Below are 45,478 nucleotides of genomic sequence, written 5' to 3' on the forward strand. Positions count from 1 at the left end.
CTGAAACCTAGTTATTCCAAAGCCTTAGCATGGCTGTCCTGAAGTAAAAAAGTTGAAATTGCTATACAATAAAAAAGAAGTGCAACTTTTGTAAGTTACACTTCTAAGTTTTTACTTTATTATATTCCTTTTTCTTTTAACTTTTCAAGCATATGAGCTGTCATTTTATCTAAATCATACTCAGCTTTAAAGCCCCATTCTTCTTTTGCAGCAGTTGGGTCTATTGAATCTGGCCAAGTATTTGCAATTCCTTGTCTTACTGGATCTGGATTGTAGCTAATTTCAAACTCAGGAATGTGCTTTCTGATTGCAGCAGCTATTTGTTCTGGTTCAAAGCTCATAGCTGTTATATTGAAAGCATTTCTATGTTTTAATTTAGCTGGATCAGCTTCCATTAAATCTATAATTGCTTGAATAGCATCTGGCATATACATCATATCCATGTATGTTCCTTTATCTATGTAAGAAGTATATTTGCCATTTTTTAAAGCTTCGTAGTAAATATCTACTGCATAGTCAGTAGTTCCGCCTCCTGGAGGAGCTACGTAAGAAATGAGACCTGGGAATCTTACTCCTCTTGTATCTACACCGAATTTAGTGTAGTAGTAATCACATAATAATTCTCCTGAAACCTTTGTTACTCCATACATAGTTTTTGGTCTTTGAATAGTATCTTGTGGAGTGTTGTTTTTTGGAGTATCTGGTCCAAATGCCCCAATAGAACTTGGAGTAAAGAACGCACAATTTAATTCTCTTGCTGCTTCTAAAGCGTTAACTAATCCACCCATATTTATATCCCAAGCTAGTTGTGGCTTTGCTTCTGCCACAGCTGATAGAAGTGCTGCAAGATGCATTATTGTATCTACATTATGCTTTCTAGCAACTTCTAAAAATGCCTTTGGATCCGTTACATCTAGTATTTCAAATATTCCACCTTCAACAATTGGATTTCCTTCTGGCTTTCTAATATCAGAAGCCACAACATTATCTACACCATAAACTTCTCTAAGCTTAGTAACTAACTCTGTACCGATTTGTCCAAGACAACCCGTAACTAATATTCTTTTCATATTATTCTCCTCCGTTAAAAACTATTTAGTAATTAACTTATTAAAAATGAACAAGCTCATTTTTAATAAGTTAATTTTTATTAAATTTTTTTAAACTAATATTATAATTATTGATTATAAAATCCACTTTTCAAAACTGGGTCTAAAATTATTTTATTATTCCCATTTCTTGGCCTACTTTTTTGTATATAGCGATAGCTTCATCTAACATTTCTTTAGTATGAGCTGCTGATGGCATGTTTCTTACTCTTGCAGTTCCCATTGGAACTGTTGGGAATACTATAGCCTTAGCATAAACACCCTCTTCGAATAATCTCTTGCTAAATTGTTGAGCTTTTGCAGCCTCACCTATGATACATGGAGTTATAGGTGTTTCACTATCTCCTATATCAAAGCCTAAGTCTTTTAAGCCTTTCTTTAAGTAGTTTCCATTTTCCCAAAGTTTGTCATGAAGCTCAGTGCTTTCAGTTAAAATGTTGATAGCTTCTATACAAGCACCTGCAGCTCCTGGAGTTAAAGAAGTTGAGAATAAGAATGGTCTACCTCTAACCATCAACCAATCAATTAGATCTTGTGTACCAGCCACATATCCACCAACTACACCAATTGCTTTAGAAAGGGTTCCTATTTGGAAATCTATTTTATGTGATAACCCAAAGTGATGAACCGTTCCAGCGCCTTTTCCAAGAACTCCTGAACCATGTGCGTCATCAACATAGGTAATTAAATCAAATTCTTCAGCAATTTCAACTATTTCAGGTAGTTTTGCAATATCTCCATCCATAGAGAAAACACCATCTGTGATAACCATAACTTTTTCATATAATCCTGAATCTTTAGCTTCTTTAGCCTTTGCTCTTAAATCTTCCATATCTGAATGCTCGAATCTTATGATTTTTGCACCAGATAATCTGCAACCATCTATTATTGAAGCATGGTTTAGTGCATCTGAAAGGATTGCATCTTTTTTGCTCATAACTGCTGAAATTGCAGCCATGTTACAGTTAAATCCAGATTGGAAAGCCACAGCAGCTTCTGTGTGTTTGAACTGTGCTAATTTTTTTTCTAACTCAATGTGAATGTCTAAAGTTCCATTAATTGTTCTAACTGCACCAGCTCCTACTCCATACTTTTCAGTTGCTTTCAAAGCTGCTTCTACCATTCTTGGGTGAGTAGCTAAACCTAAATAGTTATTAGAAGAAAGATTTACAAGGTTTTTTCCTCCAATATTAATTCTAGGGCCATTTGCACCAGTAATTACATTGATTACATTATAAAGTCCTTTACTTTTAAGATCCTCTAAATTTTCTTTAAGGTATTTTTCTAATGATTTACTTCCCATTGCTTTACCTCCAAAATTATTAATAATTTATGCAAAATATTTTAACTGCATTAAAATTTAAGAAAAACCTTTTAATGAAACTCTTTACATATTAATAAATATTCTACATATTTTGCAAAATTCCTTTTAAATAACAAAATTTATTTTCACTTTTAAAAATTTTGCAAATTCTCTTGCGATGGTTTATTTATATTTTAATTTAAATAATTTATATCATCCATTTTATTTATTTCCTTTTTACTAATATTTTATTATACATATATTAATTATAATTTTAAAGTATCCCCTATATTTTAATTGCATTATTAATGCAAAATTTACAAATATTAATTTATTGAATAATCTATTTAACTTTAATGCAAAATACTTTGCTTTAAAGTGATTTATTTGCATAACTTTAATAAAGCAATGAACTACTTTGAAACTTCAACATATATAATATAACTTCTCCAATAATTTACTTAAATTAAAATAATGATAAAAGGAGCTAAGAAAGTATGTTATCTTAAGCTCCTCAAAATGTTCATATTAAATTATAATTTTTATCCCTTTACAACTTCTTCTGAGTTAAGGTATTCCGAGTAAACTCCTCTGTATTTTTCAGGTAGTACTTTTGCTATACTACACATAATTTCTCTCATAGCTCTATCACTATAGTCGGTTTTATCCTCATTTTCTATCTTCTTAGGAACTCCCATGGGTTCACCAAAATTTATAGTTATGTCTGCGTGATGAAATTCTTCATCAGCCATGTCATTATCATTAATTGGCATAAACTTCTCGGTACCCCACATTCCTATTGGAACTATGGTAGCCTTTGACATTTTTGCGATAAGCAGTAATCCTTTTTTACCTTCAATCATGCCACCATTTCTACTTCTTGTTCCCTCTGGAAACATCATAATGTTTTTTCCTGCTTTAAGAACCTCTATAATTTTACCAATGGCCTCTTTATCTGCACTATTAGGCTTTATTTGAATTGTTTTTATAAATTTAAATCCATTTTTAGTAAATTCATTAGCGGTTAACTTAACTCCAGCAATAAAAACTGGATCCTTTTCTTTTAGAACTTCATTTAATATTATTCCATCAGAATTACTTAAATGATTACAAATAAATATAATTGGACCTTCTAATTCTTTTATACGATTCCATCCATTAATTTTCATATTTGCATACTTCTTTATGCTCTTTTTTACATAACTATGTATTAACTTGCTTGAGATATTATCTGGTAATTTACTCATTAACTTTAGTAATAGTACTTTATCCATAAAGATCCCCTTTCTAAAAATTAACTTTTTTCTTTCTTAAAAAGTTTATCATAATATTCTTTAACATAAGGAGAATTTATACTTTCTTCAATATTATCTTTATCTTCCTTATGTTCATTATAATAATTTATAAGTGCATTCCTACTTAATATATTTTTACCTCGCCACCCACAAGAGTGTTTTTTGAATTTTTCATTAAAATCACTGTTGCTTAAAAAAATTAAATCTTTTAAGTTGACCTCTTCCATATATTCTTTAGGAATAAATCCCTCGATATTCGAGTTTAGAGCATTTTTATTGTAAGGACATACGGTTTGACAAGTATCACAACCAAAAATTCTTCCACCTAACTTATCTAACCATATATCATCAATATGCTTTTTTTGTGTAATATAAGATAAGCATAAGTTGCTATCCTTACTATTTCTATTTTTTATTATAGCATGGGTTGGGCAAGATTTCATGCATAACTCACAATCTCCACAGGTATTATCTATGGGCTTATCTTCTCGTATTTCCAAATCTGTTATTATTTCAGCTAAAAACACATAGGATCCGTAATCTTTCGTTATTAGATTATTATTTTTCCCTATGAATCCAACCCCACTTAAATAAGCTATATACCTTTCTGGTAATGGGTTATTGTCTACAAAAGGTAATGCTTTGCCGCCTAATCCCTCAATGAATACACAGATACTATCTAGGTAGTTTCGAACAACCCGATGATAATCGAGGCCAAGTGTATACTTTGAAAAACTATATTTATTATTGTCATTCCCCTCATACTTATATGGGAATGCTATGGATATGATAGTTTTACCTTCCTTCATTAAAAAAAACGGATTAATTCTTTTTTCTACGTCCTTTTCTTCAAATTCATTTTCTAAACCTGCTTCTTTTCTTTTTACTAAATATGGCGTTAGTTCATCGAACACTCTACATTTAGTAAATCCTACATTAGTAATTCCTAAGTCATTGCAATACCTGAGGATCTCATCCCTAATCTCCATGATTTTTGTTATTTTCCTTTATTGTATTGTTAATATTCTCTATAAATCTTGCAGCAGCCTGCCCTGCTATTTTCCCTTGCATAGCTACATTTTCTATTACATCATAACCTTTCAAAACTGTTCCACATGCAAAAAAACCTTTTATAGAAGTTTCCATATTTTCATCAACAACTAATTCGCTTTTCTCTTCATCCACTTCCATCCCAATCTTAACACCTAGTAAGTTTTCTGGATAAAGATTTATAGATAATACTAAGGTATCACAAGTTATATATCTTTCTGTTCCTTGCACTGTGTTTCTATATATATCTACTTCTACAACCTTTACGCCTTCTACCCTTGCTTCTCCATAGACTTCAATAACTCTATGATTATATAGAATAGGAATATTGAAATCACTTAAATATTTTTTTGATTCTTCACGTAATGCATGAATTTCCGAACTGCTTTCAATAATGCTTTTCACCTTTGCTCCTTCTAAAATTAAGGTTCTAGCTGTTAAAATTGCTGTATCACCAGAGCCTAAAATTAGGTATTCTCTTCCTGGCATTATCCCTCTTTTGTTTATGTATTTTAGTACAGATATAGATGTAATTATTCCAGCGCTTCTATGACCTAAAATATTCTTATATCCTATTGGTTTTTCCCTACACCCTGTAGCTAGGATTATAACTTTTCCATGAATTTCAAATACTCCATCATAATTATTTACTGCTATTAAGGTTTTATCCCTACTTAAATTCAAAACAGTGGAGTTTAATTTTACAATTACACCCATTTCCATAACCTTATCTGCCAAGAGTTGTATATACTCTGAAGCAGTTAGATTTTCTTTACAATTGTCAAAGCTAAACCCGCTATGTATACAATTACTTAAAGCTCCACCAAGTTCTTTTTCTCTATCTAAAATTATAACTTTTTCAACACCATTTTTCTTAGCTTCAATGGCAGAAATCAGTCCGCTAGGACCTCCTCCAATTATTATAAGATCATAATTTTCCATATAATCCTCCAAATTAAAATTCCTTAAAATAATTTATATTATATCATGCAAATATCACGTGTAAGTATATATCTAGTATAAGTATCTTATAAAAACTTAATCATATATACATTATACTACTTTATGTTACTCACTGCTTAATAAATTCTTAACTTAACTGCTTTTTATAATCACTAGCTACATCCAACATTTTGTAACTTATTTTCTTCTTTAATCCTTTTTAAAATAAAAACAATGAATTTTTACCCCCTTTTTATTCCGAAAAATGGAACCAAAGGCATCATTATCTGAGATAATTTTTGAAATAAAGAGAATACTAATTTTGTATAGGTTGCAACATATACAAAATAAATTTATAGAGGTGATTATCATGAGAATTAAAGATGGTGTGATTCCAACAGTATTAGGAACAGTTGTTACAGCTGGCGCTGCTACTTTAAGAGCAAAGGACATGAAAGGTATGAAGATGAATAAAAGAAATATGATTCCTATGGCCGAAACTGCATTACTAGGATTTGGCTTAGCTCATGTTGTTCTAGGAGCCATAGATTTAATGAATAATGACTAACTCAACTTCCCATTAAATATTTACAATTTAATTAAGCCTGCAAATTCATGAGATTTGCAGGCTTAAAATAATATATTTAATAATCCAATTAGCTTTTATCACACCCAGGTAATTTTTTTCCTTCTAGAACATCTTTTAGCTTTCTTAAAAAATACCCTGACACAACTGGAGCAACTCCAATGAACAACAAGTATATTTTAAGAACTTCTGCATCCTTAAAAGACAAAAGAAGTCCAAGCAATATGATGGAACTAATCACTCTTCCTCCATTAATTGCAATGTCCTTATTAATCATATATTCAATTCTCATATCTTCATCATGAATTTTATTAATTACATTAAAGGTAGATGATGAAAGCTGTATAATAAAAAATGGAAGTATAAATGAATCAAATATCATAAATATAAATAAAGTTATGTAATTTACTCTAAATACTATGCTCAGTACGGCTAAGAATGATCCTATTGTTCCTATAAGAATAGATAGCCTTCTATTAGGTGGTTTGATTATTTTTTGTACAATTATATACGCCGCTGAGGATGCTAAAGCTCCCATAAAAGTTAATTTTCCCAAGGAAAGCTCGCTATTTGTTGTTTCTATTATCAATATATTTACCACAAAAGCTATTATTACATCTCTAAACCCCCAAAACATAGTGGACTTTCTTATAACACTCCAGTCCTCACAATTTCTCGAGAAGGCTTTTTTAAAATCTAGCTTTTTACCGTAATTATTACATTTAAGTAATATACTTATTAGGAGAAGAACTATAAACATAGTGAGAGTAATAGCAAATACTATATTGTATCCCTTATTCCCAATATATCTAGTTATAATATATCCTGAAGTTATAGGCGCAATAGCCGCTGCTATTCCTGCACAACTCCCATTGAATCCGTTAAAAGTATCTCTATTGGTGGTACATGTAAAATCAAAACTTAATGTATTGAAAGCTAACCAATAAAAACCTGCAGCGAAGCCGTACACTATACCTAGTATATAGATATATATACCACCCTTATTACCTATAAATAATATCAATGCATAAAAAAGGCCATATAAAATTAATCCTAACCTTAAAGACCATATACCATTTTTCTTTTTTGATAATATTCCTCCTATTATAAAGCCAAAAGGCATAGTTATGTAATGTATTAAGTTATAAATAACTATTACTATAAAATTACTGGTTTGTTTCCAAAAAAATATATTTACAAATATACCTGACAACCCCATAGCTAAGGTAAATATCGCACTAATTAAAAGTAAAATCTTAGCTTCTTTGCACATAGTTTCCTCCTCATCGATATGATTACTACTATACTATTATGTGCAAAATATCTTATTATATATTTATGGTAAATTATTCAACATTTCCTTCCCTTTTGATTGCATTTTTCATATAGCTTCCCATGGCTTCACATATGTAGACCCTTTGTACACTGGATATACTATTTTCCTTACTTGAAATTTAAAACACTGAAAAAGTATTTATATACTATCACTGTGATTTTTTTATAATTCTTAAACATATTTATATGTACTTTAAACCATGGTTGTTTCTATAATTATATGTGAATAAAAAGCTACATAATGCTAAAGCTAAATTTGAAGGGAGTGTTTATTATGGCTAATAAACATGCAGTTACAAGAAAGCAAATGGCAAACTTAGGACTCACTAAAACGCCTCAAGGAGATTATACTTATATCGATCCTACTGAAAAAGATAGGTCAAAATATACGCCTATAAAAAAAGTGCCTCAAAAATAATTGAGGCACTTTTTATTACTTATATTACATATTAGTATCTAAACCCTTGTTTCCACTCTTTCCATTTTTAGATTTTTTAGGTTTTGATTCTGGGTTAAGTTCATAATCTATAGCTTCAAGATTATCATCCCAAAGATATTTCTTAGTTTCACTAACTATAACACCATTTAGTGCAAGTAATGAGATAAGGTTTGGAACTGCCATTAATCCATTTGCTAGGTCTGACATGTTCCATACTAAATCTAAACTGAACACACTACCTACAAATACCATTGCTACATATATAACTCTATAAGGTGTTATTGACCTCTTTCCAAATAGGTATTCTACTGCTTTCTCAGCATAGTATGACCAACCTAATATGGTTGAGAATACGAAGGTTAGAAGTCCAACAGTTAGTACAATTGGTCCAACTACTGGTATTATCGCAAATGCAGCTTTAGTAAGTTCTCCACCTGCTAAGCCTTGATTCCAAACTCCTGTATTAACTACTACGAGACCAGTCATTGCACAAACTACTACTGTATCCCAGAAGGTTCCTGTAGCTGAAACAAGAGCTTGTTTTACAGGGTTTCTTGTTTGAGCAGCAGCAGCAACTATTGGTGCACTACCAAGACCAGATTCATTAGAGAATAGCCCTCTTGCAATACCAAATCTCATCGCCATCATCATACCAGCACCAGCAGCTCCACCACCTACAGCTTTAGCTGAAAATGCACTTTTTACTATTAATGCTATAGTAGCAGGTATTGTGCTCCAAGTCATAATTAATATTATTAAACATCCTATAACATAAAATCCAGCCATGAATGGTACAAGAATGTCACAAACTCTTGCTATACTCTTTATCCCACCTATTATAACTACTGCAGTAAGAATTGCCATTACTAAACCTGATATCCAGGTTGGTATACTAAAAGTACTAGCTAATAATGTAGAAATAGAGTTAGCTTGTACAGCAGAACCTATTCCTAAAGCAGCTAAGCTTGTAAAGGCAGCAAATAACACAGCTAACCATTTTTTCCCCATAGCTTTTTCCATAACATACATTGGTCCACCAGCCATGGTACCATCTGCAGTTTTAACTCTGTATTTAACTGATAAAAGTGCTTCTGAATATTTTGTAGCTATCCCAAATACCCCTGTAAGCCAACACCAAAGTACTGCTCCAGGACCCCCTAGTGACACAGCTGTAGCAACCCCAACAATATTACCAGTTCCTATTGTTGCTGCTAATGCAGTACAAAGAGCACTAAACTGACTTACATCTCCTTCTGCGAAATCATCCTTAGTTACAGAAAGCTTTATTGCCTTTCCTATATATCTTTGGATGAATCTTAGTCTAAAAGTTAAGTATAAGTGCGTTCCAAATAAAAGAATGATTAAAGGATACCCCCAAACAAATGATGCAGCTTTACTAATAAATTCAGCAAACATAAACATATTCCCCCTTTTATTGTATTAAGTTGTAAACATATTATACCAAATATTTTCACAATTTTAACAATTGTTAAAATTCTCTCATTATTTTGTTTCGTTAATATCCGACATTATTTTTTGTAACTTTTTGAAACTTTAAGATTCTCATAGAATCTTTTATAATATTCTATAAACCCCCTTTAATTTTATAAATACATTTATAAATTATCAAATTTATTAAGTTTACATTAAAAACTTTTTGTATATTTATTTACTAAAAATTCACTTTATATTTCTCTATTATAAAATTCAATGCCAAATATAGTTTAAATAAAAATATTCTGTATTTGATTGTTAAAAATTATACAATTCCACTTTAAGTTGTTATAACTTATATAATTATTTTATGATAAAAAAGGTACCTCAAACTTTGAAGTACCTTTCACTATTTATTTAACCATTAAGTTCTTGATCTATTTCTTCGAGATTATCATCCCATAAATATTTTTTAGTTTCACTAACTATAACACCACTAAGAGCAAGTAAGCATATTAAGTTTGGAATCGCCATTAAACCATTTGCTAAATCTGATAAATTCCATACTAAGTCTAAACTAAATACGCTTCCTACAAATACCATTGCTACATACACAATTCTATATGGAGTTATTGATTTCTTGCCAAATAAATACTCTACCGCTTTTTCAGCATAATATGACCAACCAAGTATTGTTGAAAATACGAAGGTTAAAAGTCCAACTGTTAATACTATCGGTCCAACAACAGGAATCATAGCAAAAGCTGCTTTGGTAAGCTCTCCACCAGATAATCCTTGATTCCAAACTCCTGTGTTAACTACTACAAGACCAGTCATTGCACAAACTACTACTGTATCCCAGAAGGTTCCAGTTGATGCTACAAGCGCTTGCTTAACTGGATTTCTTGTTTGAGCAGCAGCTGCAACTATTGGTGCACTACCGAGACCAGATTCGTTAGAGAATAATCCTCTTGCAATACCATATCTCATAGCCATCATAATACCAGCTCCAGCTAATCCACCGCCTATAGCCTTAGGTGCAAATGCGCATTTAACTATTAAAGCTATAGTTGCTGGAATTGTGCTCCAAGTCATAATTAATATTATTAAACATCCAGCTACATAGAATACAGCCATAAATGGGACTAAAATGTCACAAACTCTTGCTATACTCTTAATACCACCTATTACTACTACAGCAGTGCAAATAGCCATTACCACCCCTGAAATCCAAGTTGGTATATTAAAGGTACTTTGTAACAGTGTAGAAATAGAGTTAGCTTGAACAGCAGAACCAATTCCTAAAGCTGCTATACATGTAAAAGTTGCAAATAAAATTGCTAGCCATTTCTTACCCATAGCTCTTTCCATAACATACATTGGTCCTCCAGCCATGGTACCATCTTCAGTTTTAATTCTGTATTTAACTGATAAAAGTGCTTCTGAGTATTTTGTAGCAATACCAAATACCCCTGTTAGCCACGTCCAAAGAACAGCTCCAGGTCCCCCAAGAGAAACTGCTGTAGCAACTCCAACAATATTACCTGTTCCTATTGTTGCAGCTAATGCCGTGCAAAGAGCGCTAAATTGGCTAACATCTCCTTTAGCAAAATCGTCCTTTGTTACAGATAATTTTATGGCTTTTCCAATGTACCTTTGAATAAATCTTAGTTTAAAAGTCAAGTATAAATGAGTCCCAAATAGAAGAATGATTAAAGGATACCCCCAAACGAATGTAGCCGCCTTACTGATAAATTCAGCAAACATTATATAAAATCCCCCTTTAAATTAATTGTTAATTAATAATATTCATTAAATCTAGACATTATTCTTAGTTCATTTACAATTTTGCAAGTTAATAAGTTAACATATTCATTATTACCTTACTTTGATTTTTATAATAAAAAATATTACTTAAAAACAACAGTTAGCTCATATTTCTATTATTCCTAAAAGTCCTATTGTAAAATTTCAAAAAGCATGTTATACTACTTATGAACCTTTAATCAGATCCAGAGAGACTGTAAGGAGAATAATAATATAGTGAAGTATAACCCTTATTGGGTACTATATTAGACTTCTTACGTTGTAAGAAGTCTTTTTTATTTTTATAGTCCTGTGATTTTCGTTAAGGTTACTTTTAATTTAGTCCAGCGAGGCTAAAAAGGGAGCGCAGGCTCCCCCAATAAATTTTAAAGGGGGATTTAAAATGGAAAAAGCAGTATCAAATGAAAAAATCGTTAATTTAGTTGAGGAATCATCCGTAATTGATGTACAGGATAAAGTTCCTTTAAGAAAAGCAATACCACTAAGCTTACAGCATTTATTTGCAATGTTTGGTGCCTCAGTACTTGTTCCAATATTATTTAACTTAGACCCTGCAATTGTATTATTTTTTAACGGTATCGGAACTTTACTTTATGCCTTTATAACAAAAGGAAAAATACCTGCCTTTTTAGGTTCAAGCTTTGCTTTTATAGCACCAGTATTATTGCTTCAACAACAAGGATATAGTTTTCAATATATACAAGGTGGCTTTGTAGTTTCAGGTTTAGTTTTCTCAGCAGTAGCAATAACCGTTGGCTTCACAGGTATCGGATGGGTTAAAAAACTTTTCCCACCAGCAGCCATGGGTGCCATAGTTACTATAATAGGACTTGAACTTGCTCCAGTAGCAGCTGATATGGCTGGGTTCCCTGTAGGACTTTCTAACTCTCCAGAGTTAAACATAGCTTGGGTTACTGTTTCCATGATAACACTTGGAACACTGATTTTAGGTTCGGTATTATTAAAAGGATTCCTAAAAATAATTCCTATACTTATCGCAGTTGTAGTTGGGTATATCTCAGCTTACTTAATGGGTTTAGTAAACTTTCAAGCAGTAAAAGAAGCAAGTGCAATAGTTATTCCTAACATGTCCTTTGCAAAATTCGATACTACAGCTATACTAACCATCTTACCAGCAACCTTCGTAGTTATCGCAGAGCATATTGGACACCTTTCAGTTACTAGTAATGTTGTAGGAAAAGACTTATCTGTAGACCCTGGTCTTCATAGATCACTTTTAGGAGACGGATTATCTACAATGCTTTCAGGATTCTTCGGTTCAGTGCCAACTACAACATATGGTGAAAACGTAGGTGTTATGGCCATAACAAAAGTATATAGTGTATATGTAATATGTGGAGCAGGACTCCTTTCTATAGTGTTAGGTTTTTCAGGTACTCTAGCATCTCTAATTAGAACTATACCAACTCCAGTTATTGGTGGTATATCTTTACTTCTCTTCGGTACTATAGCCACCTCAGGGTTAAGAACTTTTATAGAAGAAAAAGTAGATTACTCTAAGTCTAGAAATCTTATGCTAACTTCTGTAATACTTATAATAGGACTAAGTGGAATAAAGATACATCTAGGTGCAATTGAAATCGGTGGAATGGGCCTTGCAACAATAGTCGCAATAGTATTAAACCTAGCATTCATAATCTTTGATAAGTTAAATATTATGAATGAAAAATAAATAAATAAATAACTTAAAAACCAGCAAAGTTTCCCTTTGCTGGTTTTTCTATTCCTATATTTTATTTATTATCTTAAACCTCCGCTTTTATTAAAGTAATACCACTTTGCGGAAATCTGCTTCCATCCAGTAACCATGGCTCCACTTTTATCTAGGTAATACCAGGTTCCACCTAATTGTCTCCAACCTGTGCCCATAGCTCCACTATTGTCCATGTAATACCATATGCCTCCTAGTTGCCTCCAACCTGTGGCCATTGCCCCACTGCTGTCCATGTAATACCATAGTCCCCCTAGTTGTCTCCAACCCGTTGCCATAACTCCACTTTCATCTAAGTAGTACCATACTCCACCTAACAGTCTCCATCCCCTTTGCATTACTCCTTGGTTATTGAAATAATACCACTTTCCATCTATAAGGTTCCAAGCTATCTGTGCTTTTCCCTCCTTGTAAAAATAACGGTTATTATCTTTATATACCCAACCAACTAGTACCGCTTCTTTAGGTTCTTCTTGTGTCTTAGGTTCCTCAGTTGGTGTTGGTATGGGGTTCTCTTCTTCTGGTAATGGTTCTGGGATTGTTCTTGGTATTTCTCCTGCTACTACAGCAGCAATAGTATTTCCTGCATCTACTATAGCTGCAGTAGATATTTTCCCCTGTAACTGTGATAGTTTAGTTCCCGTAGCCAATATATATTCTCTAATATTAGCTGGTGTTAAATTTGGATTTTCACTCAATGCTAAGGCTGCTATTCCTGTTACATGTGGAGCCGCCATTGATGTTCCATCATAATAACCGTATCCTTTTGGCATTGTGCTTAGTATATAACTCCCTGGAGCAACTATATCAACTGATTTTAATCCATAATTTGAAAAACTAGATAGGTTTCCTAGTTTATCAATTGCACCCACGGAAATAATATTAGGCAAATCATAATTAGCTGGATAATTATCAATATAATCCGTGTTCACTCCCTCATTCCCTGATGCAGAAATAAACAAGGCATTAGCATTTTTCATGGTATCATACTCTGACTGTGAAAAATCTACACCACTAAAGGAACAATTAAAAATCCTTACACCCTTACTTAATCCATAGTTTATAGCGTCAATTACTTCATCCTTATATAAATTACCATACTTATCCGCTACTTTTAGAGCCATTACCTTAACCATAGGTGCAACTCCAATGACACCGATACCGTTATTTTCTGCAGCTATAGTTCCGCTAATATGAGTTCCATGCCCATTATCATCATATGGATCAGAATCATTATTGATAAAATCCCACCCATAATAGTCATCCACATATCCATTGTTATCGTCATCAACGTCATTATCAGGTACTTCATTTGTGTTTGTCCATATATTTTTACTTAAATCTTCATGATTATAATCTATTCCTGTATCAACTACTCCCACAACAACATCTGAGTTCATAGTAATCTTATCCCATGCAGCCTCAACATTAATATCAACAGATGTAGTAGTATTATTTAAGCCCCATAACTTATTAAAATACGGCTCATTTCCCCCACTATATTGCAATTGCACTGCATAATTTGGTTCTGCATACTCAACATTAAAATCATTGTTTAATATACTTAACATTTGATCTATTTTGTGTTTATTATCATCAAAGGATAGTGCATAAACCCCACTTTCAAATGTTTTTTTTAATTTTAAATCATAATTTTTTTCTAATGATTTTAAAAGAATTGCATGATTTTCACCTTTTAATTTAACCAAAACTTCATTACTTTTATAATTTTTATTTTCTTTATTTCCTTCAAAGGTTAACATAATCTTTTCTTTTATATCAGATGTACTATTTAAATCCTTTTGAATAGTATATTGTAAGGTATCATCAATATTTTTTATATCCATAGCTTGTACACTAGTGAAGTAGCAGTTAAAGGATACTAATAGTGCTAATATTGAACTGATAATTTTTCTGTTCATACTTAATCACTCACCTTTTACAATATTATGTTTGTTTTAGCTATATTAGCAAATAATTTTATTATTACCTAAAAGCTTACCATCATCAAAAATGAATAAGTCTCTTGTTTGAATAAGAGTTAAACTTACGTCAAAGTTTAGATAGATATATTATACTATATAAATATATCTATCTAATACTAGAAAATATATGAAATTACTTTAATTCTACTGAGGCTTTACCCATTTTAATTTTCTCTATTTTCATATTGATGCCTTTTTATTTATGATTAAAATAGTTACTAGTTAATTTAAACTTTTTACTTGCCAATTCTCTTTTTTTATGATATTATATTTTTTGTTAGTAATAAAACACATAGGGGTATAGCTCAATTGGTAGAGTAGCGGTCTCCAAAACCGTTGGTTACGGGTTCAAGTCCTGTTGCCCCTGCCAAAAAGCCTTAGAAATGTAAATTTCTAAGGCTTTTTATTTTTTTAGTTTTGTTTGTCCACTATTTTAACTTGTTTTAAGGCTTACCTTGTAAATAACGAGCTTTTCAAGTAATCTATTACCCTCTATTTCATAGTAGGTTTATTCTTCTATAATAGTAGCTGATAAACTACCATTACTTAATCTTTTTACTACCTCGGCAGCCTTTTCTTTTGATAAATATTGAGTTTCAAAATAAAACATATCATTTTTTTCAAGGACATAAATTCTATCAATATCAGAGAAATACTTGCTGATTAAACCTTTTATCTCTATACCATAGGAACCTTTTGCCACATCTCCAGTTCTCACATAATATTTCTTATTCTCAGAGCGCTTAATTGATATTCCTAAATAATTTAGGATTCCATAAGCAATAGCTTTCCCCATTTTCTCTTGTTCTGGAATTGTATCATATAAGGTTCTGTCTCCACTATCAATAAAACCACATTCAACGATTACTGCGTCCATTTTTGTTTCCCTAATTACTGCATAGTAATCCTTGCCATCCGATCCTTTTCTACTATAGGTTGCTCTAGGTCGAAGATTTTGTCCTGTTTCCTTATTAATAGCTGAGACTATAGCCTTTGCTAGTACTTCTCCCTTCCCCCCATAAATTGAATGGATTACTTCAGTTCCATCACCACCACCAGCATTGTAGTGAATAGATACAAAATATTCAGCACCCCAAGTGTTGGCCATTTTAGCCCTTTCACTTAATCCAATGGCTCTATCATCTAATCTTGATGCCTTGATTTCAACACCATGCTCTTCTAATATTTTTTTACATTCCAACCCTGTCACAAGAGTCATATTCTTTTCAACTAATCCATTAGACGTTGCACCTGAATCATTACCGCCATGTCCAAAATCTAAGAAAATTTTCATATTATCAACCCCTTAATTATAAATATGCAACTTCTTATATATTTGATATTGTTTATCATCTAATGTTCTGATTTATTGTATCTTTGTACCCTCATACTTAAAAATTTATTGATACATCCATATTATTAGTTCCTAAGTAATTTAATCACAATTTATTAGTAAGTATAAAAACTTATCCACATTTTATTACACTTTTTAAGATTCTTGTATATTATATATTTTTTTACAATAGAATCAACTGAATTATGGTCCTTTAAAACTATTCTTTGCTCCATATACTTTTATAAAATTAATCTGTATTTGAAAAGGCAATTGGTAGAAACCTCCTTTATTGTCTAAGAATAAAAAACCTATATTAATAATGCAACCACTGAAAATTTCAGTATGCTTATAATTAATATAGGTTTAAATTTATTTTTAAGCTTCCAAGATTTGTTTTTCTAATTCATTCATCAATTCCGGAACAGTTACAATTTTATCTACTCTATGGGCATTTTCTCCACAGAATAAAAGTCCTTCATCTATTTTCCCTGTCACCGCGTTTATCAATGCTTTAGTTATACAATATGGTGTTGTTTTTGGGTCACAGTGAGATATACATCTATAGCACTTTGTAACCTTACACCCATGATCATTAACCTCATCAATAAATGAGTTTCTTATGGCACGCCCTGGCATACCTACAGGACTTTGAACTATCATAATATCATCAAGTTTTGAATTTATATAAGCATTTTTATAATTTATATGAGCATCACATTCTTCTGTAGCTACAAATCTTGTAGACATTTGAACTCCTGCGGCACCAAGCTTTAAATACTTAGCTATATCATAACCATCATATACACCACCTGCTACAACCACTGGGATATGCTTATTATACTTTTCTTCATAAGTTTTCACTTCATTAATGATATCAATTATCACCTTATCATAGTCCATAGTAGGTTCTTCAAGTTCTTCCTTCTTAAACCCAAGGTGACCACCAGCTTTAGGTCCCTCAATAACTACTAGATCTGGAGTACACTTATCATGTCTATCCCACATCTTCAATATAACTTTAGCAGCTTTTAACGATGAAACTATTGGCGCTAATTTTATTGATGAGTCTTTTGCTATCTTTGGTAGGGCAGATGGTAATCCTGCTCCAGATATAATTAAGTCTGCTCCAGCTTCTATAGAAGCTTTAACATACTTTTCATAGTGCTCCATAGCAACCATGATATTTACACCAATAATTCCCTTCATTGCTTTTTCCTTGGCTAATTCTATATGTCTTTTTAAAGCCCTAACATTGGCTTCCAAAGGATTTACTTCAAAATCTTCCTCATCATATCCAATTTGAGCTGCTGAAATTACTCCTATACCACCTGCTTTAGTTACTGCAGCTGCTAGTTTTGATAGTGAAACCCCTATTCCCATTCCACCTTGAATAATAGGTAATCTAGCTACTAAATTTCCTATTTTTAATGGACTTATATTCATATATATTTCATCTCCTCTAACACATATTTTGACTTTCAAATATTTTGATTATCAAAGTAATTATTTTAATTATATACTATCCTCTACCAAAATTCAATAAACATACTGTAAACACAAATGTTACCTTGTAAATTGTACCATTAAAGACATAGCAAGTTTCATAGATCTAAAAGCTTTGGAAAGGTATTGAGCCTGCCACTTATAGAAATTGTCAGACTTGAGCCTTCGAATTGTTGTTAAATCCTGATTATCTATAAATTAATTACCCCTATATTATTGAAATATAGGGGTAATTTTATACAAGTTGTGCTTTAAATAATGCATAAAATAATTAATAAATGTAGCTAGTAGAATTTTCACAAATACTTACATTTAGTGCTTTATCATTTACTAATTTTTTATAGGAAACTAAAAATTCATTAAGCTCATTGTCTGTTAAGTCAATATGTTTTTCACTTTTAAGCACTATATTTATATCTTCCATTATAATTTCTAAATCATTTTTTAAATTTTTAATAGTATAAGTTGTCATTGCTTTAGAAGCAATCCTTCCTTTATACTTCTCCTGAAAACTTAAAGTTTTTCTTATTTCTTCATAATCTTTTCCTAAAGCTGCAAATTGGCTAGGGTCAATTCCATAGGTCTTCATTTGCTCATCAATATTATTCATGTCAAGACCATATCTTTCCATAAGCTTCTTTTGAATATTTAAGAATTTCTCTTGAGATATATTATTCTCTTCCATATACACTTGTATTTTCTTACTAAACTCAAGCATATTTATTTTTCCCTGTCCCATGGAATAATAAAGAGAGTATATATAATCTTCAAATTTATCGATATCCTTATCATTGGCCCTATTTCTAAGTTCATTAAAGTCAATTACATCACTAATTTTAATCATCTCCTCAACCTAAATTATATATTTATTATATTACTATATCATTTATATTATTAAATGTTTTCTACATTCTTCGAAAGTCCTCTAACCAACTTTTATATAAAAAAATCCCCCCAAAGGGAGGATGTTTTTTTATTGAACTTTAAATCCAGCATTCTTAACTTTTGATAAGATGCCATCAAAGTCATCTGTGTTTAATCTTACTACAATTTCCTTAACCTCTGTAACACTCTTTGGATCCACAACTACAAAGCTTATTATATCACCTTTATTTTCAGTGATTATTTTTGAAAGTTTTGATATTTGCCCTGGAATATCATAAGCAATTACTGCTAAGCGTTTACCCTTGTTTAATCCAAACAGTTCAGTAAATTGATGGAAGATAGCATGATGTGTTACAATTCCTTTAAAGTCTCCATTGTTATCAACAACTGCTACAAAAGCAATACTCTTAGTTTCTAAGAAGTGAGCTGCCTTTTCAATTTGCTCTAATGGATTAATTACTGGCACATCAGTTCTCATAACGTTTTCAACCAAGAAATCAGAAAGCAAGCATTGTCTTTCTATAGATTTCTCATAATAATACGTATATATTTTTTCTTTTGATATAGCACCGTAAAACTTATTGCCCTCTGCTACTGGAATAGATAAAAAGTTATTTTTTTCCATTATATCAAGAGCTTCACCTATAGTGATTTTTGGAGTTACAGTAGTTAATTTTTCTTTTGACAACATTAAGTTACTTACAAACATGGCTCATTCCCCCTTATTAAGGCTATCCATTCTAATTATATTATACATTATTTTCATCTTCAAGTAAAATACTATGATGATTATCTTTAATTATAATATAAATTTACAAAGTTTGTCTATGGAATTTCATGAATTTTCTGTTGATTCCTATTTTATGCAAATATATATTAATTTAACTAAGAATTTTCATGATTTTATACCAAAACTAACTTACCCAAAATCCTTTGCCAATAAAATTATATTAAAAATAATTGAAAGTTTTACATATAACAAGGAAATAAAATATGATATAATTATGATTAATTACATGAAATTGTCATTGCAGGGGGTACTTATGAATATAAGTCTTAACAAAATAGTTAATGCGCTTTCTATTGCATTAGATTTAGCTGAAACTACATCATTAGAAAATTTAAATGTTATAGAAGATATATCCGAAATCAACTATTCTAAACATAAGTATTCTCATCACTCTAAACGAACTGCCTATATTGCATTGGAAATAGCTAACAGACTTAAAATTAATGACGATAGTTATCACAATCTATATATTGCAGCCATGCTTCACGATATTGGCGCACAAAGTATGTTGACTGCAGTACATAACTCTGAAGAATATATTAAAGCACATTGTATTCAAGGTGCTTCTATGATACAAAAGATTCCATCCTTACTACAAATTTATGATATTATTTTATATCATCACGAAAATTACGATGGTAGTGGATGCATGAAGCTTAAAAATTATCTTATTCCCATAGAAGCTCAGATAATCAGACTCGCTGATTTATTAGAAATAATGTTTGATGAAAATATACCTACATATAAACAAAAGGACACTATTCTAGAATGGGTTAAGCTTCGCAGTGGCACATTGTTTTCTCCAACTATTGTTGACTGTTTCCTAGTCCTTGCTAAAGCTGAAACCTTTTGGTTTAATTTATACAATGTTCCTAGTATGGGTTTTATCTTAGATGATATTGCCCCTAAAAAAGAAACTTATATTAATTTAAAAGAATTTGAATATATTGCAGAAATTTTCGCCAATATAATAGATAGCAAAAGTAGTTTTACTGCTATGCATTCTAGAGGCATAGCCAACCTTGCTTTTGATGTAGCTAAATGTTTAGATTATGATGAAGATAAATGTTTAAAAATGAAGATTTCAGGTCTTTTACATGATATTGGAAAGTTAGCAATTCCAGTAACCATTTTAGATAAAAAAGATAAGCTTACAGATGATGAATTTTCTTTAATAAAATCTCACACATACTACACAAAACTTATATTAGATAGAATTGAAATGATTTCAGATATAAGTGAATGGGCAGCAAATCATCATGAAAAGTTAAATGGAGAAGGTTACCCAAGAAGACTTCCCCTATCGGAAATAAGCCAAGAGAGCAGAATTATTGGTGTATGCGACATTTACCAAGCTTTAACAGAAGATAGGCCTTACAGAAAAGGAATGTATATGTATGAAGCTTTAGATATACTTGATGATATGGTTAGAAAAGGGCTTATCTGTGGGAAAGCAGTAAAGTGCCTAAAAAGCACACTAATTTCAAAGGTAGAAACTGTTCTTTGCTATAATAATCTAAACTTGTAAAAGGCAATGCTTTATATTGCCTTTTCATTTTTTATTTTCTCGGCTAAAATAATAATGAGGTGAAAAACATGGAGTTTTTAGTTAACACGGTAGAAGAGACAGAAAACCTAGGAATACAACTAGGAAGATACACTAATGAAGGTGACATTATTTGTCTTATCGGTGATTTAGGTACTGGTAAAACTCATCTTACTAAGGGTATTGCAAAAGGTCTAAATATTGAAGAACATATTACAAGTCCTACCTTTAATATTGTTAATGAATATGATGGAAGATTGAAATTTTATCATTTTGATGTATATAGAGTAAATGACCCTGATGAAATAGCTGCTATAGGCTTTGATGAGTACATATTTGGTGGTGGAGTAAGCGTAATTGAGTGGGCTAACTACATTGAGGAATTAATTCCGGAAGAAAGTGTCACAATTACTCTAGAAAAAGTTCCCGAGTTAGGTTCCACCTGCAGAAAAGTATCAATAAACTACAGTGATTCTAGATATGATTATATAAAGGAGTTAACACTATGAAAATACTGTGCTTAGATTCAGCTACCGAAAGTGCAACTGCTGCCATTATAGATGAAGATAAACTTCTTGGAGAAATTATTTTTAATTATAAAAAGCAACATTCTGTAATCATGATGCCAATGATTGACAAACTTTTGAAAAATACTGACTTAACTATTAATGATATCGATGGTTTTGTGGTGTCAAAAGGTCCTGGTTCCTTTACTGGGCTTAGAATAGGAATGGCCACTATAAAGGGCTTAGTTCAAGCTAACGAAAAGCCTTTTATATCTATATCCTCCTTAGATGCCCTTGCCAATAACCTTTATTTTGTTGAAGGAATTATTTGCCCAATAATGGATGCATTAAGAGGAAACGTATATACTAACTTTTACAAAATGGATAATAGCTCTCTAATATCCATAGAGGAACCTCAAATTTTATCCTTAGAGGAATTGATAGAAAAAGTTAAAAGTTTTAACACTAAAGTTTATTTTATTGGAGATGGTACTTTTAAATTTAAAGAGAAACTTTTAGCTAGTATTGATAATATAGCTTTCGCTCCAACTCATCTTAACCTTGTTAGAGCTTCTGCATTAGGTGAACTTGGAATCAAACTTTTAAAAGACGGCAAAAAAGAAGATATCTTTACTTCCGCCCCAATTTATCTTAGAGCGTCTCAGGCTGAAAGAGAATATGAAGAAAAAATGAGGAAAAATAATGATTGATTTATCTATTGTACCGATGGATGAAAGTAATATTGTAGAAATAGAGAATATTAGTAAATTAAGCTTTCCAATTCCTTGGAGTTTAGACTCTCTAAAAAAAGAATTAGAAAATAAATATGCCAAATATATAGTTCTAAAGTTAGGTTCTTCTGTAGTTGGCTTTGGTGGCATGTGGATTATCTTTGACGAAGCCCATATTACAAATATTGCTGTACACCCAAGTTATAGAGCCAATGGCTTAGGTGATATTTTAGTAGAAAATCTTCTTCATATATGCAAGGAAAAAGGATTGGTAGGTATAACTTTAGAAGTAAGAAGGTCAAATGTAATTGCCATTTCCTTATATGAAAAGCATGGTTTTATTGTGGAAGGTATTAGAAAAAATTACTATGCAGATAATAAAGAAGATGCTCTCGTAATGTGGAATAGAAAAATCTAAGGACTATGAAATTTAATTTCATAGTCCTTTATTATTATTCTAAATATTATAAATTACTTGCCTTTTCTCTTAACTTTTGTTGTTCTACATTTAGACTTTCTTTATGAATTAATGGAGAAACTTTTTTGTATAATGCAAGAGTTATACCAGATACTATAATACCTTTCAAAATGTTAAAAGGTGTTATACCAATAACAATTAAAGTTCCTAAGCTGTTGATGCTCTTATTTGCTACAGCTGCTGCCCCAATAACATTCTCAAGGCCTCCAAATAGCGTTGCATATAGTGGTATTAATACATAGAAGTTAAATACACCTGCAACAATAGTCATTAAAATAGTTCCTGCAATTAATCCCATAACTGCACTTTTCCTAGTCTTGTTTTTATGATAAATAAAAGAAGCTACATATACAAAAACTCCACCTACAAGAAGGTTAGCCAATTCCCCTACTCCTCCTGTAGTCGTTCCATGCATTACCACATTTAATATATTTTTTATAAGTTCAACCATAATTCCTGCCACTGGTCCCAACGCAAATCCACCTATTAATGCTGGCAAGTCGCTAAAATCAAGTTTTAAGAATGGCGGAAATCCTGGAATTGGAAATTCAAATAACATTATTATAAATGCTATTGCTCCTAAAAGTGCTATTTTGATAAGTGAGTTTAAATTTCTTTTTTTGCTCATATTACACCCTCCTAAAATCACTGCAAACCCCAAGAGGTATCTTTGTGCAATATATGGTATTTGAGATCTAATACCTAGTTAAATCAACTAGCTATTTTAAAGATATCCAATACCAAAAATAAAAGCCCTGATCAAAAAGACCAGGGCGTAACAATTCTATATTACACATACTACCTTCTTCCATCCAGACTATACTGTCGGCTTCGGAATCTAACCGAATCTGCCTTACGGCTCGCGGGCTTTACCGCCGGTGGGGACTCTAACCCCGCCCTGAAGTGCATTATTTAATTTTTTCTTTACAAGATAATTATAATACACTGTTATGAAAATATCAATATCTTGAAAAAATAATTTTATACCATAAACATTATTTTATTTTCCTGTTTATAAAATTTAAATTGCATAGATTTAATATTTGTCGTAAATCAACAGTGTAATACTTCCTGCAAAAGCTTTTTTTAGTTATGCATTTCTTTTCATGGATAAAGATATACGATGCCTTTTTTCATCCACATCTATAACTCTTACTTCTACTATATCCCCAACCTTAACCACATCTAATGGATGTTTTACAAACCTATCACTAAGTTGGCTTTTGTGAACTAGTCCATCTTGATGTACTCCAATATCTACAAATGCACCAAAATCAGATACATTTCTAACAGTTCCCATGAGCATCATTCCTGGTTTCAACTGAGATAATTGAAGGATTCCCGTTTTAAAAATAGGTTTTGGTAGTTCTTCTCTTGGGTCACGTCCTGGCTTTTTGATTTCTTTAATTATATCAGAAAGTGTAAGAATTCCTATATCCAAGTCCTTTGATAACTTTTCAATTCCTAATTGAGCAATTTTAGCATCAATATCTTGAAGTCTATTCTTTCTTAAATCTTCTTTTGAATATCCTAACATATTAATTAGCTTCTTAGCTCCATCATAGCTTTCTGGATGCACCGATGTATTATCTAAAGGCTCGTCACTTTCCATAACTCTTAAAAATCCTGCACATTGCTCATAAGCTTTATTTCCTAATCTCTTAACTTTTAAAAGTTCTTTTCTTGATTTAAATTTCCCAATTTCTTCTCTATGTGCAACAATATTTTGTGCTATAGTACTATTAATTCCTGAAATATATGAAAGTAATGCTGGAGTGGCTACATTTAAATCTACTCCTACATTATTAACACAATCCTCTACTATTCCTTTTAAAGACTCATCAAGTTTTTTAGGTGTTACGTCGTGCTGATATTGCCCCACCCCTATAGCCTTCGGATCAATTTTCACTAACTCTGCAAGAGGGTCCTGAAGTCTTCTTCCTATTGAAATGGCTCCTCTTACAGTTACATCAAGGTTTGGATACTCTTTTGTAGCAAGTTCTGATGCAGAATATACCGAAGCACCAGCTTCTGATACCACTACATAATAAACCTCTTTCCCTGTAGCGATTTTCACTTCACTTATAACCTTTGCTAAAATTTCCTCTGACTCCCTGCTTGCCGTACCATTTCCTAAAGAAATCACATCTACATTATATTTAATAATCATATCCCTAAGGATTTCTATAGATTTGTTAATTTGATATTCACTAGCAGAGGTCGCATGTACTGTCACATTATCAAGGAATTTTCCTGTATCATCAAGAATTGCCACTTTACACCCTGTTCTAAATCCTGGGTCATAGCCCATTATAATTTTCCCTTTAATAGGTGCAGTCATAAGCAGTGCCTTTAAGTTTGCCTTAAATATTTTTATTGCCCCTTCTTCCCCTATATCTGTTAACGCTGATCGAATTTCTCTCTCTATAGATGGATAGATAAGCCTCTTTAAAGAATCCTCTACACTTAGTTCTATATATTTATCTGTAATTTTATTACCTCTTAAAGTTCTATTTTTCATATAAGTAATAATTTTTTCCATATCAGCAGTGATTTTAACTGATAATATTTTTTCATCTTCACCTCTGTTTATAGCTAGAATTCTGTGAGGAGGTATAACTCTTACAGCTTCCCTGTAATCATAGTACATTTCATATGGTGTTGATTCTTTACTACTACTCTTTGTTTCTATGATTCCATTGTTTTGAACAAATTCTCTAATCCATTTTCTATACTCTGCTTCATCGCTAATTTTTTCACTAATTATATCCATAGCACCTTGAAGTGCTTCCTCTATAGATTTTACACCCTTTTCTTCATCAATAAATTTTGAAGCATATTCTTCTATATCATCTTTAAATTCACCACTAAAGATTTCCTCAGCTAAAGGGGAAAGCCCCTTCTCTACTGCAATAGTTGCTCTTGTTCTCTTTTTTTGCTTAAAAGGTCTATAAATATCTTCTATTTCTGTTAAAGTTTCTGCCTTTACTATAGACTCTTTAATATCCTCCGTAAGCTTTCCTTGCTCTTCAATGAGTCTAATTATATCTTCTTTTCTACCTTCTAAATTCCTCAAATATATAAGTCTCTCTGAAAAACTTCTTAATATTATGTCATCAAGCCCACCAGTTCTTTCTTTTCTATAACGAGCAATAAAGGGAACAGTATTCCCTTCATCTAATAATTCAATAACATTTAAGATTTGTTCCTTTGATATAATAAACTCTTTAATTAACTTTTGTTCTATTATATTCATATTGGCCTCCTATAATATATTTGTAACTACCTTTTTTCTTTTCTTAATCCACTTCTACAGGATAATTTCCCAGTTTCAGGAAATAAGATACTTACATTTTGTAAATATAGTTAAAATTCTTTAACATTATCATACCTCAACATAATGATTCATATTATTAATATAAATAATTTTTAATAGGTGATACATGAGAAAGTTTGTCGTATCTTATTTTCTATCCCTTTGTCTTATTGTAACTTCCTTAAGTTTCCAAAAATATTGTAACATAAAAACCTTTGATATTTCAAATGTAAAAGACAACATTGAATATCTATCTTCTGACACTTTTAAAGGAAGACTTACAGGCACTATCGAAAACCAAATGGTTGCAGCATATATAAAGGAGGAGTTTGTAAAAAATGGACTAGAGCCTTTTGAAGGTACTTACTATCAATCTTTTAAGGTTAAATATCCAAAAAAGCTAACTGAGGAGCCTATGATAGCTATAATGGACACAAACAACAAGATAGTAAAGACTTTTGATTATGGTGTTAATTACAAAGAGGACTTACTAAATTTTAGAAATACAGAAATAGATTTTACAAAAGATAATGTAGTAGGTTCCCCCAATGACAATGTACTTTATGTTAAAACTGACAAGGGAAGCATAATATTCTACACCACTACTGAAAATGACCTAGCTTTTAGAAGCTCCTTTGTTGAAAATTCCAAACAAGATCTATATATTATTGTAACAAAAGAAACTTTACGAGAAATATCAGAATTTCTAGAAAAAGGCTATTCCATATACACTTATATTCCCTTTAAGGTTGAAGAAACAAGCGTAAATAATGTTATGGGAGTTATAAAAGGAAAGGATTCATCAAAATCTCCACTAGTTTTTAGTTGTCATTTCGATCATCTTGGTGTAGATTTAAACAACACAATTTATAGAGGGGCTTTAGATAACGCTTCTGGTACTTCTTTTCTTTTAGAGTTAATAAAATATATAAAATCCCTTGGAACTCCAGAAAGAGATATTTTATTTGTAGCCTTTAATGCAGAGGAATTCGGCCTTTTGGGTTCTAATGCTTTTATAGAACAATATGAAAGTAAATTAAAAGATAGTAAAGTCTACAACTTTGATATGATTGGTAGTTTTGATGGCGTACCTCTATGTATAATGGGGGGTAATGGTGATACAAATCAAACTCCTTTTATTGCAGAACTAACAAAAACCTTTGAAAGTGAAAAGATATACTTCAACTACTTATTTGAAGATGCTAGCGATCACGCTGGTTTTAGAGCGAAAGGAATTGATGCAGTTACCCTTTGTGATAATGATATGAATAGAATCCATACTCCTAAAGATAGGGTTGAGTATATAAGTGCTGATGCTATTGAAAGATGTTTTGGTGTAATCAATAAAGAACTTGTTAAGACAGTTTTTAATAGTGATAGTAACGTTATCTATCTTTATCATAAAGAATCATTAGTTATTTCTTTAATATGTTCTCTTTTATTTATCTTCATATATAAAAAAGTAGAGTAAGCAATTGTTTTTGCACACTCTACTTTTTTATTGCTCTATATATGTAATTTCTTTAGCAAATTTTAAAGACATTTTGGAAAGATATTTCCCCAATACCCTTTATGTGGAAGCCTTGCTTGAAAGTTAACCGTTGGTGTACCAAAGTGCCTTTGTTCGATTTAAATCTCCTATCAGAGCTCATCTGTGGACTACATATTTAATCTAAAAACTCCCTTTTTATAAGTTGATCATTGGAATTCATGAAACTTAAGTATTCTTCTTTTGTCATAGCTGGAACAAAATCTTTAAGAATATTTTTAGCTTCTTTTGCCTCATCAAAAAGTAAGTCAATTATAGTTAATGCTAATGCCTTTGCTGGCTCTAAATAAGCATATTCTTCATTAACTATGGAATAATCTTTTGAATGAAGTTCTCCCCTTATCCCACCAAACATAGGGTGTAAGGTTGGCATAATATGGGATAAATCACCTAAATCGAAAGAGCCTGTGAAGTCTCCTCCTTGTATTATATCATCTTGGGTAATTTCGAGTCCTTTTAAATTCTTAAATAATATATCTTCCATCTGTTGATGTTTTAATATTGGTAAATATCCTGGTATTTCTTTTATTTCAATATTAGCACCTACTGCCATAGCCCCAGCAATTAATGCTCTATTAACTTTTTTATTTGCATCTACCATTGCTTTTACAGTTCTTGCTCTTGTATATGATTCCATTCGAACATCAGCTGGCACCACATTTACAATGTCACCACCCTTGGTGATAATAGGATGAATCCTTACTTTATCACCGTCTTCGAAGGTTTCTCTTTGAGCATTGATATTGTTTATGGCTAGTAATGCTGCATTAAGTGCATTTACTCCTTTAAAAGGAGCGCTACCTGCATGAGCTTCTTTACCAATAAATCGAATATCTTTTCCAATGAACCCATTACTTACCGGGCCAACTAATACCTTTTTGTCACCAGTATCGAAAGCATGGAACATAACAGCCATATCTACATCATCAAATGCCCCATTTCTTATTAATTCCTGCTTTCCTCCAAAATATTGAATAACACCCTTATCCTTTAGTTTTCTTCTATAATCCATCTCAATAAATTCTTCTGCAGGTGTTGCAATAAAATCAATCTTACCATCCAACTCTTTATATACACCTGATTTTATAAGACCAATTGCTACACCCAGCATTCCTGCAATTTGAATATTATGTCCGCAAGTATGAGACGCCCCTGAACTTAAAGAATCTTGGTGATTATTACAAACTATGCCATCCAACTCACCTAAAACCGCAATCTTCGGGCCGGCTTTGTCCTCATTTATCTTGGCTCTGCAACCAGTATAGGCAATACCATCTACCACAGCAAGATTTAATTCCTTTTCGAAAAATTCCTTCACAAGCTTTGTTGTTTCAAACTCTTTAAAGCCAAGCTCAGGGTTTTCATAAATCTTTCTACCTATCTGGAAAATCAAATCCCGATTCTCATCAATTGTAGAAATCACCTTAGCTTTCATTTTTTCTTTGCTCATGCCCATTTATTAATCATTCCTTTTTATATAACTAACAATGGCCTCTGTTGTTTTTAGTAGTTCATCAATTTCTAAATATTCTTCAACAGTGTGTACATTGTTCATTCCTACTCCAATAATAATTGAGTTGAATCCTTGTTTTGCAAATATATTGCTATCTGAGCCGCCGCCAATAACCTTAAGTTCACAAGGAACATTTAACTTTTCATATATCTTAGCAAATTCCTTTGCAAAAACCAAATCATCCTTTGGTTTTAGTGTTGGGTAATCACACTTATAATCAAGTTTGTAGCTGCCACCAAATTTTTCAATGGATTCATCACATGCTTTTTTATACATTTCTATAATCTCTAAAATCTTTTCCTCAGAATGACTTCTTACTTCCCCAGCAACCTTACATGTATCTGGAACTACATTTGATGGAAACTCAGAATTTATTTTAGAAATATTTGAGGTAGTTAAATCATCAATTCTACCTATATTCATGTGAGATAAAGCATAAGCTGCAAGACTTATAGCATTAATACCTTTTTCAGGTTCAATTCCAGCATGAGCTTTTTTACCCTGGAAGAAAAATTCAATATCATATTTACTTGGAGCAGTGTGTGCAATAAGCCCAGCCTTTCCAGCATTATCAACAACAATCATATTCTTTGCTGGCATCATACCTTCAGGTACCTTTTTCCAATCAAAATGCTTAGCACCAAGCATTCCTATTTCTTCACAAGGTGTTAATACAATATAAATATCCTCATGTGGTACATTTTCCTCTTTTATAATTCTCACAGTTTCAATAATACTTGCTATTCCCGCTTTATCATCTCCACCTAGTGTAGTTGTTCCATCTGTTCTAATTATGTTACCCTCTATTATTGGGTTTGCATTTAGATTAGGCTCTACAACATCCATATGTGCAGCAAGAGTTACCCCTTCACCTTTCACATTTCCTGGAAACTTAGCTACTATTGAAGGTGAATCTCCACCATATTCTAGATACCCCTCATCTAAGTATATTAGGGCACCCATTCCCTTTAATAAATCCACAAGATACTTTGCATACTCCCCTTCTTTTTTTGAAGGTGAATGAATTTTTAACATTTTAACTAGGTTATTTATCAATCTTTCCCTATTCAAGGTTATCCCTCCTAATACTACGTTATTAGAAACTTAACTAAGCTTCCTTACTATCTATTTTCTTAGCTAATTGTCCCTTAGCAAAGGCAATTGTAGCAAATACTGCAACTAGAGTAATAATAAAAGATGGTTTACCTGGAATCAAATCAACAATCTTTGTCATCACAAAGGCAACAGCAAGGGCAAATATACCAGTCTTTGGTGATTTTAATGCAAATTGAGCAAAGACGCCACCAAATAATGCAGGAATAATAAGAGACAGCATCTTACTAACAGACGGAGGCAAGTTAGCCAATAAAGTCTGTCCTGCAAATATAGATAGTAATAAGAATATGATACCAACCCATATTGAAACTCCTATTCCTATTGTACCCATAATTGCACCTTCATCGGTACCAGATTCATAACCCGATCCTTCTAAGGCGGATACAGCTGCTGGTATTCTCATATTCACCAAGTTTCCTGCTAAGAAGCCCATATATAATCCAGCTCTACCAACAATGGGGAAATAACTTATAGGTTCGCTAAAATAAAAAGCCCCTGAAACTGATATTTGAGAAATTGCTCCAGCCAAAATTGCTGCAATTCCAGGATTATATCCAAATACAAAAGTCATAACTAATGGAGGAAGAAAACTTACAATCACTCCAAGAATCATGGTGAACCTACCAATCTTTGTAATATCATCAATATATTTATCAAATGCTTTCATCTATCGTAATCCTCCTTTATTTTAAAATGTTAAAGTTCCAATTATAGCTCCACCAAACATTGCAATAGTTAGAGCCCAGTCTTTTAACCATTTAACCTTTTTCTCTCCTAATTGCATACAAACCATCATAATAACAAGACCTGCAATTGCAGCAATGGTTACATCAGGAGCAGACTTAAACTTTAGATAGTTACCAACATTAAAGTATGCAAAGGATCCAAGCATAGCTCCTATACTAACTGCTGGTAATAATGCTTTTCTTCCACTTGTTAACAAGTTATTTACTTTATCCATTTTATGTGCAAATAAAAACACGAATATTATCCATCCAATTGAGCCTAATGCCATGGTCCATAGAGCATTTGTAAATACTACGGGAGCCATATTTGTAGAAAGTTCAGATCCTAAAGCTTTAGCTCCAAAGTTAGCTGCCATAGCCTCAAAGTTAGAACCTCCAATAATACTCAATCTGAATGCAGATACAGGAGATCCCATAGTAACTAATAAAGCTAATAAGCTTCCAGCAACACCTAATGCTGGGCCAATACTGCCAATGGCACTTGTCTTAATACCTTTCTTAATTTTAGAATAATCCATTCCCATATCTAAACCTGCTTTAACTGATTTTTTAAATATTAGTACCGATTGAACTAGTACAACTGCTATACCTATTGCACATACGATCCACATAATAGGGTGATTTGCATAATATAAATGATTTTTCTCCACCATTGTTTCCCTCCATCTTTTTTTTAATCTCTCAAGCTAATTACTAGAAATAATATTTAAAACGTTTAAATTTTAGAAAGTATTCCAACTTGATATGAATCTTATAAAGCTTACCTATTCATTATTAATGAATTAGTTATTTAATTATAATATGTACTTGGAGTATTAGACTTTTCATCACTTCCTTTTATAATATTTACCAAGTTGTTTGCTTAAAAAATGGAAACGTTTTCTACATAAGAAGCATTTTGTTAAAATATAAAACTTTTAATTAGAAAACTTTTAATTAAAAAACTTAAATATAAATTTTATTCTTGTCTCAAATAGGTCCTTAATTATTTAAAATTATAGTATATGTTTTATACATTGTCAAGAAGTATTAAGAATTGTCTGATTTGAATCATTTAATGTGGAAAAATATTGCTAAGCTTATATTTCACTAAGAAATATAGTACAATTAATCTTATATATAGAACTAGTTAAGATGGATAACTGCAGATGATTTAAAAAAATTTTATATAAAAAATAAAATTCCAGTAAAAATAAAATTTCTACTGGAATTTTGGTGTTAAATTGATTAGAGTTTGTTTAATATTTTATGCTTTCAGTTTAATTTTAACTTTTCGACGCGGCCTACCAGCACCTAAAGAATTCTCTATATTTGACTCTTCTCCATAACCTTTATCTATAAGACTTTTTAAAATACGATTGGCACTACGCTCACTTATAAAAAGAATTTCAGCAAGCTCTTTACTTGTAAATTCATCTCTTCCTAACTTCTTTATTACACTACCAATTTTCTCAATATACTGATAGCTGATTCCAATTTCTTTAGATAACTTCAAAGCTTCTTCATCCACTAAATTTTTATATTTAATTTGATTTTTCTTTAAAATTGGTCCTACTACATTTTTACCATCATAAAAATAAATATTTCCCAGCTTTTCCGACGTACTCTTTCTTAAAGCATTCCTTGCATTATTTTCAGATTGATAAATAGTTACACCCTCACCAATGCCTACACCTAATATAATATCCCTTAATTTACAGTTGCTTATCATACTGTATAAAGAATTTATATTTTCTACACTTAATGCTGCACCTTTATTCGATATAATGAGGTACTCATTTGAATCAATAACCTGCATCATACCTTCAATTTCCTTAGAATACATCAAGATTGCTTCTTCTAATTGAAACTCATCATTTTTACTATCTTGTGTACTAACGTTTTCTTTCACTACTTGAATGATTTGTACTTGAACTGCACATTCATTAAGGTTTTTCAGGTTAATACTATTTTTTAACTTGAAAAACTGATTTTTAATATCAATATTCGTTGCCTGTATCCTATAGACAGGAATATTATGCCTTTTTAAATAATTATATATATATCCAAAAGAAGTAAAAATGCAATCAATATTTCCCTCTTCATACCTTTCTAAATAATATTTCAGGTAATCTTCCTCATTCTTAGAAGGTAAATACTTTTGAATATCATAGCTTTTAACCTCAATATTAAACTCATTAAGCACATCAATGAGATCTTTTTCCTCAATTATATCTAAGGCGATCCTTGTATCCTTTGTATCTCCAGACTTTATTGAAAAGTCCAATAAAGCTTTAATGATTCCTATAATACCTCTTTCTGTATATACAACTGGTATTTCAAGCCTTGCTTTGGAAGTGATTTTAGAAAAAACTCCTATTCCAGTCAAAAATATACCATCTATTTCAGTGTCTAAGTTTTTTGTCATATCAATAAGCTTTTTTATCTCATCTTCAGCATATTTAATAAACTCAATATCCTTATGTTCTGGAGAGAGAACTTTATATACCTTTTCGACTGAATCTGAAGCTCCCATTATAGCAATTTTCATATATATCACTCCTATCTTAAACCATTAATTGCATCTAAAACTTAAATTATTAGGCATCTATAAGGAAAGCTAAAACTCATACACAATAGTTACAAATTAGTAAAAATACAATAAGTTTTATATAGGGTTTTAGTGCTTACCCTTAACTTATTCATCAAAAATTCTGTTTACTTATCTAGCCTTAGACCGATGTATACGTTAAACTTTTACCTTAAAATTACACAGAGGGAAGCAAATTTAAGGTTTAACTTATACATAAGTAAACTTCGAGTCTGCTTCCCTAAAATAATATTACTATTTATTATCCTTTAAGTACCCATTAATAAACATATCAATATCTCCATCCATAACAGCACTTGTGTTACCTGTTTCTACCCCAGTTCTATGGTCTTTAACTAGATTGTAAGGATGAAACACATAAGAACGAATTTGACTTCCCCAGCCATTATCCTTTTGATCTCCACTGATATCTTCTATTTTATCCTTATGTTCTCGTTCTTTTATATCAATAAGCTTTGCCTTAAGCATTTTCATTGCATAATCTTTATTAGTATGCTGACTTCTTTGACTTTGACACTGAACTACTACTCCTGTTGGAATATGGGTAATTCTTATAGCTGATTCAGTTTTATTAACATGCTGTCCTCCAGCTCCAGAAGATCTATAGGTATCAATCCTTAAGTCTTCACTTCTTATATCTATATCTTGATTTTCTGTTAATTCTGGCAGCACCTCACAACCTGCAAAGGAGGTTTGTCGTTTTCCATTAGAGTTATAGGGTGAAATCCTTACTAATCTGTGCACACCCTTTTCTGCTTTCAAATATCCATATGCAAATTCCCCTGAAACCTTTATAGTAACTCCCTTTATTCCAGCTTCATCTGCAGGAACATAATCCAGCACCTCTACTTTAAAATCATGACTTTCACACCATCGATTATACATTCTATAAAGCATTTCAGTCCAATCTTGAGCATCATTACCTCCAACTCCAGTATGAAGTGCAAGTATAGCATTATTTCTGTCATACTCCCCTGAAAGTAAGGTTTCAATTTTAAACTTTTCTATTTCGTTACCCAAGGTTTTAATTTCAGCTTTTATCTCTTTGTAGGTTTCTTGAATGGAAGAGGCATCCTCTTCCTCCAAGCTTAACTGTATTAAGATTTCAACATCTTCAACTCTACTATTTGTTTCTTTAAACTTCTCTATTTTATCCTTAAGAGTCTTTGCGTTTTGAGTTACTTCCTGTGCCTTATTTAAATCTTGCCAAAAATTTGGCTCCTGCATCTTAAGTTCTAGTTCTGACACCTTTTTTTCAACACATGGCAGGTCAAAGAGACACCTGTAATTCTTTCAAATTCTCTTTTAAACTATTAACTTCATTCAAACACTCTTCAAGTTGTAATATCACTATTTATTCTCCTCTTCCGCAGCAATTTTTATATTTATGTCCTGAACCACAAGAGCATGGATCATTTCTATTTGGCTTTTCCTTCTTTTTAGTTGGTTCCTTCTTTAAACTGTTATCTTCGTTGGTAGAAGTTATCTTAGCCACTCTTTCTCTTTCAGGAGCTTTTTCCATTCTTACATGGAACAAGTATTTAACAGTTTCTTGTTTAATGTTATAGATCATTTCATTAAACATGTCACTACCTTCCATTTGATAAGCTTGTGCAGGATCTTGTTGCCTATAAGCCCTTAAGCCTATACCTTGCTTTAAGTGATCCATATTATCAATGTGGTCCATCCACTTAGAGTCAACTACTTTAAGCAATATAACTCTCTCAATTTCTCTTATTTGCTCATCACCAAAGTCTTCCTCTTTTTCTGCATAAAGCTTAGTAGCAACTTCTAGGAAAGCTTGCTTTATTTCCTCATCTGAAAGCTTCTCTAAATGCTCTACAGTAAAAGTATCTTTTGGAAGGAATATTTCTTCCATGAACTGAATTAATTTATTTAGTTCATCTTTAAAAGTATCTTCAACTCCACTGATATGTGAACCTACTGCATCTCCAACAACATCCTCAATCATAGTTTGTATTTGGTCCTTTATGTTTGCACCTTGAAGAACAGTTTGTCTTTGTCTGTATATAATTTCTCTTTGCTTATTCATAACGTCATCATATTTAACAACGTTCTTTCTGATATCAAAGTTATTTCCTTCAACTTTCTTTTGAGCATTTTCAATAGCACCAGTTACCATTTTACTTTCAATGGCATCTTCTTCACTTAACCCTAATTTATCAACCACTGTAGCAAGTCTTTCTGTACCGAAAATTCTCATTAAATCATCTTCAAGAGCAATATAAAATCTAGACATCCCTGGGTCACCCTGACGACCAGAACGTCCTCTTAACTGATTATCTATACGTCTTGATTCATGTCTTTCTGTTCCTATAATTTTAAGACCACCAAGCTCTGTAACTCCTTCACCAAGTTTAATATCAGTACCTCTACCTGCCATATTAGTAGCTATAGTTACTGCACCTTTTTGCCCTGCAAGAGAAACAATTTCCGCCTCTCTTTCATGATACTTAGCATTAAGAACTTCATGCGGAACTCCTTTTTTCTTAAGCATTGAAGATAAAATCTCTGATTTTTCAATACTTACTGTACCAACAAGCACTGGCTGACCTTTTTTATGGGTTTCAACTATGTCGTCTACAATAGCGGCATATTTACCTTTTACAGTTTTATATATTAAATCAGCTAAGTCTAATCTAACTACTGGTCTATGAGTTGGTATTACAATAACGTCTAGACCGTAAATTTCTCTAAACTCACTTTCTTCTGTTAATGCAGTACCTGTCATACCTGCAAGTTTATTATACATTCTAAAGTAGTTTTGGAAGGTTATAGTTGCTAAGGTCTTAGATTCTTTTTCAACCTTAACTCCTTCTTTAGCTTCTATAGCTTGATGGAGACCATCACTGTATCTTCTACCTTCCATAAGTCTTCCAGTGAACTCATCAACTATTACAACTTCTCCCTCTTTAACTATATAATCCTTTTCATTCCTCATCATATAATTTGCTTTAAGTGCTTGAACTACATGGTGTTGAACATCCATATTTTCTGGATCTGCATAGTTCTCAAGATGGAAGTACTTTTCAGCTCTAGCAATACCTTCATCAGTTAAGATTACGGAATTAGCTTTTTCATCTACAGTGTAATCTTCCTCTTTTAGTGACTTAACAAAAAAATCTGCGACTCTATAAAAATCTGTAGATTTTTCACCTTCTCCAGATATTATAAGTGGAGTTCTTGCCTCATCTATTAAAATCGAGTCAACCTCATCTACTATAACATAGTTTAAATCTCTTTGAACTTTCTCTTCCTTGTATATCACCATGTTATCTCTTAGGTAATCAAACCCAAATTCATTATTTGTTCCATAAGTTATATCAGAGTTATACATTTCTTGTTTTTCAGCTTGTGATTGTCCATGAATTATAACACCAACCTTAAGTCCTAAAAACTCATGTACTTTTCCCATCTCATCTCTATCTCTTTTTGCAAGATAGTCGTTAACTGTTATAATATGAACTCCCTTACCTGCTAATGCATTTAAGTATGATGGAAGGGTTGCAACTAGTGTTTTACCTTCCCCTGTTTTCATTTCTGAAATTCTTCCTTGATGTAGTACAATACCACCAATTAATTGAACATCATAATGTCTAAGTCCAAGAACTCTTTTTGATGCCTCTCTAACCACTGCAAAAGCTTCTGGTAGAATATCTTCTAAAGTCTCTCCTTTAGTCAATCTATTCTTGAATTCCTCAGTTTTATTTTTTAACTGTTCATCAGTTAATTTTTCTGTTTCTGGTTCTAAATCATTAACTTTTTTAACCATGGGTAATATTCTTTTAATTTCTCTGTCACTATATGTTCCGAATACCTTATCCAAAAGTTTCATATTATCATCCTCACTCTTCATCGATAATAAGAAGAATTAAAATTTTATATTTACAACCTAATAAAAATTAAGTCTTAATATTTATTAAGCCCTAACCTTTATTAACATAATATAAAAATACTCTCTTAATATTTATTATTCCAAATATACATAATTAAAATTATAACATTTATTTATTATTACTTCAACTTTACCATTTTTAATATTCTGAAAACATTCCAAATTTTTTACATTTTTTTTATTATTAATTTAATCATTACTTAACCACACTTTATAGGAATAAATATGTCCTTATAGTATAGTAAAAATTCCACTTAAATAATTTATAAATAATAATAAAAGGATTAGGGAGTTATTCCCCAATCCTTTCACTTAAAATACAGTCATTTAAAATTGTTGTTCAATTAATCCGTAATTTCCATCTTTTCTCTTATACAAAACATTTACTTGATTTGTATGTGAGTTTTTGTATACAAAGAAATCATGATCTAAAAGTTCCATTTGAAGTACTGCTTCTTCCTCTGACATTGGTTTCATTGCAAATCTCTTAGTTTTAACAATTTGTGGTTCATCACTTGCTGAATCATCTTCGTAAGATGCTGTACTTGGGATTTTAAAGGAATTTTCATAATTTCTTTTTTGAAGCTTAGTTTTTTGTTTTCTTATTTGACCTTCTATTTTATCAATAACTAAATCAATAGCAGAATACATATCATCATTTTTTTCTTCAGCCCTTAACATTACATTATTAAAAGGTATTAGAACCTCTATTTTTTTTAAATTTCTTTCAACACTAAGTGTCGCTGTTGCATTAATATTTTCTGCAAAATATTTTTCTAATTTAGAAACCTTTTTTTCTACTGTAGATTTTAATGCCTCTGTAAGTTCTATGTTCTTTCCTATAGTTCTGATTTTCATAATGACAGCCCCTTTCAAAATTAACTAGGACTTTTTTAATCCTTTATAATAAAATATCTTTACATCTATATTTTATTATTCTTTCGTTGATATTATTTATCTATTTGATAATTATATTTTAGTATTAATTCCAAAACTTATCAAATGAACTTTTCTGAGTATTCTAAATATTTAAGCAATGATTCTCCAATATCTATTAATTTCTCATTAATAATCATTATTACTTGATACTTTCCTATATGAAAAAAAATGAAAGTTATGATATAATGTAATCACATGGGCTTAAAGCAAATAAATTACTTTAAATTCCATAATTAAATTTATTTAACACGTATAAAAAATTAATAGTTAGTTATAGATATATGAAATTGACTAAAATAAAAAAACACTTTGATTTATCATCAAAGTGTTTCTTTTAAGTCGGTTGACCTGGTCTTTGACCCCACACTCGCCTGCTGGAGGTTTTGCTACCCAGATTTAACTTCTCACTACTAACCCTCTCGTCTAAAGACGGCAGGACTTACTTCTAAGCCGCACCATGCTCATTAAAACTTTGTTTAACTTACGTGGATCGTTTCGCCTGCGACTGGCATCGACTTTCAACCACAAACCCGACTTACTTTATATATTATACTCTACTTTTGGCAACAGTCAATATATAAACATCTTTTGCTCCTGCCCTTTTTAAAGTGCTTGCACAATAAAACGCCGTAGCACCAGTGGTTACAACGTCATCTATTAATAAAATATTTTTCCCTTCAACAAGCTTTGAATTTATACATGAAAAACTATCTTTAATATTATCCCATCTTTCATTTGTAGTAAGACCTATTTGATCTCTTGAAAATTTAACCTTTTTTAATAGTGATATGCATTTCCTATTAATATCTTTGCTTATATTTTTGCAAACTACTTCACACTGATTAAATCCTCTTTTTTGCAATGATTCTTTACTACTAGGCACAAAGGTCAATATATCAAATTCATCTTTAAATTCATTTTTAAGAAAGTCACTTAAATATTTTGCTATAACAAGTCCAGCTGAAAAATTCTTCTTATATTTTAAGGCTAACACTAATTTTTTTATTGAATAGGAATAATAGCCCAAGGAAAAACATTTATATTCTTCATCATTTTGTTTTAAGTTATAGCTTAAATAACTTATTTTCATAGAAGAATTGCAAGAAGGACAAATGTAATCTTCTTCTACCTCTGCATCACATATTATGCACTTCTCCATACCGCAATATATAAGACCTACAATGCTGTTTAGAATATAGCTTATAAACGTAATAAACCTTCTTCCCATGCTCTTTTGTTTAACTCCCTTAAAATTTCCTTTGAATTTTCCATATCTTCATTTATATCTTTTGATAAAAAGATTACTTCTTCTCTATCTGTGGAGTTACTCCTACTTGCTCTGCTTGATAGATAAGTTAACTTTTTATAATCGAATGCTTCATCATCTGCAAAGAAAATCATAACATTCACTCCTGATAAATCTACCTCTTCTTCATTAAAACTGTTGGTAATAATAATTCCTTTACCTTTAGCAAAAAACTTTGTTAAGCTTTTTTTATCCTTATCATCCTTTTTATAAGTAAAAATATTTTTTGTTAGTTTATCTTTAAAGTTTTCCAAATAATTATATATATTTTCTACTTTTTCTTCATCAGGCACATAAATTATAACCTTCTTATTTGACATCATGGACCAACTTAAGTAATCATATACTACTAAAGGCAAATCTTCATTGACATTTAATCTAGTATTAATAATCCTTGGTTCAACTAAAGGTTTACCCCCATTATCTATATAGTGAAATAGACTAATTTCCTCCTGAAAAACAGACTCTATAGAATAAGCAATCATAGTTCCATAATTTTTACAACAAGCTTCCATTAACCTCTTTATGGATTCCCTATTATAAAGAGGCATACAATTTATATCATCATAAATTACAAGATCAAACTTTTCGCCTAAATAAAATGCTCTATTATGACTACAAATATTTATTTTTCCTTTTGATATATAATCATGGTTGTCACCAATATAATTGTATCCTAACTCATCTTTTTTAATCATTTCTACAAATGAAATGCTCCTTTCTAATTCATTTGTAATATAGAGTACAGTTTTTCTTTGTGCTAATGCATACGAGGTTACCTTTTTAAAAATCTCTGGTGTGTTATAAAAAAATGAAATTACATTTACTTTATTAATCTTCTCTCTGAAACATCTTAATAACTTTTCATCTATATTATCTTTAGTGGCAATGCTTTTATTTTCTTTAGCAAGCAACATAATATCTCTCCTCGATTAAATAATGAAAACAAGTAACCCATTCTTTGCAAATATCCTTTAACACTTATATATCAAAAATCTGTTGTATTCTCCATTTCAGTCCAGAATACCTTTCGAAGCTTCTATCATTATCTTTCATAAACTGAATAGCTTTAGAACTACCAACTAATACTACCATTTGTTTTGCTCTAGTAATGCCAGTATAAAGCAAGTTTTTATTCATAAGTAGTGGCGGCCCCATGAACATAGGCATAATCACCACCGGAAACTCACTTCCCTGACTTTTATGTATAGTTATAGCATATGCTAAAGTTAGTTCATCTAAATACATATCTTCATATTCTACAATTTTCTCATCCTCAAAACTAACTTTAATAATGTCATCTTCCTCATTTATATCAACTATATATCCTACATCACCGTTAAAAATCCCAAGTCCCTCTTCTAAATATCCATCTGAAAACCTAGTCCATTTTATGTTATAGTTGTTTTTTATTTGCATCACCTTGTCTCCAACCCTAAAAACAGTATCTTTGAATTGTTTTTCTAGCACACCCTTTTGTTGTGGGTTTAAGATTTGCTGAAGCTCTTTATTAAGGTTATCAACACCTACAATTCCCTTTCTCATTGGTGATAAAATTTGAATATGCTTAATTTTATCCCAACCCTTATTAAATTTTATTAATCTTGTATTGATAAGAGATATTATTTGCTCTAAAACAACCTCTCCATCTAAAGCCTCTATAAAATAAAAATCACTATCTTTTCTGTTAAGCATTGGCATTTGCCCTTCATTTATAAGATGGGCATTTACAATAATCATACTTTCCTTGCCTTGCCTAAATATTTCATTCAATCTTACAACTTTTACTGCATTACTTTCTATTATATCCCTAAGGACATTTCCTGGTCCCACAGAGGGCAGCTGATCCACATCACCCACAATTATAAGCCTTGTTCCCATGGATACTGCACTTAATAAATTATTCATTAAATTAATATCTATCATGGAAGCTTCATCAACAATTAGCACATCACATTCAAGTGGCGAATCTTCATCTTTTTGTGCACTAAAATCTTCTTCCCCTGCACCTAGTTCAAGTAATCTATGTATGGTTTTAGCTTCTCTTCCTGTAGCTTCACTCATTCTTTTAGCCGCACGTCCTGTAGGGGCAGCCATAAACACTCTCATATTAGCACTTTCAAATATATTAACGATACAATTTATAATTGTAGTTTTTCCAGTACCTGGCCCACCTGTAATAACTTCAATTCCGTTATGTATAGCACCTTTAATAGCTTCCTTTTGAGATTCTGCTAAAGTTATTGAGTTTTCCATTTCAAAAGTTTCAATTCTGTTTTCTACATCTATACCTAAATTCTCATATTGAGCTGAGGCTAAAGTAACAATTTTTTTAGTTACTCCCATCTCTGCATAAAGATAAGGTAATGTAAATACCCCGAGACTATCCTCTATATTCTCTACCTTTAGCTTTCCCTCTAATACAGCCTCATATATATTTTTTTCAATAATATCTACTTCTACTCCAAGAAGTTCTTTTGCTTTTGCTAAAAGTTTCTCCTTTGGCATAAAGGTATTTCCAACAGCACAAAACTCATTAATAACATAATTAATTCCACTTTTAATTCTAAATGTAGAGTCCTTTTCTATTCCCAAGGTTAGTGCTATATTATCTGATGTTTTAAACCCAATTCCTGAAATTGCATCAGTTAGTAAATACGGATTTTCCTTAACTATACTAACAGAATTGGCTCCAAACCTTTTATAAATTTTCATACACTGATTTGGTGAAATCCCAAAGGTTTGAAAAAACATCACAATATTTCTAACTTCTCTCTGCCCTAAGTAAGAACTCATAATTAAATCTATTTTTTTTGACCCTATGCCTTTAATTTCATTAAGTCTTTCTATATTATTATCTAAAACATCTAAAGTGATTTCACCAAAAAAATCCACGATTTTTTTTGCTGTTACAGGACCTATTCCAGTTATAATACCACTAGCGAGATATTTCTCTATTCCTGATTTTGTAGTTGGCAAAACCTCTTCTATGGTTTCTATTTTTAATTGTTTACCAAATTTAGCATGATTAACCCACAGACCTGTAATTTTGTACTCCTGACCTTCAACTATATAAGGAGCTATTCCAACTATAGTAACGATTTCCGAGTTACAATCCAATCGAGCAATAACGTATCCATTATCCTCATTCTTAAAAACAATACTATGAATTACACCTTGAATAATTGGCATAATATCACTCCCAATTTTTTTCTTCACTATTAATTATAACACAACCTAAAATTCCTTACTCATGTATTTTCCCTATATCTATATTATATTTTTATCAATTAAACAACGTTACAAACAATTAAATTCTCTAAAAAATAAACTAACATGCTAGCTAGTTATTTTCTAATAGATTTTATATATTAATTTATTACGTTAAAAGAGTCTAAAAGCTCATTGCAACTTTTAGACTCTTTATCTTTATCTTATATGTGTTTTTTTATTTCCTCAACTCTATTTAACTTTTCCCATGGTAAGTCAAGATCAATTCTTCCTAAGTGACCATAAGCAGCAACTTGCTTATAGATAGGTCTTCTTAGGTCTAATTCTCTTATTATTGCAGCTGGTCTTAGATCAAATACTTTTTGAATTAATTCAATAATCTTATCATCTGCAATTTTACCTGTTCCAAAAGTATCAACCTCAATAGATACTGGTTTTGCAACACCGATAGCATAAGCTAACTCAATTTCTAACTTATCAGCAACACCTGCAGCAACTAGGTTTTTTGCTACCCATCTTGCAGCATAAGCAGCAGACCTGTCAACTTTAGTTGGATCTTTTCCTGAGAATGCTCCGCCACCATGTCTTCCATATCCACCATAAGTATCAACAATAATCTTTCTTCCTGTTAAACCAGAATCCCCTTGTGGTCCTCCGATTACAAATCTTCCAGTTGGATTTATGTAATACTTAGTGTTCTCATCCAATAATTCAGCTGGAACAGTGGTTCTTATAACATGCTCCATTAAATCCTTCTCTATTTGATCACGCTCAACTTCTGGTCCATGTTGAGTTGAAATAACAATTGCATCAATTCTTACAGGCTTATTATCTTCATACTCCACAGTAACTTGAGTTTTTCCATCTGGTCTTAAATAGTCTAAAGTACCATTTTTTCTTACTTCAGTCAATTTTCTAGATAATTTATGAGCCATAGCTATTGGAAGTGGCATGTATTCTTCAGTCTCGTTTGTTGCAAAACCAAACATCATTCCTTGATCTCCAGCTCCTATAGCTTCTATTGCATCTATTTCACCTTTTTTAGATTCTAAAGCTTCGTTAACTCCCATAGCAATATCGCCTGATTGCTCATCTATAGATGTTATAACTGCGCAAGTATCAGCATCAAAGCCATACTTAGCTCTTGTATACCCTATACCTTCTATTGTTTGTCTAACTATCTTTGGAACATCAACATAACAACTTGTAGTAATTTCTCCCATTACTAAAACCATTCCAGTAGTTACTGCTGTTTCGCAAGCAACTCTTGCCATTGGATCTTGTTCTAATATAGCGTCTAATACTGCATCTGAAATTTGATCACAGATTTTATCTGGATGTCCTTCTGTAACTGATTCTGATGTAAATAATCTTTTCATTTTTATCTCCTCTCTCATTTCCACTAGGTCATCATCTAAAAATAACTATAAATAATTAGCATATCTATACTATCAGATAGGAACCAGGTGATTTCTCAACTTCGAAAGCTACCTTTGTAGTTACTTCATCTATAGTATTCCTTTTTTCTTTACTAGTTATTTTATTCTTGATGCCTTTTAATTTAATATAATAAGGAATGTTTCCTTATATTGTTAACTACAAAAAACAAAACCTCTTCTTAGATAAGAAGAGGTTAATTTACATACTCTCTCTTATCTTGCAGGCTTTACTGCAGGAATTGGCACCATTGTGCTTGCACTGGTTGCCGGGTTTCGTCGGGCCCTGTCCCTCCACCTCTCTGGATAAGAGTTATTATTTAGTTTTCATTTTCCAAAGCTATAATATCACAGCAAATTTCATATGTCAACATAATATTACATAGATATATGGTACTAGCCTTCATTTTTCTACACTTAGAATTGTAATCATCTACCCTTTGATTCCTAACGTAAATTAAGTTAGAATCCTAACTCTACGCTTTAATCTTATTATAAAAATGAAGCTTGTGCCAAACCATGATACCACTCAGTTTATTAAATAATTAACAGAATTTATCACAATAAAAAAACACCGTTTATAGGTGTTTTGGTGGAGGAGGACGGATTCGAACCATCGAAACGAAACGTAACAGATTTACAGTCTGCCCCCTTTGGCCACTCGGGAACTCCTCCATATTTGGAGCTGGCAATAGGAATCGAACCTACAACCTGCTGATTACAAGTCAGCTGCTCTACCGTTGAGCCATGCCAGCATATTACTTATTTAATTTTAAAGGTCTAGTGGTGGTCGCAACAGGGATCGAACCTGTGACCCTCTGCTTGTAAGGCAGATGCTCTCCCAGCTGAGCTATGCGACCATATGTGGTGGAGGAGGACGGATTCGAACCATCGAAACGAAACGTAACAGATTTACAGTCTGCCCCCTTTGGCCACTCGGGAACTCCTCCATATTTGGAGCTGGCAATAGGAATCGAACCTACAACCTGCTGATTACAAGTCAGCTGC

35 protein-coding genes, 5 tRNA genes and 2 riboswitches are annotated in these 45,478 nt (G+C 31.6%); of the genes, 9 read left to right on the plus strand and 31 right to left on the minus strand.

Annotated features, from left to right (window positions below; translation table 11 throughout):
- Nucleotides 1–119: 119 nt before the first annotated feature.
- The 5 genes from RR409_RS00720 to RR409_RS00740 all read right to left on the minus strand — a co-directional run bounded on the left by RR409_RS00720 (nucleotide 120) and on the right by RR409_RS00740 (nucleotide 5,699).
- Complete coding sequence (locus RR409_RS00720) at nucleotides 120–1,070, minus strand: L-threonine 3-dehydrogenase (RefSeq protein ID WP_332555790.1); 951 nt, start codon at nucleotides 1,068–1,070, stop codon at nucleotides 120–122.
- A 148-nt stretch (nucleotides 1,071–1,218) separates the two neighbouring features.
- Complete coding sequence (locus RR409_RS00725; protein WP_332555791.1) at nucleotides 1,219–2,412, minus strand: glycine C-acetyltransferase; 1,194 nt, start codon at nucleotides 2,410–2,412, stop codon at nucleotides 1,219–1,221.
- Between the two features lie 542 nt (nucleotides 2,413–2,954).
- Nucleotides 2,955–3,686, minus strand: a complete 732-nt coding sequence (locus tag RR409_RS00730) for a lysophospholipid acyltransferase family protein (protein WP_332555792.1) — start codon at nucleotides 3,684–3,686, stop codon at nucleotides 2,955–2,957.
- A gap of 20 nt (nucleotides 3,687–3,706) precedes the next feature.
- Nucleotides 3,707–4,696, minus strand: a complete 990-nt coding sequence (gene queG, locus RR409_RS00735) for a tRNA epoxyqueuosine(34) reductase QueG (RefSeq protein ID WP_332555793.1) — start codon at nucleotides 4,694–4,696, stop codon at nucleotides 3,707–3,709.
- Complete coding sequence (locus RR409_RS00740) at nucleotides 4,686–5,699, minus strand: NAD(P)/FAD-dependent oxidoreductase (RefSeq protein WP_332555794.1); 1,014 nt, start codon at nucleotides 5,697–5,699, stop codon at nucleotides 4,686–4,688. The genes queG and RR409_RS00740 overlap by 11 nt, the downstream gene beginning before the upstream one ends.
- Nucleotides 5,700–6,069: 370 nt before the next feature.
- On the opposite strand from RR409_RS00740, the gene RR409_RS00745 reads away from it, so the two are divergent.
- A complete protein-coding gene (locus RR409_RS00745) occupies nucleotides 6,070–6,267 on the plus strand; it encodes an asparagine synthase (RefSeq protein ID WP_332555795.1) in 198 nt (65 codons plus the stop codon).
- Nucleotides 6,268–6,355: 88 nt separating this feature from the next.
- On the opposite strand, the gene RR409_RS00750 is transcribed toward RR409_RS00745, so the two are convergent.
- A complete protein-coding gene (locus tag RR409_RS00750) occupies nucleotides 6,356–7,558 on the minus strand; it encodes an MFS transporter (RefSeq protein WP_332555796.1) in 1,203 nt (400 codons plus the stop codon).
- Between the two features lie 336 nt (nucleotides 7,559–7,894).
- Here RR409_RS00750 and RR409_RS00755 point away from each other — a divergent pair, with 336 nt between their 5' ends.
- Nucleotides 7,895–8,038, plus strand: a complete 144-nt coding sequence (locus RR409_RS00755) for a hypothetical protein (RefSeq protein ID WP_332555797.1) — start codon at nucleotides 7,895–7,897, stop codon at nucleotides 8,036–8,038.
- A gap of 24 nt (nucleotides 8,039–8,062) precedes the next feature.
- On the opposite strand, the gene RR409_RS00760 is transcribed toward RR409_RS00755, so the two are convergent.
- Complete coding sequence (locus tag RR409_RS00760) at nucleotides 8,063–9,475, minus strand: sodium:alanine symporter family protein (protein WP_332555798.1); 1,413 nt, start codon at nucleotides 9,473–9,475, stop codon at nucleotides 8,063–8,065.
- Between the two features lie 435 nt (nucleotides 9,476–9,910).
- Entirely contained in the window at nucleotides 9,911–11,260 is a 1,350-nt protein-coding gene (locus tag RR409_RS00765; protein ID WP_332555799.1) for a sodium:alanine symporter family protein, read from the minus strand.
- Nucleotides 11,261–11,702: 442 nt separating this feature from the next.
- Between RR409_RS00765 and uraA the strand changes: the two genes are divergently transcribed.
- Nucleotides 11,703–13,013, plus strand: a complete 1,311-nt coding sequence (gene uraA / locus RR409_RS00770; protein WP_332555800.1) for a uracil permease — start codon at nucleotides 11,703–11,705, stop codon at nucleotides 13,011–13,013.
- A 68-nt stretch (nucleotides 13,014–13,081) separates the two neighbouring features.
- Here uraA and RR409_RS00775 read toward each other — a convergent pair whose 3' ends face one another.
- A complete protein-coding gene (locus RR409_RS00775) occupies nucleotides 13,082–14,974 on the minus strand; it encodes a S8 family serine peptidase (RefSeq protein ID WP_332555801.1) in 1,893 nt (630 codons plus the stop codon).
- Nucleotides 14,975–15,331: 357 nt separating this feature from the next.
- Between RR409_RS00775 and RR409_RS00780 the strand changes: the two genes are divergently transcribed.
- A tRNA-Trp gene (locus RR409_RS00780) sits at nucleotides 15,332–15,407 on the plus strand.
- A 138-nt stretch (nucleotides 15,408–15,545) separates the two neighbouring features.
- On the opposite strand, the gene RR409_RS00785 is transcribed toward RR409_RS00780, so the two are convergent.
- The 4 genes from RR409_RS00785 to RR409_RS00800 form a co-directional block, all read right to left on the minus strand.
- Nucleotides 15,546–16,331, minus strand: a complete 786-nt coding sequence (locus tag RR409_RS00785) for an N-acetylmuramoyl-L-alanine amidase (RefSeq protein WP_332555802.1) — start codon at nucleotides 16,329–16,331, stop codon at nucleotides 15,546–15,548.
- 417 nt (nucleotides 16,332–16,748) lie between these two features.
- Nucleotides 16,749–17,816, minus strand: a complete 1,068-nt coding sequence (locus RR409_RS00790) for a nitronate monooxygenase family protein (protein ID WP_332555803.1) — start codon at nucleotides 17,814–17,816, stop codon at nucleotides 16,749–16,751.
- A 331-nt stretch (nucleotides 17,817–18,147) separates the two neighbouring features.
- On the minus strand, nucleotides 18,148–18,711 hold the full coding sequence (locus tag RR409_RS00795) for a DUF3867 domain-containing protein (protein WP_332555831.1): 564 nt from the start codon (nucleotides 18,709–18,711) through the stop codon (nucleotides 18,148–18,150).
- A 138-nt stretch (nucleotides 18,712–18,849) separates the two neighbouring features.
- The gene (locus tag RR409_RS00800; protein ID WP_332555804.1) at nucleotides 18,850–19,470 is read right to left on the minus strand and encodes a CBS domain-containing protein; all 621 of its coding nucleotides are present in this window, start codon (nucleotides 19,468–19,470) and stop codon (nucleotides 18,850–18,852) included.
- A gap of 334 nt (nucleotides 19,471–19,804) precedes the next feature.
- Here RR409_RS00800 and RR409_RS00805 point away from each other — a divergent pair, with 334 nt between their 5' ends.
- The 4 genes from RR409_RS00805 (at nucleotide 19,805) to rimI (ending at nucleotide 22,752) form a co-directional block, all read left to right on the plus strand.
- Nucleotides 19,805–21,079 carry an HD domain-containing phosphohydrolase gene (locus RR409_RS00805; RefSeq protein ID WP_332555805.1) on the plus strand — a complete coding sequence of 425 codons (1,275 nt, stop codon included), beginning with the start codon at nucleotides 19,805–19,807 and terminating at the stop codon, nucleotides 21,077–21,079.
- Between the two features lie 68 nt (nucleotides 21,080–21,147).
- Nucleotides 21,148–21,606: a tRNA (adenosine(37)-N6)-threonylcarbamoyltransferase complex ATPase subunit type 1 TsaE gene (tsaE, locus tag RR409_RS00810; protein WP_332555806.1), complete on the plus strand. Its 459-nt coding sequence runs from the start codon at nucleotides 21,148–21,150 to the stop codon at nucleotides 21,604–21,606.
- The gene (tsaB, locus tag RR409_RS00815) at nucleotides 21,603–22,313 is read left to right on the plus strand and encodes a tRNA (adenosine(37)-N6)-threonylcarbamoyltransferase complex dimerization subunit type 1 TsaB (RefSeq protein ID WP_332555807.1); all 711 of its coding nucleotides are present in this window, start codon (nucleotides 21,603–21,605) and stop codon (nucleotides 22,311–22,313) included. Before tsaE ends, tsaB begins: the two co-directional genes overlap by 4 nt.
- The gene (rimI, locus tag RR409_RS00820) at nucleotides 22,306–22,752 is read left to right on the plus strand and encodes a ribosomal protein S18-alanine N-acetyltransferase (RefSeq protein ID WP_332555808.1); all 447 of its coding nucleotides are present in this window, start codon (nucleotides 22,306–22,308) and stop codon (nucleotides 22,750–22,752) included. Before tsaB ends, rimI begins: the two co-directional genes overlap by 8 nt.
- Before the next feature lie 46 nt (nucleotides 22,753–22,798).
- Here rimI and RR409_RS00825 read toward each other — a convergent pair whose 3' ends face one another.
- Complete coding sequence (locus RR409_RS00825; protein WP_332555809.1) at nucleotides 22,799–23,440, minus strand: ECF transporter S component; 642 nt, start codon at nucleotides 23,438–23,440, stop codon at nucleotides 22,799–22,801.
- A gap of 169 nt (nucleotides 23,441–23,609) precedes the next feature.
- A riboswitch (FMN riboswitch) is annotated at nucleotides 23,610–23,722 on the minus strand.
- 180 nt (nucleotides 23,723–23,902) lie between these two features.
- Entirely contained in the window at nucleotides 23,903–26,068 is a 2,166-nt protein-coding gene (locus RR409_RS00830) for a Tex family protein (protein WP_332555810.1), read from the minus strand.
- Nucleotides 26,069–26,255: 187 nt separating this feature from the next.
- On the opposite strand from RR409_RS00830, the gene RR409_RS00835 reads away from it, so the two are divergent.
- Entirely contained in the window at nucleotides 26,256–27,599 is a 1,344-nt protein-coding gene (locus tag RR409_RS00835) for a M28 family metallopeptidase (protein ID WP_332555811.1), read from the plus strand.
- 196 nt (nucleotides 27,600–27,795) lie between these two features.
- Here the strand turns inward: RR409_RS00835 and RR409_RS00840 are convergent, their stop codons facing one another.
- The 16 genes from RR409_RS00840 to RR409_RS00915 all read right to left on the minus strand — a co-directional run bounded on the left by RR409_RS00840 (nucleotide 27,796) and on the right by RR409_RS00915 (nucleotide 45,420).
- The gene (locus tag RR409_RS00840; protein WP_332555812.1) at nucleotides 27,796–29,133 is read right to left on the minus strand and encodes an amidohydrolase; all 1,338 of its coding nucleotides are present in this window, start codon (nucleotides 29,131–29,133) and stop codon (nucleotides 27,796–27,798) included.
- A 3-nt stretch (nucleotides 29,134–29,136) separates the two neighbouring features.
- A complete protein-coding gene (locus RR409_RS00845; protein WP_332555813.1) occupies nucleotides 29,137–30,261 on the minus strand; it encodes a M20/M25/M40 family metallo-hydrolase in 1,125 nt (374 codons plus the stop codon).
- A 37-nt stretch (nucleotides 30,262–30,298) separates the two neighbouring features.
- Nucleotides 30,299–30,973, minus strand: coding sequence for a hypothetical protein (locus tag RR409_RS00850; protein WP_332555814.1), 675 nt, complete (start codon nucleotides 30,971–30,973; stop codon nucleotides 30,299–30,301).
- 21 nt (nucleotides 30,974–30,994) lie between these two features.
- Entirely contained in the window at nucleotides 30,995–31,705 is a 711-nt protein-coding gene (locus RR409_RS00855; RefSeq protein WP_332555815.1) for a DUF5058 family protein, read from the minus strand.
- Between the two features lie 593 nt (nucleotides 31,706–32,298).
- Nucleotides 32,299–33,582 carry a hypothetical protein gene (locus RR409_RS00860; protein WP_332555816.1) on the minus strand — a complete coding sequence of 428 codons (1,284 nt, stop codon included), beginning with the start codon at nucleotides 33,580–33,582 and terminating at the stop codon, nucleotides 32,299–32,301.
- A gap of 294 nt (nucleotides 33,583–33,876) precedes the next feature.
- Nucleotides 33,877–34,993, minus strand: a protein-coding gene (gene prfB / locus RR409_RS00865) for a peptide chain release factor 2 (RefSeq protein ID WP_332555817.1) whose coding sequence is annotated in 2 segments (ribosomal slippage) — nucleotides 33,877–34,914 and nucleotides 34,916–34,993 — 1,116 coding nt in all. Because the reading frame shifts where the segments join, the coding sequence is not laid out codon by codon here.
- A 3-nt stretch (nucleotides 34,994–34,996) separates the two neighbouring features.
- Nucleotides 34,997–37,498: a preprotein translocase subunit SecA gene (secA, locus tag RR409_RS00870; RefSeq protein ID WP_332555818.1), complete on the minus strand. Its 2,502-nt coding sequence runs from the start codon at nucleotides 37,496–37,498 to the stop codon at nucleotides 34,997–34,999.
- 387 nt (nucleotides 37,499–37,885) lie between these two features.
- Complete coding sequence (raiA, locus tag RR409_RS00875; RefSeq protein WP_332555819.1) at nucleotides 37,886–38,416, minus strand: ribosome-associated translation inhibitor RaiA; 531 nt, start codon at nucleotides 38,414–38,416, stop codon at nucleotides 37,886–37,888.
- 628 nt (nucleotides 38,417–39,044) lie between these two features.
- Nucleotides 39,045–39,725 carry a ComF family protein gene (locus tag RR409_RS00880; protein WP_332555820.1) on the minus strand — a complete coding sequence of 227 codons (681 nt, stop codon included), beginning with the start codon at nucleotides 39,723–39,725 and terminating at the stop codon, nucleotides 39,045–39,047.
- Complete coding sequence (locus RR409_RS00885; protein ID WP_332555821.1) at nucleotides 39,698–40,720, minus strand: hypothetical protein; 1,023 nt, start codon at nucleotides 40,718–40,720, stop codon at nucleotides 39,698–39,700. Before RR409_RS00885 ends, RR409_RS00880 begins: the two co-directional genes overlap by 28 nt.
- A 64-nt stretch (nucleotides 40,721–40,784) precedes the next feature.
- Nucleotides 40,785–42,995 carry an ATP-dependent RecD-like DNA helicase gene (locus tag RR409_RS00890; RefSeq protein ID WP_332555822.1) on the minus strand — a complete coding sequence of 737 codons (2,211 nt, stop codon included), beginning with the start codon at nucleotides 42,993–42,995 and terminating at the stop codon, nucleotides 40,785–40,787.
- A gap of 242 nt (nucleotides 42,996–43,237) precedes the next feature.
- Nucleotides 43,238–44,413, minus strand: coding sequence for a methionine adenosyltransferase (metK, locus tag RR409_RS00895; protein WP_332555823.1), 1,176 nt, complete (start codon nucleotides 44,411–44,413; stop codon nucleotides 43,238–43,240).
- 270 nt (nucleotides 44,414–44,683) lie between these two features.
- Nucleotides 44,684–44,783: riboswitch (SAM riboswitch) on the minus strand.
- Between the two features lie 277 nt (nucleotides 44,784–45,060).
- A tRNA-Tyr gene (locus tag RR409_RS00900) sits at nucleotides 45,061–45,145 on the minus strand.
- A 5-nt stretch (nucleotides 45,146–45,150) separates the two neighbouring features.
- Nucleotides 45,151–45,225 (minus strand) — tRNA-Thr (locus tag RR409_RS00905).
- A gap of 29 nt (nucleotides 45,226–45,254) precedes the next feature.
- A tRNA-Val gene (locus RR409_RS00910) sits at nucleotides 45,255–45,330 on the minus strand.
- A gap of 5 nt (nucleotides 45,331–45,335) precedes the next feature.
- Nucleotides 45,336–45,420, minus strand: a tRNA-Tyr gene (locus tag RR409_RS00915).
- Nucleotides 45,421–45,478: the final 58 nt, after the last annotated feature.

This window comes from Clostridium sp. (assembly GCF_036642255.1).
Classification (GTDB): Bacteria; Bacillota; Clostridia; order Clostridiales; family Clostridiaceae; genus Clostridium_J.

Coding starts and splice junctions, on each gene's coding strand:
- uraA (WP_332555800.1), top strand. CDS start 11,703: ATGGAAAAAGCAGTATCAAATGAAAAAATCGTTAATTTAGTTGAGGAA.
- RR409_RS00840 (WP_332555812.1), bottom strand. CDS start 29,133: ATGGGCATGAGCAAAGAAAAAATGAAAGCTAAGGTGATTTCTACAATT.
- RR409_RS00725 (WP_332555791.1), bottom strand. CDS start 2,412: ATGGGAAGTAAATCATTAGAAAAATACCTTAAAGAAAATTTAGAGGAT.
- RR409_RS00850 (WP_332555814.1), bottom strand. CDS start 30,973: ATGAAAGCATTTGATAAATATATTGATGATATTACAAAGATTGGTAGG.
- RR409_RS00800 (WP_332555804.1), bottom strand. CDS start 19,470: ATGTTTGTAAGTAACTTAATGTTGTCAAAAGAAAAATTAACTACTGTA.
- RR409_RS00805 (WP_332555805.1), top strand. CDS start 19,805: ATGAATATAAGTCTTAACAAAATAGTTAATGCGCTTTCTATTGCATTA.
- RR409_RS00855 (WP_332555815.1), bottom strand. CDS start 31,705: ATGGTGGAGAAAAATCATTTATATTATGCAAATCACCCTATTATGTGG.
- RR409_RS00740 (WP_332555794.1), bottom strand. CDS start 5,699: ATGGAAAATTATGATCTTATAATAATTGGAGGAGGTCCTAGCGGACTG.
- RR409_RS00835 (WP_332555811.1), top strand. CDS start 26,256: ATGAGAAAGTTTGTCGTATCTTATTTTCTATCCCTTTGTCTTATTGTA.
- secA (WP_332555818.1), bottom strand. CDS start 37,498: ATGAAACTTTTGGATAAGGTATTCGGAACATATAGTGACAGAGAAATT.
- metK (WP_332555823.1), bottom strand. CDS start 44,413: ATGAAAAGATTATTTACATCAGAATCAGTTACAGAAGGACATCCAGAT.
- RR409_RS00785 (WP_332555802.1), bottom strand. CDS start 16,331: ATGAAAATTTTCTTAGATTTTGGACATGGCGGTAATGATTCAGGTGCA.
- RR409_RS00765 (WP_332555799.1), bottom strand. CDS start 11,260: ATGTTTGCTGAATTTATCAGTAAGGCGGCTACATTCGTTTGGGGGTAT.
- RR409_RS00730 (WP_332555792.1), bottom strand. CDS start 3,686: ATGGATAAAGTACTATTACTAAAGTTAATGAGTAAATTACCAGATAAT.
- raiA (WP_332555819.1), bottom strand. CDS start 38,416: ATGAAAATCAGAACTATAGGAAAGAACATAGAACTTACAGAGGCATTA.
- RR409_RS00830 (WP_332555810.1), bottom strand. CDS start 26,068: ATGAATATAATAGAACAAAAGTTAATTAAAGAGTTTATTATATCAAAG.
- tsaE (WP_332555806.1), top strand. CDS start 21,148: ATGGAGTTTTTAGTTAACACGGTAGAAGAGACAGAAAACCTAGGAATA.
- RR409_RS00825 (WP_332555809.1), bottom strand. CDS start 23,440: ATGAGCAAAAAAAGAAATTTAAACTCACTTATCAAAATAGCACTTTTA.
- RR409_RS00790 (WP_332555803.1), bottom strand. CDS start 17,816: ATGAATATAAGTCCATTAAAAATAGGAAATTTAGTAGCTAGATTACCT.
- RR409_RS00745 (WP_332555795.1), top strand. CDS start 6,070: ATGAGAATTAAAGATGGTGTGATTCCAACAGTATTAGGAACAGTTGTT.
- RR409_RS00890 (WP_332555822.1), bottom strand. CDS start 42,995: ATGCCAATTATTCAAGGTGTAATTCATAGTATTGTTTTTAAGAATGAG.
- RR409_RS00775 (WP_332555801.1), bottom strand. CDS start 14,974: ATGAACAGAAAAATTATCAGTTCAATATTAGCACTATTAGTATCCTTT.
- RR409_RS00750 (WP_332555796.1), bottom strand. CDS start 7,558: ATGTGCAAAGAAGCTAAGATTTTACTTTTAATTAGTGCGATATTTACC.
- RR409_RS00860 (WP_332555816.1), bottom strand. CDS start 33,582: ATGAAAATTGCTATAATGGGAGCTTCAGATTCAGTCGAAAAGGTATAT.
- rimI (WP_332555808.1), top strand. CDS start 22,306: ATGATTGATTTATCTATTGTACCGATGGATGAAAGTAATATTGTAGAA.
- tsaB (WP_332555807.1), top strand. CDS start 21,603: ATGAAAATACTGTGCTTAGATTCAGCTACCGAAAGTGCAACTGCTGCC.
- RR409_RS00885 (WP_332555821.1), bottom strand. CDS start 40,720: ATGTTGCTTGCTAAAGAAAATAAAAGCATTGCCACTAAAGATAATATA.
- RR409_RS00760 (WP_332555798.1), bottom strand. CDS start 9,475: ATGTTTGCTGAATTTATTAGTAAAGCTGCATCATTTGTTTGGGGGTAT.
- RR409_RS00755 (WP_332555797.1), top strand. CDS start 7,895: ATGGCTAATAAACATGCAGTTACAAGAAAGCAAATGGCAAACTTAGGA.
- RR409_RS00720 (WP_332555790.1), bottom strand. CDS start 1,070: ATGAAAAGAATATTAGTTACGGGTTGTCTTGGACAAATCGGTACAGAG.
- RR409_RS00880 (WP_332555820.1), bottom strand. CDS start 39,725: ATGGGAAGAAGGTTTATTACGTTTATAAGCTATATTCTAAACAGCATT.
- queG (WP_332555793.1), bottom strand. CDS start 4,696: ATGGAGATTAGGGATGAGATCCTCAGGTATTGCAATGACTTAGGAATT.